Below are 55,250 nucleotides of genomic sequence, written 5' to 3'. Positions count from 1 at the left end.
GGCGACGGTGAACGAGCTGCTGGACCCCACCGCGGCCAAGCTGGTCGCCGACAAGTTCGGCTTCGACGTCGAGGTCCGATCGGTGGAAGGCGACATCCTCGAAGAGGACGAGGTCGATCCTTCGCAGCTCGTGCTCCGGCCCCCGGTAGTAACCGTCATGGGCCACGTCGACCACGGCAAGACCTCGCTCCTGGACGCGGTCAGGAAGTCGAAGGTCGCCGAGAAGGAGTTCGGCGGGATCACCCAGCACATCGGCGCCTATCAAGTCATGACGTCGCACGGCAAAGTGACGTTCCTCGATACCCCCGGGCACGAAGCTTTCACGGCCATGCGCGCGCGCGGCGCCCAGGCCACGGACATCGTGATCCTGGTGGTGGCGGCCGACGACGGCGTGATGCCCCAGACGATCGAGGCGATCAATCACGCGCGGGCGGCGAACGTGCCCATCATCGTCGCCCTCAACAAGATCGACAAGCCGGAGGCGGACCCGGACCGGGTCAAGCGCGAGCTCAGCAACCACGACCTGGTGCCCGAGGAGTGGGGCGGGCAGACCATCTTCGTCAACACGTCGGCGAAGAAGGGCACCGGCATCGACCATCTCCTGGAGATGACGGCGCTCCAGGCCGAGATCCTCGAGCTCAAGGCCAACCCCAACCGCGCGGCCAAAGGCGTCATCATCGAGGGTCGGCTGGACCGCGGGCGCGGCCCGGTGGCCACCGCGCTGGTGCAGAATGGCACGCTCAAGGAAGGCGACGCCGTCGTCCTGGGCTCGCACTCCGGCCGCATCCGCGCGCTGATCGACCCGAGCGGGCGGAAGGTCAAATCGGCGGGGCCGTCGGATCCCGTTGAGATCCTCGGACTCTCGGGCGTGCCGTCGGCCGGCGACGTGCTCGTCGCCGTGTCGGACGAGCGCAAGGCGCGCCAGATCGCGCAGATGCGGCTCGAGCGGGAGAAGGCCAAGGTCAAGACCGCGGAGCGCATCACGCTCGAGGGGCTGCACCGGCAGATCGAGAGCGGCGAGATCAAGGAACTGCGGCTCGTGCTCAAGGCCGACGTCCAGGGCTCGGTGGAGGCGCTGACGGAATCGCTGGAGCGGCTCTCGACGGAGGAGGTCAAGCTGAAGGTCATCCACGCCTCGGTGGGCGCCATCAACGAGAGCGACGTGATGCTCGCCTCGGCCTCGAACGCCATCGTCATCGGCTTCAACGTCAAGGCGGAGCCGAAGGCGGCCAGCCAGGCCCAGGCCAACGGCGTGGACGTACGCTACTACAACGTCATCTACGAGGTGATCAACGACGTCAGGGCCGCGCTGGCCGGCCTGCTGGCGCCCGAGATCCGGGAGACGACGCTGGGCCGGGCCCAGGTGCGCCAGATCTTCGTCATCTCCAAGCTGGGGCCCATCGCCGGGAGCCACGTCCAGGAAGGCAAGATCGTGCGGAACGCCAAGGTCCGGGTGCGGCGGGGCGACACGGTCGTGGGTGAAGGCACGGTCACCTCGCTCAAGCGCTTCAAGGAGGACGTCCGCGAGGTGGCGGCGGGCCTCGAGTGCGGCATCGGCGTGGATGCGGTGAAGGGGATCCAGCCCGGGGACATCCTGGAGGTCTACGCCACCGAGGAAATCGCGCGCACGTTGTGATGGCGGAGGGCCGTGTCCCGAGCGCGCGTCGCTGTCGGCACGATTGAGCTGCACCTTTCAGGCGTCGATTCGCTGAAGGGCAAGCGACACGTTCTCAAAGGGCTGAAGGAGCGTGTCCGCGCCCGGTTCGAGGTGGCGGTCGCCGAGGTCGACCATCACGACATCTGGCAGCGGGCCACGCTCGCCGTCGCGTGCGTCTCGCACGACTCCCGCCACGCCAACGAGGTCGTATCCAAGGCCATGGACTTCATCGAAGCCAGTATCGACGGCTCCGTCATCGACACGAGCGTGGAGATACTCTGATGCAGGGCAAGCGGCTCGATCGCGTGAACCAGCTGATCCGCGAGGAGATTTCACTGCTGCTCCAGCGCGAGCTCAAGGATCCCCGCCTGGGCTTCGTGACCATCACCGAGGTGGAGACGACCAAGGACCTCCGGTCGGCGAAGGTTTTCGTCTCGGTTCTCGGCGATGACCCGCAGTGGGCCTCGTCGCTGGCGGCGCTCGTCCACGCCCGGGGGTTCATCCGCAACTGGCTGCGGGAGCATCTCGAGCTGCGCGTCACGCCCGAGCTCGACTTCCGGGCGGACCGGTCGCTGGAGCACGCGGCGCGCATCCAGCAGCTGCTCAAGCAGCTCTCCGGCGAGCGCTGAAAGGGGGTGCCGGTGACCGTCACCAATGAAGTCCTGGCCGCCTTCAAGCGTCCGCAGCGCGCGCTCATGCTGGGCCACGTCCACCCCGACGCCGACGTTCTCGGCACGTTGCTCGCGCTCGGCCTGGCGCTGGGCAATCGCGGCTGGACGGTGAGGTGGGGCGGGCCTCACCCCGCGCCGCCGATGCTGGCCTTCCTGCCCGGCATCGACCGGTACGCGCGCCTGGAGCGCGTGGAGGGGCCGCTCGACGTGGCCGTGCTGACCGACTGCCCCAACCCCGAGCGCACCGAGGGTCTTCTCGACCAGGCGCGGCGGACGGGAGCGGCGATCGTCAACATCGACCACCACCACGACAACCGCGGCTACGGCGACGTGAACTGGATCGAGCCGGGGGCGGCGGCGACGGGCGAGATGATCTACGAGCTGCTGCTGGCGCTGGGCGCCCCGATCACACCGGCCATCGCCACGAACCTCTTCACTGCGATCCACATGGACACGGGGTCGTTCCGCTACTCCAACGTGACGCCCACGACCTTCCGCATCGCGGGCGCGCTGGTGGCGGCGGGCGCCGACCCCGCGTTCGTCTCGGGCCAGCTCTATGAGCGACGGTCCGTGGAGGCGCTCCGGTGGCTGGGCCAGGCCCTCGCCCGCATCGAGGTGAGCCCCGACGGGCGCGTGGGGTGGCTGGCGCTGCCGGCGGGCGCGGTCCCGGAGATGATCATCGAGTCCGAAGATCTCGTGACCTATCCGCGCTCCGTCGAGTCGGTGCGGGTGGCCTGCCTGCTGCGCGAGCGGGACGGAGCGGTGAAGGTGAGCCTGCGCGGCAAGGGCGACGTCGACGTGAGCCGCATCGCGGCGCGGTTCGGCGGAGGAGGACACCCCAACGCCGCGGGGTGCACCGTGCAGGGACCGCTCGAGCGGGTCACGCGCGACGTGCTGACGGCCATTCGCGCCGCGCTCGAGGCGCGATGACCGAGAGCGCCCCCCGCTCCGGCGTGCTGGTGGTGGACAAGGCCGCCGGCATAACATCCTTCGACGTGGTCGCGCTGGTGCGCCGCCGGCTGCGGCCCCGGCGGGTGGGTCATGCCGGCACCCTGGATCCCGGCGCCGTCGGCGTCCTGCCCGTCCTCATCGGCGAGGCCACCAAGCTCATGCCCTACCTGCAAGATATGGACAAGGAGTACCTCGCCACACTGCGCTTCGGGGTCCGGACCGACACCCTCGATCTCGACGGGCGTGTGATCGCGACCTCACCGGTGCCGCCGCTGGACCGCGACGTCCTGATCCGGATCACGCGCGCCTTCGTCGGCCGGATCAAGCAGGTGCCGCCGATGTACTCGGCGCTCCACCACGAGGGGCGGCGCCTCTACGAGCTGGCGCGGCGGGGCCTCGAGGTGGTGCGGGCCCCGCGCGAGGTGATGGTCCATGCCATCACGGTCGAGGAAGTGGTCCCCCCGACGGCGATGCTGAGGATCGTCTGCGGCAAGGGCACCTACGTCCGGACCCTCGCCGCGGACCTGGGGGAGGCGGTCGGCTGTGGCGCCGCCATCGAGCGCCTGGTGCGCAGTCGGGTCGGCCCCTTCGGGCTGGGCGAGGCCGTCGCATCCTCGGAGATCAGCGGGGCCGTAGCGGACGCCCTGTGGCGGCGGGTCCTGCCGCCGGAGGCGACCCTGGCTGGCTGGCCGGTGATCCGCCTCGACGCGCCAGCCGCGTTGCGCTTTCTTCAGGGGCAGGCGGCGGAGGTGATGCCGCCCCTCGGTCGGAGCGGACGATTCGTGGCCGTGCACGCGGCCGAGGGCGGGTTCTTTGGGGTCGGGGAGCTGATGGCCGACGGCGGCCGCGTCAGGCCCGCGCGGATTCTGCATGCGGATCGTCCGGGGCCTCGAGTCCTACCCGCCTGAGGCGCCCGCGACGACGGTCGCGCTCGGCGTCTTCGACGGCGTCCATCTCGGCCATCGCGCGATCCTGGCGACTGCGGTGGCGCGGGCGCGGGCCTCGGGGCTGCAGGCGCTGGCCTGCACCTTCGATCCCCACCCCGCCGAGGTGCTTCAGCCCGGGCAGGCCCCCGCGCTGATCTCCACGCTGGACGAGCGACTGGCGTTGATCGCTCAAACGGACGTCGACGCGACCGTCGTGCTGGCCTTCACCTCCGACCTGGCCGCGGTCGAGCCTGAGGCTTTCGTGAAAGACGTGCTGCTCGAACGGCTGCGCGCCCGCGAGATCGTCGTCGGGTTCGACCACACCTTCGGCCGCGGAGCGCGGGGCAGCGCGCGGCTCCTCCAGGCGCTCAGCCCGCGGATGGGCTTCCGCTGCCACGTCGTGCCGCCGCTGATGATCGACGGCGTCGCCGTCTCCTCCTCCGAGATCCGCGCCGCGCTGAAGGCGGGCGAGGTCGAGCGGGCCAACCGGTACCTGGGCAGGCCCTACGCGGTCGGAGGCGAGGTCGTGCAGGGCGCCGGGCGTGGTCGGACCCTGGGCTTCCCGACGGCGAACCTCCGACCCAACCGGCCCTTGCTCGTGCCGCCCGGCGTCTACGCCTGCCGTGCCCAGGTCGACGGAGAGAGCCATCCGGCCGTCGTCAACATCGGTGTGCGGCCGACGTTCGAGGAAGGACGTCTGGTCATCGAGGCCCATCTCCTCGATTTTTCGGGCTCTTTGTACGGTCATGCGATCCGCCTGGCGTTCGTCTGCCGGCTCAGGGATGAGCGAAAGTTCCCCGGGCCGGAAGCGCTCAGGGAGCAGATCGGCCTCGACATCGCGGCGGCCCGCCGGCGTCTTTGACCGCCGGCTTTACTCGGCGGCGTTTCGGTGATAGGATTCCCCCTGTAATTACAGGGGGAAAGAGGTTTTTGGGAACCCGTTCTGGCGGAGGTGTCCTCCCCGGAGCGTGGCGATTGGAGGAGGGCCTCCCGATGCCGCTGTCCATCGACAAGAAGCGAAGCCTGATCGAGCAGTTCCGTGTTCACGAGGGCGATACGGGCTCGCCGGAGGTTCAGATCGCGCTCCTGTCGGAGCGGATCAACGGACTGACCGAGCACTTCAAGCAGCACACGAAAGACCACCACTCGCGACGCGGCCTGCTCATGCTGATCGGCAAGCGCCGCGGGCTCCTCGAGTATCTGCGCAACAAAGACTCCGAGCGATATCGCGCCATCATCGAGAAGCTCGGAATCCGCCGGTGACGGCGGTCTCGCTTTTCACGACAGGTCCTCGGACGGAACGGTTCCGGGGGCCCCTGCGCGGGCGACACGTCCCGCGCCACACGGCGTTCGCCGGACTCCGGCCGACACGCGAGGACGAGCATTTGTATGACTGAGAGCGTTCACGTCGACATCAACAGCCTCCCGTTCTCGATCGAGACGGGCAAGGTGGCCAAGCTGGCCGAAGGCGCCGTGGTCGTACGCCACGGCGGCACGATGGTGCTGGCCACCTGCGTGGCCACCAAGACCCCCAACGAGGCCCAGGATTTCTTTCCTCTGACGGTCGAGTACCGCGAGCGGGCGTACGCCGGCGGGCGGATCCCGGGCGGGTACTTCAAGCGTGAAGGCCGACCCGTCGAGAAGGAGATCTTGACCTCGCGGCTGATCGACCGGCCGATCCGACCACTATTCCCCAAAGGGTTCAGGAACGAGGTCCAGGTCATCTGCCTGGCGATCTCCGCCGACCAGGAGCACGATCCCGACGTGTTGGCCATGAACGGGGCGTCCGCCGCGCTCTGCCTGTCGGGGATCCCGTTCGACGGCCCGGTGGGCGCGGTGCGGGTCGGGCAGGTGGACGGCAAGCTGGTCGTCAACCCGACCCTGGCCCAGCAGGATGCCTCCACGCTCGACCTGGTCATCGCCGGCACCGAGGACGCCGTCCTCATGGTGGAGGCCGGCGCCCAGCAGGTCAGCGAGGAAACGATGCTGGAGGCGATCGCGTTTGGCCACGCCGAATGCAAGCGCCTGGTCCGGGCCCAGAAGGAGCTCGGCCAGAAGGCGGGCCGGCGGCGCTGGCCGTTCGATCCTGAGTCGGTCCGGGATCGCGAGCTGGAGGCGCGGGTCCGGGCGCTGGCCGGCGACCGGCTGACCGCCGCCCTCGCCGTGCACGAAAAGCACGAGCGCGCGGACGCCGTCAGCGCGGTGTTGGAGGGGATCGTCCAGGCGCTCGGCGTCGACGATACGAAGAAGGCCGCCGTGCGCGAGGCCTTCGAGGCGCTGGAGGCGGCCGAGGTCCGGCGCATGATCGTCGAGCGCGGCATCCGCGTCGACGGCCGGAAGGTAAGCGAGATCCGCCCGATCACGATCGACATGTCTTACCTGCCGCGGGCCCACGGCTCCAGTCTCTTCACCCGGGGCGAGACCCAGGCCCTGGTGTCGGTGACGCTCGGCACCAAGTCCGACGAGCAGAAGATCGAGGCGCTGGACGGCGACGAGTGGCGGCGGTTCATGCTCCACTACAACTTCCCGTCGTTCTCCGTGGGGGAGGTGCGTCGCTTCGGCTCGCCGGGACGGCGCGAGATCGGTCACGGCGCGCTGGCCGAGCGGGCGGTGGGGGCCCTGCTGCCGCCCAAGGAGGAGTTCCCTTACACGATCCGCATCGTCTCCGACATCCTCGAATCCAACGGGTCCTCGTCGATGGCTACGGTGTGCGGGGCCTCGCTGGCGCTGATGGACGCGGGGGTGCCGCTCAAGACGCACGTGGCCGGCATCGCCATGGGGCTGGTCAAGGAGGGCGACCGGGTCGGGATCCTGACGGATATCATGGGCGCCGAGGACCACTACGGCGACATGGATTTCAAGGTCGCCGGCACCGAGAAGGGGATCACGGCGCTCCAGATGGACATCAAGGTCTCCGGCGTCTCGCTGGAGATCATGCGCGCGGCGCTGGCCAACGCCCGCGAGGCGCGCCTGTTCGTGCTGGCCAAGATGCGGGAGGCGATCGAGAAGCCGCGCCCCGAGCTCAGCCCCTACGCGCCGCGGTTCGTCACGATCAAGATCCGGCCCGAGAAGATCCGCGAGATCATCGGCCCCGGAGGCAAGGTGGTCCGGGCCATCCAGGAACAAACGGGGACGAAGGTCGACATCGAGGACGACGGCCGGGTGACGGTGTTCTCGCCGGACAGCGCCTCCGTCCAGAAGGCGATCGCCATGATCCAGGACATCTGTCGGGAGGTGGAGCTGGACCGGATCTACGTGGGCAAGGTCAAGAAGATCGTTGAGTTCGGCGCGTTCGTCGAAGTGATTCCGAATACCGAGGGGTTGCTGCACATCTCGCAGATCGCCGAGTCGCGCATCCGCTCCGTCCAGGACGTGCTGAGCGAAGGCGACGAAGTCGCCGTCAAGGTGATCGAGATCGACGGCAACGGCAAGATGCGGCTCTCGCGCAAGATCGCCCTGCGCGAGCAGCCGGCGCTGGCCGAGAAGGAACGGCTCCGGAACCCCAACGCGGCGAACCCTCCCCGTGACTGAAGAATACCGGAAGGGCCTGCTGCCGAACGGCATCCGCGTCGTCACCGAGCGGATGTCCCACGTCCGGTCGGTGGCCGTCGGCGTCTGGGTGGAGACCGGCTCCCGCCACGAGCCCGAGGGCCGGGCCGGCATGTCCCACCTCATCGAGCACCTGGTCTTCAAGGGCACGGCGACGCGCAGCGCCGAGATGATCGCCCGCACCATGGATTCCGTGGGCGGGCAGATGGACGCCTTCACCACGAAGGAGCACACCTGCTTCTACGTGCAGGTCCTCGACGAGCATCTACCCCTGGCCGTGGACCTGCTCACCGACATCCTCCTGCACCCGCTCTTCGACGCCGAGGAGCTGGAGCGGGAGAAGTCCGTGGTGCTGCAGGAGATCAAGATGGTCGAGGACACGCCCGACGACCTCATCCACGATCTTTTCGCCGCGCACGTCTGGGAAGGGCACCCGCTGGGGCGGCCGATCCTGGGCACCCGGGAGGCCGTCATCGGCTACGGGCGGGACGCCATCCACACGCACTTCGTGGAGCACTACGCGCCCCCCAAGATCATCATCGCCGTGGCCGGCAATGTCACGTACGACCGAGTGCTGGAACTGTTCGGCGCCGGCTTCGACGGTTTCCGCCGCCAGCCGATCGAGCGCCCGAACACGGTGCCGGTGATGAAGCCGGGTGTGAACATCGTCCAGAAGGAGCTGGAGCAGGTCCACGTGGTGATGGGCTTCCCCGGGCTCAGCCACTCCGCACCCGAGCGGTACGCGCTCTTCCTCCTCAACGACATCATCGGCGGCAGCATGTCCTCCCGCCTCTTCCAGGAGGTCCGCGAACGTCAGGGGCTGGTCTACTCCATCCACTCCGGCGCCCAGGCCTTCCGCGACACGGGCACCCTCTACATCTACGCGGCGACCGACGCGCCCAACTTCTCGAAGGTGCTCAAGTCGATCCTCAAGGAGATCCGGGATCTCAAGAAGCACGGCGTGCGGGAGGACGAGCTGCGGCGCGCCAAGGATCACCTCAAGGGCAGCCTCATGCTGTCGCTGGAGTCCACCTCGAGCCGGATGAACCGGCTGGCCAAGCACGAGCTGCACTTCGGCTCGTTCCTCACGATGGCCGCCATGCTCGCAGCCATCGACGCCGTCCGCCACGAGGAGGTCCAGGTGCTCGTCAGCCAGCTCCTGGACGAGGACCGGCTGGCGCTGACGACCTACGGCCCGCTGGACCGGCGCAATCTCCCCCGCGAACTGAGCCGGGCCGGATAACGTCGCCAGACTTCGTTCTCAGTCGTCGCCCATCCTCACGTACAAACACGTACGCTCCGGTGGGCTCCTCCTTCGGGCCTCGTCTGGCTCGTTGTCCGGCCCGGCTTGCCGCTTTCCCTTGCCCGGGTTTTCCTTTAAGGTGAGGGCGTGATCGAGCGGTACACGCGTCCGGCCATGGGGCGAATCTGGAGCGAGGAGTCCAAGTACGCCACCTGGCTGCGCGTGGAGCTGGCCGTGTGCGAGGCCTATGCCCGCCGCGGCCGCATCCCGGTCGAGGCCTTGGCCCGCGTCCGGGCCAAGGCTCGCGTCGACGTCGACCGGATCCTCGAGATCCAGCGGCGGGTCAAGCACGAGATGATCGCGCTCCTCACCAGCCTCGAGGAGCAGCTGGGCGCGGACTCCCGCTTCGTCCACATCGGGCTCACCACCAACGACGTGTGGGACACGGCGCTGGCCCTCCAGCTTCGCGAGGCCGCCGACCTCCTCATCGCCGGCCAGGAGCGGTTGCGCGCGGCACTCGGCGAGCTGGCCCGCCGCCACAAGGACACCCTAATCGTCGGCCGGACTCACGGCGTTCACGCCGAGCCGACGACGTTCGGCCTGAAGGTGGCGGTGTGGTACACGGAGGCCGGGCGGAACCTCGAGCGCCTCCGCCGGGCGCGGGCGGCCGTCGCCGTGGGCAAGCTGTCGGGAGCCGTCGGCAACTTCGCCCACGTCGAGCCCGAGATCGAGGAGGAGGTCTGCCGGGAGCTGGGCCTGGAGCCGGCGGCCGTCTCCACCCAGATCGTCCAGCGCGACCGCCACGCGGAGTTCTCTACGGGGCTCGCCGTCGCCGCCGCCTCCCTCGAGAAGATCGCCCTGGAGATCCGGGGCCTCCAGCGGACGGAGATCCTGGAGGCCCAGGAGCCCTTCGCCGAGGGCCAGAAGGGCTCCAGCGCCATGCCCCACAAGCGCAACCCCGAGCTGACCGAGCGCATCTGCGGGCTGGCGCGGCTCGTCAGGACCAACGCGCTGGCCGCGCTCGAGAATGTCGCGCTGTGGCACGAGCGCGACATCAGCCACTCCTCCGTCGAGCGCGTCATCCTGCCGGACTCGACCATCCTCGTCGACTACCTGCTCGATCTGACGACGTTCGTCGTCGAGGGCCTCGAGGTCGACCCGGCTCGCATGGCGGAGAACCTCGAGCGGAGCTACGGCCTCGTCTACTCCCAGCGGGTGCTGCTCAAGCTCACCGAGACGGGGCTGGCGCGCCAGGCGGCCTACGAGATCGTGCAGCGCAACGCCATGCAGGCCTGGCGGGAGCGGCGGTCATTCCTGGAGCTTCTCGCCGCCGACCCGGCGATCACCGAGCGAGTCGGGCCGGACGAGCTGAAGGCGTGCTTCGATCCGGCGTGGTACCTCCGTCATGTCGACGCGATCTTCAGGCGGGCCGGACTTTTGTCGGAGGGGGGCGCCGCCCCCTCCGGGATCCCTAGTCAGAGGGGGCCTCGCGGCCCCCTCCGAACCACCCCATAGGATCGCGGCGGCAAAGCCGCCGCTCGAAAAGCGCGAAATAGAGGGTAGAGCGATGAAGAGGGCGATTCCGGAGGTCGAGCAGGGCGAGAAGCTCTACGAAGGCAAGGCGAAGATCGTCTACGCGACCAGCCGGCCGGATCTGATCATCCAGTACTTCAAGGACGACGCCACCGCCTTCAACGCGCTCAAGCGCGGGACCATCGTCGGCAAGGGCGTGGTGAACAACCGGATGTCGGCGGCGCTGTTCCAGCGGCTCGAGCGGGCGGGGGTGCCCACCCACTATCTGGCCACCCTCTCCGACCGCGAGATGCTCTGCCGGCGGCTCGAGATCATCCGCATCGAGACGATCGTCCGCAACATCGTGGCCGGCAGCCTGGCCAAGCGCACCGGGTTCGAGGAAGGGACTCCGATCAAGCAGCCGATCGTGGAGCTCTACTACAAGTCGGATCCGCTCGGTGATCCCATGATCACCGACGACCACGTGCGGCTGCTGGGGCTGGCCACACCCCGGGAGCTGGCCTGGCTCCGGCGGATGGCCCTCCGGATCAATCGCGTACTCCGGCCGCACATGGCGCGCCGGGGGCTCCTGCTGGTCGACTTCAAGCTCGAGTTCGGGCGTGCCCGCGGCCGGCTCTACCTGGGCGACGAAATCTCACCCGACACCTGCCGCCTGTGGGACGCCCGGACCCGCGCCAAGCTGGACAAGGACCGCTTCCGCCAGGATCTGGGGGGCGTGGAGGACGCCTACCAGGAAGTGTTCCGGCGTCTCGTCGAAGGCGGCGCGCCGCGGACATGAAAGTGCGCGTGCTCGTCCGGCTCAAGCCGGGCATCCTCGACGTTCAGGGCGCGGCCGTCAAGCGCGCGTTGATGGGCCTCGGCTTCACCGACGTGGCCGACCTGCGGGTGGGCAAGGTGATCGAGGTCGAGCTGGAGGCTCCCACGGCCGCGCAGGCCCGCGCCCGCGCCGACGAGATGTGCCGCCGGCTCCTCGCCAACCCCCTGCTCGAGGAGTACACGATCGAGTGAGCGCGCTTCGCTTGCTCGGTGCCGCCTGGCAGCGGTAAGATAGTCCTGCCTCGAGAGGAGAATCGACTCCATGAGATTCGGCGTGGTCGTGTTCCCGGGGACTTGGAGCGACTGCGACTTCCACTACGTGGTCTCGGAAGTCCTGCGGCAGCCGGTCAAGTACATCTGGCACCGCGACCGGAACCTCGATGACTTCGACTGCGTCATCCTGCCGGGCGGCTTCTCCTACGGCGATTACTTGAGAGCCGGCGCCGTGGCCGGCCGCTCGCCGGTGGTGGAGGCGCTGGGTGACTTCGTCGCGCGCGGCGGGCATGTGCTCGCCTCCTGCAACGGGTTTCAGATCCTGTGCGAGGCCGGCCTCCTGCCCGGCGCGCTCATGCGCAACGAGTGCCTGCAGTATCGCTGCCAGCAGACGCATCTCGTGGTCGAGAACGTGGACACGCCCTTCACTCGGGGTCTGCGCGTGGGGCAGGTGTTGACGATGCCGATTTCCCACGGCGAGGGCAAGTACTATGCCGACGCCGGGGCGCTGGCGAAGCTCAGGAAGAACGGCCAGATCGTGTTCCGCTACGCGACGGCCGAAGGCCAGGTCACGCGGGCGGCCAATCCCAACGGCTCCCTGGAGAGCATCGCCGGCGTCGTCAACGAGGAGGGGACCGTGCTGGGACTCATGCCGCATCCCGAGCGGGCGGCCGAGCCGGCGATGGGTAGCACCGACGGGCTGCTGATCTTCCAGTCCCTCCTCGGCAGCCTCGTCGAGGACGGCGGCTTCTTGAAGCGGTAACCGCTGGAGGCGGATTGACGGGGTCGGAGCCGAAGGCGACACCGGACCTCGCGCGCGAACTGGGCCTCACTGCCGACGAATACGACCGGATCATCGAGCGGCTCGGTCGCGAGCCCACCTACACCGAACTGGGGCTGTTCTCCGCCCTCTGGTCGGAGCACTGTGCCTACAAGCACTCGCGCGTGTTCCTGGCCCGGCTGCCCCAAGCGGGGCCGCATGTGCTGCAGGGGCCCGGCGAGAACGCCGGTGTCGTCGACATCGGCGACGGCTGGGCCGTCGTGTTCAAGATCGAGAGCCACAATCACCCCTCGTTCATCGAGCCCTTCCAGGGCGCCGCCACCGGGGTGGGCGGAATCCTGAGGGACATCTTTACGATGGGCGCCCGCCCCATCGCCATCCTCGATTCCCTCCGCTTCGGCGAGCCGGACGACCCCCGGACGCGCCGGCTGATCGAGGGGGTCGTGTCCGGCATCAGTTGGTACGGCAACTGCTTCGGCTGCCCCACCGTCGGCGGCGAGATCGCCTTCGCCCCCGAGTATGCGGGCAACCCCCTCGTCAACGTGATGTGCGTGGGGCTCGTCCGGGCCGACCGGATCTTCCGCGCCCGCGCCGAGGGGGTGGGGAATCCCGTGTTCTACGTCGGCAACAAGACGGGGCGCGACGGCATCCACGGCGCCACGATGGCCTCGTCGACGTTCGACGAGCGTGCCCAGGAGCGCCGCCCGACGGTGCAGGTGGGCGATCCCTTCACGGAGAAGCTGCTCCTCGAGGCTTGTCTGGAGCTCATGCAGACCGGCGCCGTGGTGGGGATCCAGGACATGGGCGCGGCCGGGCTGGCCTGCTGCACCTCGGAGATGCCGGCGCGGGCCGGCACCGGCATGGAGGTGGAGCTGTCGCGCGTGCCCCAGCGCGAGATCGAGATGACCCCCTACGAGATCCTTCTTTCGGAGTCGCAGGAGCGCATGCTGCTGGTCGTGGCGCGCGGCCGCGAGGAGGAGGTGCGGCGGGTCTTCGCCAAGTGGGAGCTGGACGCCGTCGAGATCGGACGGGTCACCGACGACGGCAACCTGACCGTGCGCCACCACGGGGAGATCGCCGCCCGCGTGCCAGTGAAGGCGCTGGCCGAGGCGCCTCGCTACGAGAAGCCGACCGCGCCGCCCCCGTGGCTGGCCGAGCTACGGGCCTTCGATCCCCTGGCCCTGCCGGAGCCGGCGGATTACGAGGAGGCGCTGCTGGCGGTCCTGGGGTCGCCGACCATCGGCTCCAAGGAGTGGGCGTTCCGCCAGTACGACCAGCAGGTCGGGATCAACACCCTGGTGCTGCCGGGCTCCGACGCGGCGGTGCTGAGAGTGAAGGGCACGCGCCGCGCCCTGGCGATCTCGACCGACGGCAACGGCCGGCAAGTGTTTCTCGATCCCCGTCGCGGAGCGGCCATGGCGGTCTGCGAGGCGGCGCGGAACGTCTCCTGCGCGGGTGGTCGACCGCTGGGCGTCACGGACTGCCTGAATTTCGGCTCGCCCGAGCGGCCCGAGATCCTCTGGCAGTTCGCCGAGGCGATCGACGGCCTCGCCGAGGCCTGCCGCGCCCTCGATCTGCCGGTAGTGGGCGGCAACGTTTCCTTCTACAATGAAACCAACGGGCAGGCCATTCTCCCCACGCCCGTCGTGGGCGTGGTCGGCGTGCTCGCGGAGGCGGGGCGGGCGGTCACGCAGTGGTTCAAGGGGGCGGGCCACCGTCTCGCCCTGCTGGGTCCCGACGCCGTCAGCCTGGGGGGAAGCGAGTACCTGTGGATGCTCCACCGCCGCCTCGCCGGGCCGCTGGCGCCGCTGGACCTGGGGCGGGAGCGGCGGGTACAGTCGGCCGTCCAGGCGGCGATCGGCGCCGGGCTCGTGCTCTCCGCGCACGATTGCGCCGAGGGCGGCCTGGCGGTGGCGCTGGCGGAGGGCTGCGTCACCGGCCGGGAGCCGGTGGGATGTAGCGTGACGCTGCCCGAGGGAGCGCGGGCCGATCTCATGCTCTTCGGCGAAGGACCGTCGCGGGTGGTCGTCTCCGTCGACCCGGCGCGGGTCCTGGAGTTCGAGGGGCTGATGGCGGAGTCGGCCATTCCGTGGCGCTGGATCGGGACCACGGGGAGCGAGCGGCTGAGAGTTCGCTGCGGGTCGACGACGGTGATCGACGCCGCGATCGAGAGCCTCGAACAGGCTTGGAGGAGGGGCTTTGAGCGTCACCTGGCGTGACGACAAGTTCCACGACGAGTGTGGGGTGTTCGGCATCTGGAATCATCCGGAGGCCGCCAACGTCGCCTACCTCGGTCTCTACGCGCTCCAGCACCGCGGGCAGGAGTCCGCGGGGATCGCCGCGACCGACGGGCAGAGCTTCCACACCGAGAAGGCGATGGGATGGGTCGCCGACGTCTTCGGCCCCGAGCGCCTGCGCCGGCTTCCCGGCCACCGCGCCATCGGTCACGTCCGCTACTCGACGGCCGGCTCCTCGAAGCTCCGCAACGCCCAGCCCATCACGGCCAACACCGCCCGCGGCCCGATCGCCATCGCCCACAACGGCAACCTGACCAACGCCGAGGCGCTGCGGAGGGAGATGGAGCGGGAGGGCGCCATCTTCCAGTCCAACTCCGACACCGAGGTCATCCTCCACCTCCTCGCGCGCGCCCCCGCCGGGACGCTGGCGGAGCAACTCCCGCATGCGCTCCGGCAGGTGACGGGGGCATACTCGCTGCTGATCCTCACGCCGGACGCCATGTACGCCGTGCGCGACCCGAATGGCTTCCGGCCGCTGGGACTGGGGAGGCTCACCGACTCGTGGGTGGTCGCCTCGGAGACGTGCGCGCTCGACCTCATCGAGGCGAAGTACGAGCGCGAGGTCGAGCCGGGGGAGATCGTCGTCATCTCGGAGGCCGGCGTGCAATCTCGCCGCTACGCCCCCGCCGGGGAGCGCCTGCACTGCGTCTTCGAGTACGTTTACTTCGCGCGGCCCGACTCCGTCCTCTGGGGCCGCAACGTGCACACCGTCCGCAAGGCGCTCGGGCGGGAGCTGGCTCGCGAGCACCCGGTGGAGGCCGACATCGTCATCCCGGTGCCGGACTCGGGCACCAGCGCGGCGCTCGGCTTCTCCGAGCAGTCGGGGGTGCGCTACGAGATGGGCCTCATCCGCAACCACTACGTGGGCCGCACGTTCATCGAGCCCAAGCAGGGCATCCGCCACTTCGGCGTCAAGGTGAAGCTCAACCCGATGCGGGAGATGCTGGAGGGGCGGCGGGTCGTGGTCGTCGACGACTCGATCGTCCGCGGCACCACCAGCCGCAAGATCGTGAGGATGATCCGGAACGCCGGCGCCCGCGAGGTCCACATGCGGATCTCGTCGCCGCCGATCAAGTGGCCCTGCTACTACGGCATCGACACCCCGACCCGGAGGGAGCTGATCGGCGCCAGTCACAACGTCGAAGAGATCCGCCGGTATGTCGGCGCCGATTCGCTCGGATACCTCTCGCTCGAGGGCATGCTGAAGGCCACCGGCGCGGACCCCAGCCACTTCTGCCACGCCTGCTTCACCGGCAATTACCGGGTGGGGATCGCGCCCGAGCCGAGCCCGCAGCTCAGGCTGTTCGACGACTAGCGGTTGTTGGCGAATGGCGCCAGCTTACTCCGGCCACTGCTCGCTGTTTCGAGCGCCGGCTCCGCCGGCGCCATCCCTTCCTGGGGGAGGCCTCGGAGGGGGCCGCCGAGGCCCCCTCCGACTGAGCTAGCGCCGCCGATGGATCGACCGACCTACCGTGACGCCGGCGTCGACATCGAGGCCGGCGACGAGGCGGTTCGCCGCATCGCGCCGCTGGCCCGTACCACCTTCCGGCCGGAGGTCATCGGCGGCATCGGGGCCTTCGCGGGGTTCGTCAGGGTGCCCCAGAAGTTCCGCGAGCCGGTGCTGGTGTCGTCGACGGACGGCGTGGGCACGAAGCTCAAAGTGGCCTTCATGGCCGACCGCCACCAGACCGTGGGCATCGACCTGGTGGCCATGGGCGTCAACGACCTTCTCGTCCACGGCGCCGAGCCCCTCTACTTTCTGGATTACATCGGCATCGCGCGCCTGGACCCCGCGCGGGTGGAGACGATCGTGCGCGGGGTGGTCGAGGGGTGCCGGCGGGCGGGCTGCGCGCTGATCGGGGGGGAGACCGCCGAGCTGCCCGACCTCTACGGGCCGGGAGAATACGATTTGGCCGGGTTCGCCGTGGGCGTCGTGGAGCAGAGCCGCATCGTCGACGGCGCTCGCGTGCGACCGGGAGACATCCTGCTCGGGTTGGCATCGTCCGGCCTCCACTCGAACGGCTACTCTTTGGCGCGCCGGATCGTCTTCGACGTCCTCAAGCTGTCGATCGACGCCGAGCTGCCCGGAACGGGCCGCGCCGTCGCCGCCGAGCTGCTGGAGCCGACGCGGATCTACGTGCGCCCGATCCTCGCCTTGCTGGAGCGGATGGAGGTGGGAGCGATGGCGCACATCACGGGCGGCGGGATCGTCGGGAACGTTCCCCGCGTGCTGCCCGAGGGGTGTCGCGCCCTGATCCACCGCAAGTCGTGGCAGGTGCCGGCCGTGTTCGAGACGCTGCAGCGGGCCGGCCGGGTGGCCGACGCGGAGATGTTCAGGACCTTCAACATGGGGATCGGCTACGTGGTCGTCGTGCCGGCGCCGCACGCCGAGGCCGCCGGAGCGGCGCTCGCCGTCGCCGGCGAGACGGTGCACCGGCTGGGCGAGATCGTGGCCGGCGAGCGCGGCGTGGAGCTGGTGGCGTGAGCCGCATCGCGGTGCTGGGCGGCGGCTTCGCCGGGCTGGAGGCGATCCGCGTGCTGGATCGCCGGCTGGGCCCCCGGCAGGATGTCGAGCTGCTCCTGGTGAGCGACCGCAACTATCTGCTGTTCACCCCGCTGCTGCCCCAGGTGGCCTCCTCGCTCGTCGAGCCGCGCCACATCATCCAACCGATCCGCGACCTCCGCGGGGCCCGCCGATTCCGCTTCCGCCGCGACCAGGTGCTCGACATCGATCTGGCCGCGCGTCGGGTCGTCCTCGCCGAGGGGACCGTGGCCTATGACCGTCTGGTGATCGCGCTCGGCGGAACGACGCCGAGCTTCGGGATCCCCGGCGTCGAGGAGCACGCGCTCCCGTACAAGCACCTCGACGACGCCATCCTCCTGCGCGATCATCTGATCGACCTCGCCGAGCACGCCGATCACGAGCCCGATCCCGACGTCCGTCGGCGCATGCTGACGGTCTGCGTCGTTGGCGGCGGCTACACCGGCGTCGAGCTGGTGGCGGAGCTGCACGACTTCTTCCATTCGTATGTGGTGCCGCGCTACCGCGGCATCGAGGCCGGCGACTACCGCCTGGTCGTCCTCGAGGCGGGCGAGGAGATCCTGCGCGGCGTCCATCCCGCGCTCGCGGAACGAGCGCACCGGCGGCTGCACCGCGAGGGCATCGAGGTCAAGACCCGAACGCGCGTCACGCGGGTGCTGCCCGGCGTCGTCGAGGTAGGGGGTGGCGAGTCGATCGCGGCGGGCCTGATCGTCTGGGCCGCGGGCGTCAAGGGCCACCCGGCACTGGCCCACCTCCCCGTCGGCCACGATCGACTGGGGCGGATCGTCGTCAACAGCTTCCTCCAGATTCCCGGCCATCCGGAGGTCTACGGCGCCGGGGACGCGGTCAGCATCGAGGGCAAGCCCCAAGCCTCCATTCCCATCATCCCGGCGGCGCTGGCCCACGGGCGCCTGGTCGCCGAGAACATCGTGGCCGACCTCGCCGGCCGCGCGCTGCGGCCGATCGACTTTGCGCCGCGCGGGATGCTGGTGTCGCTGGGCGAGAAGGACGCCGTGGTCGAGGTCATGGGGTTCCGGTTCTCCGGCTACCCGGCCTGGCTCTTCTGGAACGCGCTCCACCTCCTGAAGTTGGTCGGCGTCCGCAAGCAACTCCAGGTGGCGCTCGACTGGTCCCTGGCCCGCTTCTTCCCGCGGGACTCGGCCATCATGCGACAGGTGCCACGCTGCCCGATCTGCGCCCTTCACGCCGCCGCCCCCAAGGAGCGCGACGCCGCGTGAAGGAGCTTCTCCGGGTCGGCGTGCTCGCCTCCGGTCGCGGCTCGAACCTCCAGGCGATCCTCGACGCCAGCGCGCGCACCGACTTTCCGGCCCGGGTCGCCGTGGTCGTCTCCGATCGCGAGGGCGCCCGGGCGCTGAAGATCGCCGCCGAGCGGGGGGTGCCGGCCGTGCTCCTGAACCCCAAGGACTTCGGCGCCCGCGAGGCCTACGACGCCGCCATCACCAAGGTCCTCGAGGCGCATCAGGTCGGGCTCGTCTGCCTGGCCGGCTTCATGCGTGTCCTCGGACCGGCGTTCGTCCGGGCGTGGACGGGGCGGATCATGAACATCCACCCCTCGCTGCTGCCGGCCTTCCCCGGGCTGAACGCCCAGCGCCAGGCGCTCGACCATGGCGTGAAGATCTCGGGCGCCACCGTCCACTTCGTCGACGAAGGCGTGGACACCGGCCCGATCATCTTACAATCGAGCGTCCCCGTGCAGCCCGACGACACCGAGGAGACGCTGGCGGCACGGATCCTCGCCGAGGAGCACCGGCTCTATCCGCAGGCGGTGCGGCTCTTCGCGGAAGGGCGGCTTAGGATCGTCGGCAGGAGAGTGATCGTGGGATGGTGATCGAATGAAGGTCCGGCGTGCGCTCGTGAGCGTTCACGACAAGACCGGTGTGGTCGAGCTGGCCAGAGCCCTCCGGGAGCTGGGGGTGGAGCTCCTCTCGACGGGCGGGACGGCTCGGCTGCTCCGGGACTCGGGGGTGCCGGTGCGCGAGGTCGCCGACGTCACCGGGTTTCCCGAGATGCTCGACGGTCGTGTCAAGACGCTCCATCCCAAGATTCACGGAGGCATCCTGGCCCGCCGGGACTCCCCCGAGCATGCGGCCGCGCTCGAGCAGCACGGGATCCCGCCGATCGACCTCGTCGTCGTGGCGCTCTACCCGTTCGAGGCCACGGTGGCGCGGCCCGGCGTCACGCGCGCCGAGGCGATCGAGCAGATCGACATCGGGGGTCCGGCCATGATTCGCGCCGCCGCCAAGAACCACGCGAGCGTGGCCGTCGTCACCGATCCCTCGCAGTACGCGGAGGTCCTGGGAGAGCTGCGGGCCAGCGGCGGCGCGCTTAGCGACGAGACGCGCGCTCGTCTGGCCCAGCAAGCGTTCCGGCGGACGGCCGAATACGACGCGGCGATCGCCGCTCATTTTTCTTCGGAGGGGGCCGCCTCCCTCGGAGGGGGGCTTCGCCTCCCATCCCGGTCGGAGGGGGCGACTCCACAGGCGCGCCCGGAGGGCGCGACGGTCCCCTCCGAGACCTCCCCCAGGACGGATTGCGCCGGCGAAGCCGGCGCTCGAACGGAGCAGTTTCCGGAGCGGCTGCGGCTCGAGGCCGAGCGGGCGCTCGGTCTGAGGTACGGCGAGAACCCCCACCAGGCGGCGGCGTTCTACCGCCTCCTCGGCGGGTTCCCCTTCGGGCTCGGCGCCATGCGGCAGCTGCACGGGCCCGAGCTCGGTTACAACAATCTGCTCGACCTCTCGGCGGCCCTGGGGCTGTTGCTCGAGTTCGCCGAGCCGGCGGCCGTCGTCGTCAAGCACACCAACCCGTGCGGTGCCGCGGTCGCCGCCACCGCCGGCGCCGCCATGGCCAAGGCGAAAGCGTCGGATCCGGTATCGATCTACGGCGGGATCGTCGGCGTCAACCGCGCCTTCGACCCGGCCGTCGTCCGGGAGCTCGCCGGCATCTTCGTCGAGATCCTCTTCGCGCCCGCCTTCGTTCCCGAGGCGCTGGAGGAGCTCAGGCGGACGAAGAAGAAGTGCCGTGTGCTCCAGGTACCGTGCGAACGGCTCCCGCGGCTCGTCGAGTACCGGAGCGTGCTCGGTGGTCTGCTGGTGCAGGCGGCGGACGCGGTCGACCTCGATGAGAAGACCCTCAAGACGGTCACCCGGCGCGCGCCCACTCCCGACGAGATGGCCGCGCTCGGCTTCGCCTGGCGGGTGGCCAAGCACGTCAAATCGAACGCCATCGTGCTGACCACAGGCGATCAGGTGGTCGGCGTCGGGGCCGGGCAGATGAATCGCCTGGACTCCGCGCGCCTGGCCGTCATGCGGGCGCGCGAGGCCGGGCTCGGCACCGAAGGCAGCGTCTGCGCCTCCGACGCGTTCTTCCCGTTCCGCGACGGTCTCGACGTCGTGGCTCAGGCCGGGGTCACGGCCGTCATCCAGCCGGGCGGCTCGCTCCGGGATCAGGAGGTCATCGCGGCGGCCGACGAGCGCGGGGTGGCGATGGTCTTCACCGGCATCCGTCACTTCCGCCACTGACCGCGATGGCACGGGGTCCCGAACGGATCTATGGGCTCCGGGATCTGACCCGGATTCTGAGCCTCACGCCCCGGCGGCTGGCCCAACTCCGGCGGCTCGATCTGCTCCGCGGCGACGCCGGCTACACCTTCCGCGACCTCCTGGCGCTCAAGGCGGCCACCGCGCTGCTGGACGCGGGCGCATCGGTACGCCAGATCCGCGAGGCGCTGCTGGCGCTCCGGAAGCAGGACCCCGATCTGGAGAGCCCGCTGGCGGAGGTGCGCTTCATCGTCGAGGGCGATCGCCTCCTCGCTCAGTCCGAGCGCGTCCGCTTCGATCCCCGCACCGGGCAGACGGTGCTCGCGCTCGACGCCGGCGGCCTCACCAAGGACGCGGCGGCGACCCTCGCCACGGGGCTGGTCCGGCCGCTGTATCCGCCCGCCGCCCAGGCGGAGACCTGGTTCGAGCGGGCCAGCGAGTGGGATGCCGATCCCGGGCACTGGGAGGACGCCATCGATGCCTATCGCCGCGTGGTGGCCCTCGATCCGACCTACGCCGCCGCCTGGAACAACCTCGGGCTCCTCCTGCACCGGATGGGACGATACGAGGAGGCGCGGGCGGCGTACACGGCCGCGCTGGAGCAGGACCCCCGGTGCGCCGAGGCCGCCTACAACCTGGGATCGCTCGACGAGGACTGCGGCGATGCCGAGCAGGCGATCGTCCATTACCGGCGCGCGCTCGAGCTGTCGCCCGACTACGCCGACGCTCACTTCAACCTGGCGGCGGCGCTCGCCCGGGCCGGCCGCAACGCGGAAGCGGTCGCGCACTGGCAGCGGTACCTCGAGCTGGACTCGGGTAGCCCGTGGGCCCGCATCGCCCGCGCGCACCTGGAAGTCGTGGAGCCGCCTGGAGGGGGCCCGCCCGAATGAAGCTGCTGCTGGTGGGCGGTGGGGGACGGGAGCACGCGCTGGCCTGGAAGCTCGCGCAGAGCCCGCTGGTCGACACGCTCTACGCCGCGCCCGGCAATCCGGGCATCGCGCGTCACGCGAAGTGCGTGCCCATCAAAGCCGAGGCCCACGACGAGCTCCTCGCCTTCGCCGAGCGCGAGCGGATCGACTTCACCGTCGTGGGGCCCGAAGGGCCGCTGGTCGCCGGACTCGCCGACCGCTTCACCTCGCGGGGGCTGGCCGTCTTCGGGCCGACCGCGGCCGCGGCGCAGATCGAGGGATCGAAGGCGTTCGCGAAGTCGCTGATGAAGCGCTACCGGATCCCCACCGCGCGATTTGAGACCTTTGACGACGTCAGGGCCGCGATCGACCACTGCCGAGGGCTTAGCCAGCCCGTGGTCGTAAAGGTCGACGGACTCGCCGCGGGTAAAGGCGTGACCGTGTGTCAGACGGCCGAGGAAGCGGCCAAGGCCATATCGGCGGCGATGGAACTCAGGGTATTTGGCGATGCCGGGAAGAAGGTCGTGATTGAGGAGTTCTTGCGTGGTGGGGAGGTCTCGTTTTTCGCCCTGGCCAATGGCCAGGCCGCGGTGCCTCTCGGCGCCGCACGAGATCACAAGACGGTCTTCGACGACGACCGTGGACCGAACACCGGCGGCATGGGGGCCTACTCGCCGGTGCCGGGGATCGATGCCGCGGCCGAACAGCAGGTGATGGAGAGTATCGTCGATCCCACGATCGCGGCGCTGGCCAAGGACGGTATGCCCTACCGCGGCGTGCTCTTCGTCGGGCTGATGATGACGGGCGAGGGACCGAAGGTGCTGGAGTTCAACTGCCGCTTCGGTGACCCGGAGTGCCAGGCGCTCGTGGTGCGGCTCGGGAGTGACCTCGTGCCGCTTCTGCTGGCCGCCGCGCGCGGTGATCGGCTGCCCGAGCGCGTCGCCTGGAGGCCCGAGGCGGCGGTGTGCGTGACGCTGGCCTCCGCCGGCTACCCGGAGCGCTACCCGATGGGCCTCCCCATCGACGGCATCGACGCCGCCGAGACGGTGGAGGGCGTGCGCGTCTTCCACGCGGGGACGGCCGAGCGCGACGGCAAGCTCGTCACGGCCGGCGGGCGCGTGCTGAGCGTGACGGCCACGGCACCCGCGCTCCGCGAGGCGATCGCACACGCCTACCAGGCGGCGGCGCGGATCCGCTTCGACGGTGTGCACTATCGCACCGACATCGGCAGGAAGGGGATCGGATAGTGGATAGACCTGTGCGTGTCGGCATCGTGCTCGGCAGCGATTCGGACCTCGAGGTCATGCTGGAGGCAGTGAAGGTCCTCGATGCGCTCGAGATCGGCAGCGAGGTGGTGGTGGCCTCCGCCCATCGCACGCCCCAGCGGACCCACGACTACGCGGCGACGGCTCATGCGCGTGGCCTTGGCGTCCTCATCGGTGCGGCCGGCGGCGCCGCTGCGCTGCCCGGCGTTCTGGCGGCGGCCTCGCCGCTGCCCGTCATCGGCGTGCCCATCGCCTCCACCCCGCTCGGCGGCCTCGATGCGCTCCTGTCGATCGCCCAGATGCCCAAGGGCGTGCCCGTGGCCACGGTGGCCATCGGTACCTGGGGCGCGGTGAACGCCGCGATCCTGGCGGCGCAGATTCTGGCCGTCGCCGATCCCGCCGTGAGCGAGCGCCTGGCGGCCTACCGAAGGCGCCTGGCCGCCGAGGTCGACGAGCGGGCGCGCCGCGTCGCCGAACGGATGAAGGCACGCGAATAACCGGGACGTGAGGGCATGGGCACGGAGGTCCTGAAGGTCGATCCCGCGAACCCTGACGCCGCTGCGCTCCAGCGCGGGGCGGCCGCGCTGAAGAAGGGCGGTCTGGTCGCCTATCCCACCGAGACCTTCTACGGCCTCGGCGCCGCGGCGCTGGATGGGGGGGCGGTGAGGCGGATCTTCGAGGTCAAGCGCCGCCCCGAATCGAAGCCGCTGCTGGTGCTCGTCGACTCGGTGGAGATGGTCGAGCGGCTGGCGGTCATCTCCGAGCCCGCCCGCCGACTCATGGCCCAACACTGGCCCGGAGCCCTGACGCTGGTGCTGCCCGCCCAGCCGTCGGTGCCGGTGGAGGTCACGGCGGGGACGGGCACGGTCGGCGTGCGGCTCTCGCTTCATCCGATCGCGCGCGGCTTGGCCCGAGCGCTCGGCGGACCGGTGACGGCGCCCAGCGCGAACCGGTCCGACGATCCTCCGCCGACGACTGCAGACGCGGTGCTGCGTGATCTGGACGGCGCGATCGCGCTGGTGCTCGACGGCGGCCCGACGGCCGGTGGGCTGGCCTCCACGGTGCTCGACGTCACCGTCGATCCGCCGCGCGTGATCCGCCAGGGCGCCGTGCGCGTGATATGACGCCCCGCTGTTGCGAGGCCAGCGTTCGAGCGTCGGCTTTGCCGGCGCCATCGATCCTGGGGGAGGCCTCGGAGGGGGCCGCCGAGGCCCCCTTCGAATGAAAATCACGGGCGTGATCCAGGCCGGTGGCAAGAGCACCCGCATGGGCGGGCAACCCAAGGCGCTGATGGACCTGGGCGGCCGACGGATCATCGAGCGCGTGGCCGGGGTGCTCGCGGGCGCCGTGGACGACCTGCTGATCGTCACGAACATGCCGGAGCTCTATGCCTTCCTGGGCCTGCCCATGGTGCCCGACGTCTATCCGGATCACGGCTCCCTGGGCGGCATCTACTCGGGCCTCAAGGCGGCCTCCGGCGGGGCGGCGTTCACCGTGGCCTGTGACATGCCGTTCCTGCGCCGCGAGGTCGTCCGTCTCGTCGTCGAGCACGCTCCGCTCGGGGACGTCGTGATCCCGCGCGTGGGCGATCAGTACGAGACGATGCACGCCGCCTACCAGAAGAGCTGCCTACCGCACATGGAGGAGCGGTTGCTGGCCGGGCGGCTGAAGATCGTGGGGTTCTTCGACAAGGTGCGCGTCGTCGTGATCGATGAGGCGGAGATCGCGCGGTACGTCGACCCCGCCGTCGTGTTCATGAACGTCAATACGCCCGAGGAGCTGGAGCGCGCGCGGGCGCTGGTCCGGGAGCTCGCCTGATGGCCGTGCGAGCCGCAGGACGGCCGGGGGCTGGGGCCCCCGCGGCCGAGGCGAGCCTGTAATGGACCCCATCGTCGCGCTGAACGCTCTGCCGCTCGACGTCCGCGACCGGCTCTATCTACGACTCGTTCCCGAGGAGCTGCTCGTGGTCTACGGGGTCGACCGGCAGCAGCTGCACGGCCCGCTCGGCGAGCGCCTGGTGCGGATCACCGCCGGGGACGAGAAGCCCTGGGTGCGTATCGAGCTCTGGGCGCGCGAGCACGATCGCGACCCGGTTCTCCTCCTCGACATGGGCATGTCGGCGTTCGGGGCGCCGGAGCTGTCGCTGGTTCAGATCAACGATCCGGAGACGCCCCGCTACGGGGTCGATCGGGACGACCACGGGCACGACACCCTGCTCGGTACAGCCTGCCGCAACCTCGGTGAGGAGGCGCGGGCCCTCGCCGCGGGCCTCGCGCCCGGCCAGGTTCGCCGGGGCCTCCGCATGATCGGCCGCGTGCTGGAGTGCATGGACGCGTTCTGCCGGCTGCTGGGACGCGAGTTCTATCTCGTCGAACCGCTCTTCTATCACTCGGCGCTCCTCTACGAGCGCCACGGCTGCGACTACTTCATCGGCCGCGACCGCATGGACGCCATCCACGCCGGCTTTCAGCCCGGCGGCGCCCTGCACGCGTGCCTCGACGACTCGACGCCGTTCCGGCGACGGGGGTTCGACGGCTCGATCCGGGGCCGCAGCTGGGCCATCCACGACGGCATCCTCGGCACGCCGTTCGGCGCGGGCGGCTCCGGCGTGAAGATGTACCGTGTGCCCGGTCGCCGCCCGGAGGTCTCGACGTTCCCGGGCGGCGTGTACTGAAGGCAGCGATGGGCCGGCTGCGCGCCGCCGTGGTCGTCCACTACCACGAGATCAGCCTGAAGCGGGGCAACCGCCCGCTCTTCCTCCGCCAGCTCTCCCGCAACCTGGCGCGCGCGACCTCCGATCTGGGCGGGGTCGGCGTCGAGCAGCTCACGGGACGCATCGTGCTCGATCTCGCGGGCCACGACCGGCCGGAGGTCGTCCGCGCCCGTGCCGCCCGCGTGTGCGGCGTGGCCAGCGTCGCCCTCGCGTATCGCGTCCCCTCGTCGGTCGAGCCGATGAAGGCCGCCATCGCCGGCCTGATCGAAGGGCGGCCGTTCCGGTCGTTCAGGATCTCGGCGCGCCGAGCCTTCAAGACGTACCCCATGACCTCCGTCGAGCTGAACCGTGAGCTGGGCGCGTTCGTCCTGGAGCGCGTCAAGGGCTCGGGCGCGCGGGTGGACCTGAATGAGCCCGAGCTGGAGATCCACGTCGAGGTGCTGCCCGCCGAGACGTTTGTCTATGCGGACCGCGTCCCCGGACCCGGCGGGCTCCCGGTGGGGGCGAGCGGCACCGTGGCCGCCCTGCTGTCGGGCGGCATCGACTCGCCCGTGGCCGCCTGGCGCATGATGAAGCGCGGCTGCCGCGTGGTGTTCGTCCACTTCCACAGCGTGCCGTACCTGCCGGCCACCTCCCAGGCCAAGGCGCGGGCGCTGGTCGAGCGCCTCACGGAGTGGCAGTACCGGTCCCAGCTCCTTCTGGTGCCGCTCGGGGAGATCCAGCGCGAGGTGGTGCTGAGCGTGCCGCCGCCGGTGCGGGTGGTGGTCTACCGACGGATGATGGTGCGGATCGCCGAGGCGCTGGCCCGGACAGCGGGCGCGCTGGCGCTGGCCACGGGGGAGAGCCTGGGGCAGGTCGCGTCGCAGACGCTCACGAACATCGCGCGCATCGACGAGGTCGCGGGGCTGCCGGTGCTGCGCCCGCTCATCGGCATGGACAAGCTGGAGATCACCGCCGAGGCCCAGCGGCTCGGCACGTTCGAGATCTCGATCGAGCCCGATGCCGACTGTTGCACGCTCTTCGTGCCGAAGCACCCGGCGACGGGCGTATCGGCGGATGAGATCCGCGCGGCCGAGGCTCGGCTGGAGATTCCCCGGCTCGTCGGGATGGGGGTCGAGGGGGCGGCGCTGGAGACCTTCGAGTTCCCGACGGGGGCCGCCGCCGAGGGGGCGCGCGCGCTCCGAGGACGATGCGACTGATCGTCTTTCGCGAGGCCGAGGAGCTGGCTGCGGCCGCGGCCGCGCTGGTACGCGAGCGCGTCGGGGCCAAGCCCGATCTCGCCATGGCCGTGCCGGCGGGGCGCACACCCCGCCGGATGTACGCGCTGCTGCGCGAGCTGCAGGCCACGGTGGCCGTCGACTTCTCGCGTCTGCGGGTCTTCTCGGTGGATGAGCTCTGTCGCCCGGCGCCCGCCAGCGGCTATTTCTGGCAGCAGGTCTGCCACGAGTTCCTGGAGTGGGCGGGCGTGCCGGGCGCGCGGTGCCATCCCTTTCGGATCGACGCGGCCGACCTGGAGGAGATGTGCCGGGCCTACGAGAAAGTCATCGTCGAGGTGGGCGGGTTGGACCTCGTGATGCTGGGGCTCGGACCGAACGCCCACCTGGCCTCCAACGAGCCGGGGGCACCCTTCGACTCGGTGACCCGTCCGGTCCCGCTCCTGCCCGAAACCGTGCAGTACATCCTCACCGACCAGGTCAACCTGACGCTGGCCGGGGGCGCCGTCGCGGACCGCGCGGTGACGCTGGGGCTCTCGACGATCGCCGCAGCGCGCGAGGTCGTCGTCCTGGTGAGCGGCCGCGGCAAGCGCGCCGCGCTCCGGCGGCTCGTCGACGGTCCGGTGAGCCCGGAGATCCCCGCCTCCGTCCTCAGAAACCATCCGCGCTGCACGGTTCTCGCCGACCGGAACGCGTATCCGTGACGGGTGCCCCGACCCCGACATCTAGGTGTGCTTGACACGTCGGGCCCCTACCAGTATGGTGAGCCAGGTATGACGGTCATCGCCCTCGGCGCCGACCACGCCGGTTTCCCTCTCAAGGAAGACCACCGGATCCTCGACGTCGGCACCGACTCCCTCGGCATGGTCATCGCCGCCAACAAGGTTCCCGGCGTGTGGGCGGCCCTCGAACGCGTGATCCCGCGCGCAGGCGTTTCCGATGCCCCGGCTCACTGACGTCGACCCCGACATCGCCAAGACGCTGCGCGAGGAAGCGCAGCGGCAGAACCGGAACCTCGAGCTGATCGCCTCCGAGAACTTCGTCTCCGAGGCGGTGCTGGAGGCGCTCGGTTCGGTCATGACCAACAAGTACGCCGAGGGCTATCCGGGGCGCCGGTACTACGGGGGCTGCGAGGTGGTCGATATCGCCGAGGACCTGGCGATCGCCCGCGCCCGGGAGCTGTTCGGTGCCGAGCACGCCAACGTCCAGCCTCACTCGGGCGCCCAGGCCAACATGGCCGTCTACTTCGCTGTCCTCAAACCCGGCGACACGGTCCTGGGGCCCAACCTCTCGCACGGCGGCCACCTGACGGCCGGGAGCCCCGTGAACTACTCGGGGAAGCTCTACAAGATCGTGCCCTACGGCGTCCGCAAGGACACCGAGCGGATCGACCTCGACCAGGTGCGCGACCTGGCCCGGCAGCATCACCCCAAGCTGATCATCGCCGGGGGCTCGGCCTTTCCACGCGCCATCGACTTCCGCCCCTTCGCAGAGATCGCGCGCGAAGTCGGTGCCGTCCTGATGGCCGACATCGCCCATCCGGCCGGGTTGGTCGCGGCGGGGCTGCATCCGTCGCCGGTCGGCCTCGCCGACTTCGTCACCACCACCACCCACAAGACCCTGCGCGGCCCTCGGGGCGGCATGATCCTGTGCCAGGCCAAGGACGCGGCGACGCTGGACAAAGTCGTGATGCCGGGAGTGCAGGGCGGTCCGCTCATGCACGTGATCGCCGCCAAGGCGGTGGCGTTCAAGGAGGCCCTCACGCCGGAGTGGCGCGCCTACCAGCAGCAGATCGTCCGCAATGCCAAGGCGCTCGCCGCCGCGCTGCTGGCTCGCGGCTATCGCCTGGTGAGCGGCGGCACCGACACGCATCTCATCCTGGTCGACCTCACCAGCCGCGACATCACGGGCAAAGACGCCCAGGAGGCGCTGGACCGCGCCTGGATCACCGTGAACAAGAACACCGTGCCCTTCGATACCCGCAGCCCCATGGTGACCAGCGGCATCCGGCTGGGGACGCCGGCGCTGACGACGCGGGGCATGCGGGAGCCCGAGATGGAGCGGATCGCCGAGCTCACCGACCGCGTGTTGAGCCAGCTCGGCTCCTCGGCGGTGGAGGCGGCGGTGCGCGCCGAGGTGCAGGAGCTGACCGGTCGGTTTCCCCTCTACCCGGACCGCGTGAAGTGAGGGGAGGGCTCCCATGAAGTGCCCGTTCTGTGGCCACACGGAGGATCGAGTCGTCGACTCGAGGGTGGGCCGGGACGGGGAGTTCATCCGGCGGCGGCGCGAGTGCCTCAAGTGCCACCGCCGGTACACGACCTACGAGTACATCGAGGACGTCCTGCCGCACGTCGAGAAACGTGACGGCCGGCGGGAGCCCTTCGACCGCCAGAAGCTCCGCAACTCCATCCTCAAGGCCTGCGAGAAGCGATCGGTGGCCGTGCAGAAGGTCGACGAGATCGTGACCGAGGTCGAGGCCCAGCTCCACGAGCGCGCCGAGAAGGAGATCAAGTACAACGAGCTGGGCGAGCTGGTGATGGAGCACCTCAAGAAGCTCGATCAGGTCGCCTACGTCCGCTTCGCCTCCGTCTACCGCCAGTTCCAGGACGTCTCGCAGTTCTCCGACACGGTGAACCAGCTCAAGGGGCTCCTCAAGGAGGACAAGGTCAAACCGCCCGTGCCCAAGCCGCGCGTGCTCGCCAAGACCAAATAGCTCGACCGTCGATTGCGGGCAGAATTCGCGGGGGGAGAATCTGCGGGGGAGAGTCTGCAGGCCAGAATCCTCAGGGTCTGAGGGGGGTCGCCCCACTCAGTATCATCAGAGGGTGCGGCCCTGCCGGAACGCAAGGCCGAGAGGGCCGGTCGCCTCGAGGGCGCGGCTCACCTCCCTTGCGGCATGACGCGCGTCACCGGCATGCTAGAGCCGGCCCGGAAATCCTGTCAAGCCCCAAATCCAACATACGGGGGTTCCGGACGGGTCGTGAACACCATATTTAGGGGAGAAGGGGGCAGGCGTACGTTGACAAGCCGCGGAGGCGGGTGATAGCGTTGGCGCATCTGCGAAATTCTCTGGCCTCTTCAACCGGGGAGAAACCACTCATGAAGCGAGCGCTCAAGAAGCTCGTGTTTGTCGAGCCGAAGTCCACGCACCTCCACGTGTACACCCGGGTGTGTATTCCGCGGCTCGGCTCCGTGCTCTTGGGCACGATCATGCGGAGCAAGGGATACGACGTCCGCGTCTACATCGAGGACATCCAACCCGTGGACATGGCGGAGGTGCTCGCGGCCGATCTGGTGGGCATCTCCGCCATCACCTCCACGGCCCCCCAGTCGTATCGCCTCGCCGACCAGGTGAGGCAGGCGGGCGGGATCGTCGTGCTGGGCGGCACCCACACGAGCTTCATGCCCGACGAAGGGCTCGCCCACGGAGACTTCGTCGTCCGGGGCGAGGGGGAGGCCGCCTTCCAGGAGCTGGTGGACGCCATCCAGCGGGGCGAGGGGTTCGAGAAGATCCAGAATCTCTCGTACCAGGCGGACGGCCGGACCGTGCACAACCCCGAGCGCCCGAAGATCCCCAACCTGGACGTGAACCCGATCCCCGATTACCAGCTCATCACCGGCTGGAAGCCGGGCGGGGTCATCTCCATCGCCACCTCCCGCGGCTGCCCCTTCTCCTGCACCTTCTGCTCGGTGCCGGGGATGTACGGTCACGCCTTCCGCACCCACTCGGTCGCGCGGGTGCTGGAGGAGCTGACGCTGCACAAGGGCAACCTCTACACCTTCTTCGCCGACGACATCTTCACCGCCAACAAGAAGCGCGTGAAGGAGCTCTTGCGGGGGATGATCGAGCGCGGGCTCACGCCCCAGTGGGGCGCCCAGGTGCGCACCGAGACGGTGGACGATCCCGAGCTTCTCGAGCTCATGCGCGACTCGAACTGCTTCAATGTGTACGTGGGGTTCGAGTCCATCAATCCCCGCACGCTCAAGCTCTTCCAGAAGAAGCAGGATCTGGCCAAGATCGAGCGGTCGATCGAGCGCTTCCACGCCCACCAAATCCGGATCCACGGCATGTTCGTGGTCGGCTCGGACGAGGACGACCTCGAGACGATCGACGCGACCGCCGACTTCGCGCTGAAGCACGACATCGACTCCGTGCAGTTCATGATCCTCACGCCGATCCCGGGCTCGCCCGACTGGGACACCCTCTACGCCAAGGGCGACAAGTACGTCATCAACCGGAACTGGTCCTTTTACGACGGCCACCACACGGTCCACCAGCCGCGGCGGATGTCGCCCTACGAGCTCCAGACGGGGGCGATCGATGCGATGGCCAAGTTCTACTCCTGGCGGGGGATCGCCAAGAAGCTCTGGAAGCGGGACCTCTACTACGTGGCCATCCGTTACTGGGGCAAGAAGATGATCAAGCAGTGGTGGAAGGACGAGGAGAACCGCGCCTACGTGCAGTGGCTGCGCGACCAGCTGTACGCGGAGGCTGCGCAGATCGGCCACCGCGAGCTGAAGACGGTCGGGCTGCCCGAGGTGCTGCTCCAGGAATCGGTCGGTCGGCTCCTGCAGCGGTTCCTGGGCGAGCTGGGCGTGACGGTGGTGCCGCTGGCGGAGGCGGCCGTCGAGGGCGCGGCGGCGCGGGCGCGCCAGACCATCGACTGCCTGATCACGCCGATCGTCAAGCGCGCGGCGAAGGAGCGCGAGGAGTTCTACGCGCGCCTGGCGACCGTGAACATCGCGCTGCGCGCCCAGTGGGGCAAGCTCCCCAATGTCAGCTTCCCGCTGATCGAGGGCCAGGGTCCTGTCTTCGAGCCGTTCGCGAAGATCGGGCTCCTCTTCACGCAGAACCTCGATCGCATCCGAGCCGCCTACAAGAGCGCCGGCGTCGCCGAAGGGCTGTGGGAAGCCGCCTGAAGTTTCTGGGGGCGGCCGGCTCGAGCGCGGGCTTAGCCCGCGCAATGGATCCTGGGGGGAGGTTTCGGAAGGGGGGCGAAGCCCCCCTCCGAGGAATCTAGTAGGGGTCGATCCTCCAGACCGGCCCCATGAAGTAGAGCGGACCCTCCGCGCGCAGGAACGCCGGAGCCTCCCCGGGAAGAATCCACATGCGGAGATCGGGGATGTCGGCCACCAGGAGCGAGGCGAACAGGCCGAGCTGCGGCCGGATGTGATAGCGGGTGGCCTGCATCGGCGAGTCGCTGACCAGCATGCGATCTTCGGCCACCGGCAGGAGCTGCATCTTCACGGCCCGCGGCTTCGGCGTGAACGCCACTATCGAAACCGTCTCCCCGGCCCGCGCGGGCAGGTTCTTCACGATCAGGAAGAGCATCCCGTTGTAGGCGTCGTCGGGGAGCGCGAACTTTCCGGTGAGGACCTCTTCGGGGCTGTCCTCGTCCGCGCGGTAGCGGACCTGGTAGCGTCCGGTGTCCCGGTCGATGGCCGCCTCCAGCGTCTCCGGGAAAGAGGGGCCCTTCTGCACAATGCGGTAGCTCAGGAGGGTGAATACTTCGCGCTGGGTGAAGACGACGCTCTCGTCGTAGATCGAACCGTCCTTGAAGCGGAACACCAGGCGGCTGTAAACCTTGTCACCCCGCACGACCTGGCTGAGGTCACCCTGGGCGAGCTTTTCGTTGTCCATGGAGCGTAGGATGGGGAAGGCCCGCGTCACGCCCTCCGGAAACAGGACCGTCACCGGCTCGGCGTCCGCGAGGCTCGTGACCGCGAGCGAGAGAACGAGACCGAGGAGCGGGATTGCCTGCCTATACATTAGGCACCTCTCGGGCGATGCCAGAAGTTTCGCCTCACGGTGACTACGCAAGAGGGGTGCCAAGACCTGGTGACAGACGAGGCGGGGCTTGGCCGGACAGCTTGAAAGGCCGGAACTACGGGGTCTTAGGCTCCTGTACGGTCGAGGGACGCCGCAGGTGCCGCCTCCGGACGAACTCTTCGTTCAGTGGTATTCCCCTTTTACATAGAGGACAATCTGACGGATCGTAGGTCGGAAAGTCCCTGCTCACCAGACTGAAGACTGGCTTGCCGTTCAGTTGCACAGACGTGCGGCGCCAAAGGCACCCGATCCCCACCACCTCGGCGCCCAACTGCTCGACAAGGTTGATCAGGAGGTCGAGCGTGGTGCCGGTACTGACGAGGTCTTCGATCAGCAGGACGCGCGCGCCCTCCCGGATCAGGCGCTGGAACTCGACGGGCAGCGTGACCCGCCGCTTGCCACCGGACAGTCCCTTCGTGCCATAAACGACAATCGGGCGTGAAGGGTGCGCCCGCGCCACGCAGTGGGAGAGGATGAGGGCGCCCGGACCAGTGGAGAGCACGGCATCGACGGGCCACTGGGCGAAGTGCTTGGCGATGACGGCGCCGAGCCCTTCGGTGAAAGATGGCTCCGTCGTCACCAGCGTCTTCTCGATGTACTCGCTGGTGTGCTGCCCCGAGGGCAGCAGCACGTGGTCGTTGGCGTGGTAGGCACCCGTCCGCTTGAGGATCTCGAGGTGGATCTTTTCACGGACCTCCACCTCGACGGCGGCGGGATCGTTCTTCGGCGCGGCACTCATCCGCTTCCTCCCGGGCGTATTATATCGCACCGCCGGCTTTGGCTCTGGCGCCGCGTGCTAGACTGGCGCCCGTGCGCGTTCTAGCGGTCGAAACTTCGACGCTGGCGGGCGGCGTGGCCCTGCTGGACGGCGAGCGGCTCCGCGGCGAGTACTCGCTCGACGTGAGCGCCACGCACTCCGAGCGGCTGCTGCCGGCCATCGACCGGTTGCTGACCGACGCCGCCTGGACGCCGGCCGACCTGCAGGGCTTGGCCGTCGCTGTCGGACCCGGCTCGTTCACCGGACTGCGGATCGGGCTGAGCGCGGTGAAGGGGCTGGCGCTGGCCCTCGGCATCCCGGTCGCGGCGGTGCCTACGCTCGACGCGATGGCGGCATCGCTTCCCTTCGCGTCGCTGCCGGTGTGCCCCGTGCTCGACGCCCGTAAGGGGGAGGTCTACTGCGCGTTCTACCGATGGGACGGGGCCGCGATGCAGCGGGAGTCAGACTACCTCGCGCTCGCTCCCGGGGCCCTGGCCGCCCGGATGACGGAGCCCGTCATCCTCCTCGGCGACGCGGCGGCCACCATTCGCACCCCGCATGCGCGCCCGGCCCCGCCGCACCGACGCGTCCCGTCGCCGGCCTCGGTGGGCGTCCTGGGGCTCGCCCGGCTCCTGGCCGGCGATACCGTCGCCGTCGCCGACCTCGTTCCGATCTATCTGCGGCCGTCCGAAGCGGAGCTGAAGCGCCGTGGCGTCACTGTCCACTGAGCGGATGAGCCCGGCCGATCTCGACGAGGTGCTCGCCATCGAGCGCGCCTCGTTCTCGATGCCCTGGTCACGGGGCGCCTTCCTCTATGAGATGGAGCAGAACCGGGTGGCGCGCTGCAACGTCATCCGCGAGGACGGCCGGCTCGTCGGCTACGTCTGCCTGTGGGAGGTCGCGGACGAGTTGCACATCACGAACATCGCGGTGCACCCGTCCGCGCGCCGACGGGGGATCGGGCGGGCGCTGCTGGGTCAGGTGCTCGACGAGGCCCGCGGACGGGCGCTGCGGCTGGTCGTCCTGGAGGTCCGGCCCAGCAACGCCGAAGCGCGCGCGCTGTACGAGTCGTTCGGCTTCCGGGTCGTCGGGCGGCGCCGCGGCTACTATTACGACACGGGCGAGGACGCGCTGGTCATGGAGGCGAGCCTGGGGGGGGACAGCCGGAGCGCGGCGTCGCGGGGGAACCGGCATTACCGGTGATCGGTTTATCAGTGTCGGGTTGGACTGCAGTGCACTTCGCTGTCACGGGGGAAACCTGATGAAACGATTTGCCAGCGTTCTCGGCCTCGCAGCAATGCTGCTTCCCTTCGGCGTGCCGCCGGCTGCCGCCTATAATGGCGGGCCGCTGCGCAACGTTACCGATCTCGCCCCGACGTGTGCCGCCTGCCACTCGTCCGTCTCCAAGGACCAGTTACGGAACGAGCCGGAGGCGTTCGCCAACAGCCAGGTCAAGGAGAACAAGCACTACAAGGCCATCGAGGATGGCGCGGGCCCCTATCAGCAGATGCAGCCCGCCGACCGCCAGAAGCTGCTGGCCGACGTCAAGCTGATGGACGAGCTCGCCTCGGTGAACCTCAGCGCCCCGACCAGCCTCCGACCGGGTCAGGAGACCCAGATCACGGTGACGGTCAAGGGGGGCCACGGGGCCGTCGGGGTGTTCCTGGTCGACACCGACCTCCGCTTCCAGGCGCGACCGGTCCAGGGCGACGGTTGGCTGATCGTCGGTCCTCCAAAGGCGTGGGGCGGCGATGGCCAGGAGCAGACCAAGTGGGTGGATAGCCGTGCGGCCGGACTCAAGAAGAACCTCAATAGCGTCGTCATCTTCGATCAGAAGACTGATCTGGCCGCCCGGAAGCCGGCCGAGGGCAAGGTCGTGTGGGCCGTGAAGGCCCCGCAGGAGCCCGGTACGTACTCGATCACCGCCGCCTTCCACTACGGCTCCGAGAAGGCCTCGTCCGTGGGCACCGTGACGACGCCGACCGGCGCGGTGCTGCCGCGAGGTGGTGGCGGTGGTCCGTCGGGGCACATTATGTTCGCCAAGCCGGTGATGGTGACCGTTCGCTAGCACCCGCGAGAGGAGGACTCCCGCCATCGCCCGGTCGTTCGGACGGTCTCTCGCACTCTGGGCGGCGGGCGGGGCGGGAGCCCTGCTTCTCGGTTCGCTCTTCCTGGTGGCGCTCGCCGCCAAGGAGCGCGACAACCGCTTCTGCGTCTCCTGCCACCTGCACGATGAGAAGTTCGGGGGTCTGACCGCGGCCATGCCTGGCGATCTGGCCGGGCAGCATCACCGCCAGGACGCGGCGGTCGGGTGCATCGCCTGTCACGGCGGCGCCGATTCCGGGATGCGCTTGACGGTCTGGGCCGTGGCGGGGTTCGACACGCTGAAGTTCCTGGCCGGCGCCTATCAGGAGCCGACGCACATGCGGCTGCCGCTGCGCGACGCCGACTGCCGCCAGTGCCACACGCCGATTCTGCGCGTGTCGCGCGCCGACGGCGAGGCGGCGGGGAGCCCGGCGCGGGCCGTCGACCCCGGTGCGGAGTTCGAGGCCGAGGAGGCGACCGAAGGCCGGGGAGGCACCTCCTACCATGCCATCCGCGAGCACGACACGGTGAGGGTGGCTTGCGTGCGCTGTCACACGACGCACACGACGGACAGCGACGCCACCAACCGGTTTATCTCCAGGACGCTCGTCGTCCCCATCTGCCTGGAGTGCCACAAGGAGATGTAAGGCCGTCATCAGGTGAGGGCGCCGAGGACGAGCGCCAGTCCCAGCGCCGCCGCGCCCAGCCAGCGCGCGCGGCGCGCGAACAGGACCACGGTGACGCCGACGACGAAGTGAAAGAGGGCGAGTCCCAGGTAGAAATCCGTGAGCGCCATGCCGAGGCCGTTGAGGACAAGGAATCCTCCGCCAAGGGTGAGGACCACGCCGAGCAGCGGCCGGCGCATCCCCAGCCCCAGCGCGATCAGGCAGGCGAGGTCGGCGAGGAGCAGCCACCGCGTCGCCATGGTCGCCGGAATGATGATCGCCAGGCGGTCGAGCCATACCCGCTGCAGCGTGAGGGGCTGTTCGGCGGCGGCGAGCGCGACGAGCATGGGGAGGCCCCGCATCAGCCGGCCATACTAGCAGAGTGCTACAATTCCGGGGACCCGTCGGCCGATGCCTGATCCGAAGACCCGCCCGCAGAAAATCGACGCGCTCGTCGAGCGCATGCTGGCCGGCGACCGGCTGGCGCTGGCGCGTCTCATCACCCACGTCGAGAACCGCAGGGAGGCGGTGCCCGCCATCATGCGCGCGATCCATCCGCGGGCGCAGGGCGCCTACGTCGTGGGCGTGACGGGGCCACCCGGCGCCGGTAAATCGACAGTCGTGGACCGGCTGACCGCGCTGCTCCGCGCGCGCGAGCAGACCGTCGGCGTCGTCGCCGTGGATCCGTCGAGTCCGTTCACGGGGGGCGCGGTGCTGGGCGATCGCATCCGCATGCAGGCCCACGCGCTCGACCCCGGCGTCTTCATCCGGAGCATGGCGACGCGCGGCGCCTTCGGCGGGCTGGCCCGCGCCACCGGCGACGTCATCAAGCTCCTGGCCGCGTTCGGGTTTCCGTGGATCCTCATCGAGACCGTGGGCGTGGGCCAGACCGAGCTCGACATCATGAAGCTCGCCGACACGACGGTGGTCATCCTGGTGCCGGAGTCGGGCGACGCCATCCAGACGATGAAGGCGGGCCTCATGGAGGCGGCCGACGTCTTCGTCGTCAACAAGGCCGACCGCACCGGCGCCCCCGCCCTGATGGCGGAGCTGAAGTTCGCCGCCCACCTGGCCTCCACCAGCCCCACCGCGCCGCGCGACGTCGACTGGGAGATCCCCGTGCTGGCGACGGAGGCCCAGAACAACGGCGGGATGGCCGAGCTGCTCGACACGGTCGTCGGCCACCGCGCAGCTCTGGAGGGAGCGGGCGCGCTGGCCGAACGGCGCCGGGCCCGGCGGCGCGACGAGTTCAAGAGTCTCCTGGTGGAGGAGTTCAGGGACAGCGTGGAGCGGATGCTGCGCTCGGGCGACCTGGCCCAGACGTTCGATCGGGTCGCCGACGGGCAGCTCGACCCGTACGCCGCCGCGGAGGTCGTTCTCGCCGTGCTATCGTTGGGACACTCATGACCGGACAGATTCCGTTCCGCGACACCTTCTGGAATGTTCCGGCCTGGGCTCAGATCGCGCTCTACGCCGGCGCCCTCGCGGCCGTCGCCGTCTTCGTCTACGGTATGTGGCAGCGCGTCCGGCTGTGGCGCGCCGGCCGCCCCCAGGACCGATTCGACCGGGTTCCCGAACGCGTCAAGCTCGTGCTGGTGCACGCGCTCGGCCAGGCCCGCACACTCTCCCAGGCCTATCCGGGGGTCATGCACGCGATCATATTCTGGGGCTTCCTCGCCCTTTTCATGGGCACCGTGCTGGCCACCATCGACTGGGACATCACGCTGCCGCTCTTCGACGTGAAGCTGCTCCAGGGGCCGTTCTACCTCTTCTACGAGACGGTGCTCGACCTCTTCGGGCTCTTCTTCGTCATCGGGCTCGGCATGGCGGTGGGGCGGCGCTTCGTCGCGCGCCCGGATCGCCTCGATCCCACGGCGCGCTTCGCCGGCGTGCTGGCCCTGCTCTTCGTGATCAACCTCACGGGCTTCATCATGGAGGCCTGCCGCCTGGCCGTCGTCGAGCCGGCGTGGGCGCCGTGGTCGCCGGTGGGCTGGGCGCTGGGGCGGACGATGCTGGCGGCCGGGATGTCGGAGGGCGCGTTGCGTGCGCTCCATCTGGGGACCTGGCTGTTCCACGCGGCGATCTCCCTGGCCTTCGTCGCCGTCATCCCCTACTCCTACTTCGTCCACCTCCTGACCACGCCGCTGAACATCTTCTTCTCGAAGCTCGGCCCCCGCGGCGAGATCCCCAAGATCGAGAACATCGAGGAGGCCGAGTCGTTCGGCATCTCGAAGCTCGAGGAGTTCTCGTGGAAGCGACGGCTAGACTTCGACGCGTGCGTGGAGTGCGGGCGCTGTCAGGCGGTCTGCCCCGCCTACATGGCGGGCACGGCGCTATCCCCCAAGCAGATCATCGTGAAGCTCAAGCGGCACCTGCACGGCGAGCTGCCCGGACCGATCCACGGCCAACTCATCAAGGCCGAGGAGCTGTGGGCGTGCACGACCTGCATGGCCTGCGTGCAGGAGTGCCCGGCCTTCATCGACATCGTCGACACCATCATCGACCTCCGCCGGTATCTGGCGCTGTCGGAGGGCGCTCTCCCGTCGACGGCGCCGCAATCGCTGCAGAACATCCAGCGGGCGGGCAACCCCTGGGGGCTGCCGGCCAGCGAGCGGCTGGCCTGGGCGCACGGGCTCGACGTGCCGCTCATGGAGCCGGGCAAAGAGGTCGAGTACCTCTACTGGGTCGGCTGCTCCGCCTCCTACGACAAGCGCAACCAGTCGATCGCGCGGTCCGTGGTGAGGATCCTCAAAGCGGCCGGCGTGTCCTTCGCGGTGATGCCGGAGGAGCGCTGCCACGGCGAGGTCGCGCGCCGGCTGGGCGAGGAGTACCTGTACCAGACCGTGCAGCAGGAGAACGTCGAGGCGCTGGGCCGGTACCGCTTCCGGAAGGTCCTCACCCACTGCCCCCACTGCTTCAACACCATCAAGAACGAGTTCCCCCAGTTCGGCGGCACCTACGAGGTGGTCCACCACTCGGTGGTCATCAACGAGCTGCTCGCCGCCGGCCGGATCAAGCCGAAAAAGGCCCTCGACGCGACGCTGGCCTTCCACGACTCCTGCTATCTCGGACGCTACAACGGCATCATGGAGGCGCCCCGGGCCGTGGCCCGCGCGCTTCCCGGTCTCCGGGTCATCGAGATGCCGCGCAACCGCGAACGCGGGCTCTGCTGCGGCGGGGGCGGGGGCCACATGTGGATGGAGGTGAAGTCCCGGAAGCGCGTCAACATCATCCGGGTGGAGGAGGCCCTGGAGACCGAGGCGACCATGGTGGGCACCGCCTGTCCCTTCTGCCTGGCGATGATCGACCTGGGCCGTAAGGTCAAGGGGGCCGAGGAGCGACTTCAAGTCAAAGATGTGAGCGAGCTGGTGGCGGAGAGCCTGGAGTGAAGGAGCTGCTGCGCGCGCTGCCCGACCTCGTACGGCTGATCGCCCGGCTCGTGGGCGACCCGGTACTGCCGCGCCCGGCCAAGATCGCCCTGGCCGCCGCGGCGGTCTACCTGGCCAGTCCCATCGACCTGATCCCCGACTTCATCCCGTTCCTGGGCTACCTCGACGATCTCCTGCTGGCGGCGATCATCCTCGACGGGATCCTCAACTACGTCGACCGCGCCCTGCTGCTCAAGTACTGGCCGGGGAGCGCCGCGTCGCTGGAGCGGCTGGCGCGGGCGGCCCACCTGCTGGCCGGCTGGGTGCCGGGTCGGATCAAGGCCCGCATCTTCTCACCACGCTAGGGAAAGATGCGCTCGGACTACGCGGAGCTGATCGGGCGACGCCTCGCGCTGCCGCCCACCGAAGGGCCGGACAAGGTGACGACCCTGGAGGAGGCGGTGCGGCGCCTGATCGCGCCGCGCCAGACCATCTACCTGGGCGCCGCCCACGGCCGCCCGAACGCGCTGGTGCGAGAGGTGATCCGCCAGTGGTGGGGCCGGAGGCCGGGCTGGACGCTGGCGATGACCGGGTTCGGCTCGCCCTGGACGGCGTTCGTCGTGGGCGGCCTCGTCGAGCGCCTCGTCACGACCTTCATCGGCGAGGGCTATCCTTATCCGACGCCCCAGCCGCTGGTCGGCCGCGCCGTGCTCGGCGGCCAGGTGGCCGTCCAGAACTGGTCGATGCTGACGATGCCGCTCAGGCTGATCGGGGGCGCGCTGGGCGTGCCCTTCATGCCCACGCGCTCGCTGCTCGGCTCCTCGATGGAGGAGGACAACGCGCGCGATGGCGATTTCCTCGCCGCCCCCGACCCGTTTTTTTCGGAGGGGGCGGACGTTACGGCCCCCTCCGAGATCCCTAGTCAGAGAGGGCCTCACGACCCCCTCCGAACCTCCCCATCGGAGGGTTGTGCCGGCGGAGCCGGCGCTCGAAGGGTCGGGTTCGTGCGCTCGCTCAAGCCGGATGTGGCGCTGTTTCACGCCTGGGCCGCCGACCGCGCCGGCAACGTCCTCGCCGCCGCGCCCCTCAACGAGAACTTCTACGCGGCGATGGCCGCCCGCGGGGGCGCCATCGTCAGCGTCGAGAAGGTCGTCTCGACCGAGTTCATCCGCCGCCACGCCCCGTTGGTGCGACTGCCGGGACAGTACGTCGCGGCCGTGGTGGAGGCGCCGTTCGGGGCCCATCCCGCCGGGATGTACGGCATGAACGTCGCCGAGCTGGAGGGATACGCGGAGGACCTCGACTTCATCCTCACGCTGCGCCGCGCCTTCCGGAAGCGCGAGACGGCGGAGGCCTGGATCAAGGAGTGGATGCTGGAGGTGCCGGACCAGGGGGCCTACGTCGCCCGGCTGGGCTACCAGCGGCTGATGGAGGTCAAGGGCCGCGCCCACACCGACGCCTGGGTCTGGGAGCTGGAGATGCTCGCGCCCGCCATTCCCGCCGACGGCGGCTTCACCGCAGCGGAGATGATGGTGGTGGCCGCGGCGCGCCTGCTCGGCGAGAAGGTGAGGGCGCGGGGCTATCGCGCCTTCCTGGCCGGCGTGGGCAACTCGAACCTGGCCGCCTGGCTCAGCGCCTACGAGCTGAAGGCCGCCGGCGTCGACGTGGAGCTGATGGCCGAGACGGGGATGGTCGGCTATCTGCCGCGCCCGGCCGAGCCGTTCGTCTTCTCGTTCCGCAACTTCCCGTCGTCCAAGATGCTCACCGACATCTTCCACGTTATGGGCATCTTCATGGGCGGGAGCGAGAACCGCTGCCTCGGCTCGCTGGCGGCGGGGCAGATCGACAAGCACGGCAACATCAACTCGACCATCGTGCCGGGGACCCTGTACATCACGGGCTCGGGCGGAGCCAACGACATCGCCTCGTCGGCGCGGGAGGTCGTCGTGACGCTGGCCCAGAGCCGGGAGCGCTTCGTCGACAAGGCGCCGTACATCACGGCGCCGGGCACGCGCGTCACGACCGTCGTGTCGGACCGGGGCGTGTACGAGAAGCCCGACGAGAGCTCCGAGCTGATCCTGACGGGCGTCCTGGCGGGGCCGCCCGAGGCGGAAGCCGTCCGGGCTGCGCGGGAGGCGTGCGGCTGGGAGCTGAAGGTCGCCCCGGCCCTGCGGCGCTTCGATCCCCCGACGCCGGACGAGCTGCGGCTCATCCGGCTCTTCGATCCGAGGCGGTATTTCCTTGGATAGTGGAGACATCACCCATGGCTGATCCGAAGATCGGTCTCGTGAGCGTGGGGGGCTACGTGCCGCGCTACCGGCTGTCGGGCCAGACGGTCGCGCAGGTGTGGGGCGGGGGCGGCGGCGGGCGCGCCGTGGCCAACTACGACGAGGACGCCCTTACCATGGCCTGCGAGGCGGCCCTCAACGCCATCGGCGCGCGCGCCGTCTCCGGCATCGGCGCCTGCTTCTTCGCCTCGACCTCCGCGCCCTACGTCGAGAAGTCCAGCGCCACGCTTCTGGCCAGCGTCGTCGACCTGGGGGCGGGCGTGCTCACTGCCGATCTCGGGGGATCGCTCCGCTGCGGCACCACCGCGCTCCGTCTGGCGCTCGACACGGTGCGGGCGGGCTCGGCGGCCGAGGCGCTGGTGGCGGCGGCGGACATGCGGCCGGTCGCGCCCGGCGGCGAGCTGGAGATGCTCGTGGGCGACGGCGCCGGCGCGGCGCTGATCGGGACCGCCGACGTCATCGCCTCCTTCGAGGGAGCATTCACGGCCAGCCACGAGTTCACCGATTTCTGGCGCAACGATGGCGAGCGCTACGTCCAGTCACTGCCCGATCTGACGTTCATCAAGGCTCACGGGCTCGACAAGCACATCCCCGAGGCCATCGACGGGCTCCTCCGGAAAACGGGTCGGAAGCGGGAGGACGTCGCCAGGCTCGTGCTCTACGGCCCCGATGCCCGCACCCACGCGGCGCTGGTCCGCCAGCTGAAGTTTCCCGAGGCCGCGGTGCCCGGGGAGCCCGTCATCGGGCGGGCCGGCAACACGGGTGCCGCCTCCTGCCTGCTGGAGCTGGCCTCCGTCATGGAGGAGGCGAAGCCTCACGATCAGATCCTGGTGGTGTCGTACGGCAACGGGGCGGAGGCGTTGCTCTTCGAGGCGACGGATGCGATCGCTGGCTTCCGCCCCCCGCGGCCCGTGGGCGGGCAGCTCGCCGCCGGCCGGGCGCTCGGGCATTACGGCAAGTTCCTGCGATTCCGCCGCCACGTCGACACCGAGGTCATCCGCTCGTTCTCGAGCGTCCCGACGCTGGTGCGGGAGGAACGGCAGAACCTTCGGCTCTACGGCCAGAAGTGCGCCGACTGCGGCGCCGTGAACTACCCGCAGCGCCACCTGTGCTGGCAGTGCTCGTCCAGCCGGCTCACCGACCACAAGCTCTCCCGGCAGGGCAAGGTCTTCACGTTCACGAAGGACCATCTGGTGCCGAATCCCGACCCGCCCACCGTCATGGCCGCGGCCGACCTCGAGGGCGGCGGGCGCTTCTACGCCCAGGTCACCGACTGCGATCCGGCGGCGGTCGGCTTCGACATGGCCGTCGAGCTCTGCTTCCGCCGCATCCACGAGGGCGAGGGCTACGTGAACTACTTCTGGAAGTTTAGACCTCTGCTAGGCTGTCCAGACTCGAAATGGTGTTGACACTTTCGGCGTCCCAGAGCGTGTCATGGAATTAGCGATGCGCCGCCGCGGCGCCGTGGAACAGCGCCGAGGGCGGTTGGCCCCGGAGGCGGTAGCCCTGATGGGGTCGCTGGTCGTTATAGAAGCGCATGAACTCGGCCAGACTTCGCGCGAGCGCCGCACGGCTGGTGAAGTAGCGGCGACGAAACTGCACCCGCCAGTGTTCCTGGAGAATGGTGCCCTGCAGCCGCTCGACGAACCCGTTCGTCCATGGATGGCGCGGCTGGGTGCGCGTGTGCCGGAGGCCGAGCTGCCGGCAGGCGTCATCGAACGCCCCCTGGAACTCGCCGCCGCCGTCCGTGAGCACGCGCAGCAGGGGCCAGCCCGCGCGCCGATAGAGCGGCACGAGGATGTCGCGGAGGAACGCCGCCGCAGCGGCCGCGGAGAAGGCCGGCAGCAGCCACGCCGCCCCGTAGGAGCAGGCCGCGTCGCACGCCGTGATCTGCCAGACCTTGCCCACCCCCTTGAGCTGGCCGATGTAGAACGTGTCGAGGCACACCAACTCGCCGGGCTGCTGCGCCTCGACGTGGCGCGTCCGGCCGTGGCGCGCCCGCCAGAGCCGCCGGCGGGTGCGCTCGGTCAACAGCCCGACCGTGTGCGCCGCCTGGTGCTCGAGGACCGTGAGCCGGGCGCGGCGCGTCGCCAAGCCCGCCCGGCGCAACACGCGCTGCACCGTGCTCGGCGCGACGCGGAGCTTCCAACGGTGCGCCAGGTCGGCGGCAATCCGCCCACAGCCCCAGGTCCCCGCACTGAGCGCGACGCTCACGATCAGCCGCTCGACCTCGGGCGCCAGCTGCACCGGCCGGCCGCGCTGGGCGTGGCGGCGGCGCGGATGCAAGCCGTCGGCCCCATAGCGCTCGAGCCGCTTCCGCCAGCGGTAGAACACCGTGCGGGAGATCCCCACTTCGCGGCAGGCCGCGCTCACGCCCGCCTCTTGCGCACGCCGCATGACGCGCAGCCGCAGTCCGAGTATGCTGTCGTCCAGGGTCATCGGTCGATCCTCCCAAAGTGGTCCCTTGCAGGGGGTTGTCACTCTGGGAACGATAGGCCAGATGGCCCTCTTCGTTTCGAGTCTGAAGTGTCAACACTATTACGACTCGGGACATGCTAGGCAGCTGATTTCGCGGCGGGCATCGCACCGGAGTAGTTACGCCGCGGGGAGGCCAGCGGCGCGCTGGTGGCCCGGGGCCTCACAGGGCCCCGGGCCACGGAGTGGGGAGTGGTCGAACCGCTGGTTAGGGCATGATCGAGAGGCGGTTCTCCACGTGGGAGACTCCGGGCGCCGCCCAAGCCGCGCGCTCGGCCTCCTTGCTCTCCGCCCACGAGCGCACGCTGCCCCGGAGCGTGACCTTACCACCGGAGACCTCCACGGTGATTCGGCGGGCGTCCATCTCCGCGCTGCGCTTGAGCGCATCCTCGATACTCATCTTGATGTCGCTCGGGGTCACGCGAGGCTTGACCATGATCAGGTTGCTGACCCCCTTCACCCCGACGAGGTGGCGGCCCAGAGCCCGGGCCGGGGCAAGGGCGCGACCTTCAGCGTCCGGCTGCCGCTCTCCCTGCCCGAGCTCGGGCGGGAGCGGAGCGACCGCATCTGTCCTCCGGCGGGAGGACGATGGAGACTCCCTGGAGCTGGGCCGATCGGTCCTGGGCGATGCCGGCGCCGAGGTGATGACGTTCACATCCGCCGCCGGCGCGCTCGACGCGGTGCGGTGGTGGAAGCCCGATGTGCTGGTGTCCGACGTCGAGATGCCGGAGGTCGACGGCTACGCCCTCATCCAGCGCCTCCGCTCGTTGCCGGCCTCCGAGTGGGGCAAGACTCCGGCCGTGGCCCTCACCGCCTATGGCCGGGTGGAGGATCGGATGCGCTCGCTGGCGGCGGGATTCCACATGCACGTGGAGAAGCCGGTCGATCCCGCCGAGCTGACGATCGTGATTGCGAATCTGGTAGGGCAGGGGTTCAGCTGGCGTCCCGTCAGTTCACGGTTGCGCGGGACTGCCCCGGGGCGACCAGGGGCTCGCGTAGATCGCCACGTCGTCGCCGACGTAGAACGTCCGCAGCGCCGGGCTCCCCTCGAACACGTGTCGCAGCTTCGGGTAGTAGTAGACCACGACGATCGGGCGGGGGCGCCCGGCCAGTGAGTGCTCGATGTTCTTCAGGCACCGGGCGAGGACCGGCTCGTCGAAGGGGTTGTAGAGGTAGACGACCAGCGGCGCCCCGGGCAGCTCGAACGTCGCGGCGTCGCCGAGCACCGACTCGATGCGAGCGCATCGCCGCGGGCTCCGGAAGCATCGCAGGTTGTCCTGGGCCACCCGCTCGAGCTCCCGCGAGAGCTCCACGCCGACGATCCTCTGGAACGGGAACTGCGCGGCCAGGAGCAGCGCGCGTCCCAGGCCCGACCCGAGATCCACGAATGCGAAGTCCTCGAAGCGGATCGGTAGCGAGCGGATGATCTCGGTGAAGCGCTCGGGAGGCGAGGGCTGGTGGCGGAAGCCGAAGGGTGCGCTCGGCCCCTCCACCCGGAGCTCGCTGAGGTCGACGATAGCGCTCGTGGTCACCTCGTGGAACCGATCGAACTCCGACGCCTCTCGCCTGGCGCGGCGGCGCGCGGGAGTGAACTCCGCGAGGTACCGGTACTTCTTCAGCCCGACTCTCACCGTCCCCGCCCACCCTTCGCGCTGGATGAGCAGGCGCAGCTTGCGCAGAAGAATGGCGAGGGACTTGGCCCACCCGCCGATCTCTGGGTCGACCGGTGAGCGCAGACGCCCGGGAGGCACACCGGGTGAATGGCACAAGCTATGCCAGTTCATGCCATCCGTGGAGACGCGCCCGACCGCCGAGGGGCTCGAGATCCGGACGATCAGCCAGCGCAAAACCTGGAACGACCTCGTGCAATCGTTTGCCGCCTACGATCTCAGGCAAGGCTTCGAGTGGGGCGAGATGCGACGGGAGCAAGGATGGCGGATCCGCCGCTTCGCCGTCTTCGGCGATGGCGTGTGTCTGGCCGCCGCCTCCCTCCAGTATCGCCAGCTGCCGCCGCTGGGCGCGATCATCTACGCGCCCCGCGGGCCGCTGTGGCGCCCGGAGATGCCCACGGGCCTGGCGAGCCTCCTCGACAACATCCGGCGCTTCGCCGCCGCCATCGGCGGCATCTCCCTCCGGGCCAGCCCCGGAATCCCGGACGACCAGGAGCGAGTCGCCGCCCAGCTCCGCGAGCACGGCTTCCGCCCTCTCGCCGACATGTGGTCGACCTGGAACGTCCCGCGCCACATCCAGATGCTCGACCTGACACCCGACGAGGCCGAGCTGCTCAGGGGAGTGCGCGAGCGCTACCGCCGCTACATCCGCAACGTCGGCCGCAAGGAGATCAGCATCGAGCAGGGACAGAGCGAGGATGACCTGGCCGCGTTCCACCGGCTCCTGCAGAAACTCGGCCGGCTGAAGCAGTTTCCCGTGCGCGAGTTCGGCCATTACCAGAGGCTCTTCGACCGCTACGCCCACCACGGCGACGCGCTCCTGCTGCTGGCGCGCACGGAGGCCGACGTCGTCGGGGGCCTGCTGGCCTTCCGCCTGGGCCGGCGCGTTTACGTCCACGCCTCGTCGGTACGGGCCGACGGCCCCCGGCCCCTGCACGGCGTGGCGCCCGCGCTCTTCTGGGACTGCATTCGCCGGGCGAAGACCTCGGGCGCGCAGCTGATCGATTTCGGCTCCAGCGGGGTCGGCAAGGTGCCCGACCCCAGCCACCGGAACTACGGGCTGTTCCAGTTCAAGGCCGGGCTCGGCTGCCGGTTCGTCTCCTGCCTGCCGTACCAGGATCTCGTCTTCCGGCGGCTCGCCTATCGAGCCTTCCGCCGTGCCGAGACCAGCCTGCTGCCGCGGGTCCACCGCCTGCTGGCCCGCGCCCCCGCCCTCATCGGAGTCATCAAGAGAGCGGTGTGATACGCAAATCGGTGCGCATCCGGGTGCAGCGTCTTACTCTCTCCGACCCACCGATTTACTGCTTGGCTCTGAAGTAGGTCGGGATCAGCGTCCATTGGTAGATGTTGCCCACGGGCCGTACGCCCCAGTGCTCGTGGACGATGAACCCGGTCGTCGTTTCCGTCACGCGGTAGCTCGGCAGGGTCACCTCCCGCGGCTCGGCGGTCGACGGCAGCGAGCCTGGCTGGACGACCTCGATCGGGAGCACCACGGAGCGCGCCGGCACCTCGAAGTCCCCGATCGGCAGCCCGACTGTGCCCACGTGGAAGCGGTCCCAGGGCTGCGCCGGGTGGGAGTCGTTGAACGGATGCGGCGCCGTTCCGAACGGGGCGGGCAGAGGCTGCCCGGGCGGCAGGGCGGGCGTGTTGGGCACGCCGATCTGAGCGTGGGCGGTGGTCCCGGCGGTTGCCAGGAGAACAGAAACGACGAGAGCGACGACTTTCATGGTTGATCTCCCGGTGGCCGGCCGCGCGCGTTCAGCGCGGCGGGCCGCAACGACATTCGCAGCAGGCCGGCGCGGGGGTGGCGGCCTCGTGGGCCAGCGCCGAGGCCTCGTCGAGCGTGCGCTCGGTCTGGGCGATGATCTCGCTGGCCGTGGCCCGGTCGGATCGCAGGAGGTCGCGCCTGACGGCCAGGCGCATGCGCGTGGTCGAGCGGGTGAGGGGCTCGAGTCTGACGTTGATCGTGCGCTGCCTGGCCGTCGCGACGATCTCCTGCCCCTTCGCCGTGCTCCGCTCGCTCTGGAGCTCGAGGTCCATTCGCGTCAGCGTGGCTCTGGTCGCCTCGTGCAGCCGGTCGAGGGGGACGGTGAAGGTCCGGTAGGCCACCCCGCCCAGGCGGTACTCGGTTCCGGCCTTGACGACGGCTCCCGCACCCTCCCCCATCGCGGCGAGGGCCACGGCGCCCCCCGTCACTCCCAGGGCCGCGCAGCCCTGGAGCAGGAGGGCGATGATCAGCAGACCCGGTGCGCGAGCGTAACGCATGAGCGGCTCGGGCGCTCGACGGTGCAGGGGCGGTGCCATCCATCAGTGACCCTCTGGTAAGATACCGGCGCCATGCCTGTCAAGCGCGTCTCCATCAACCTGGCCAAGGACAGATCGCGCGGGATCGATGCCCTTCAGGGCACCAACGTGCCGGCGGTCTTCTCCGACGCGGTGCGCGTCCAGTTGCCGGACTGCTCGATGCTCTTCATCTCCGGGATGGTCGGAACCGACGAGGACGGGAAGGTGGTGGGTCGGACGATGCGCGAGCAGACCCGGCAGGTGCTGGAGAAGATCAAGACGGTGCTCGCGCGCGAGGGTGGCACGATGGACGACATCGTGCGCGTTCGGGTCTACGTGACCCAGCTCGACCAGCAGTCGCTGCGCGAGATCCACGAGGTCCGCTCGGGCTACTTCAGCGAAGGAAAGTATCCGGCCAGCACGCTGGTCCGCGTGGATCAGCTCATCCGGGATGGCGCGTTGATCGAGATCGACGCCGACGCCGTGATCGCCACCGGCTGACCCCACGGCGCTAGTTGCCCATGACCAGGCCCCCGTCGATGTTGATGGCCTGGCCCGTCACATAATCCGAGTCGTCGGAGGCCAGGAAGGCCACCAGCCCGGCGACGTCGTCCGCCGTTTCCGGCCGGCCCAGCAGGATCGTGGCCGTCCGGCGCCTCCAGGCCTCGCCCCGCGGCCAGCTCTCGAGCGCGCTCCACTCGGCGTCCAGCTTTTCCCACAGCGGTGTGTCCACCACGCCCGGGCAGACGCAATTCGACGTGATCCGGTGCGGCGCCAGCGATTGGGCGCCGACCGCGTGATGCTGACCACGGCGGCCTTGGACGCCGCGTAATGAGCGGTGAGCGGCAGGCCGCCCCGGTAGGTGGCCACCGACGCGGTCTGGATCAGCCCGTCCGCCCAGCTGCCTCGTTCGCCGAGGCCATCGATTCCCTCCGTGATGGAGTCTTGTGATCGTGCAGGCGTCCGATCATGCATCGGCTCGCGGCGGGAGTATGGCGCGGAGGCAGTGGCGGACTCTGGTAAGATCGATTCATGGGGACCCTCGTCACGGCTCTGGTCATCGTGCTGGCGGCGCTCCTGGCCGCGCCGGCGGCGGCCCAGCAGGTCGACATCACGGCTCCGGCGCCGGAGCGGGCGCGCGAGCCCGTGTTGGTTCCGCCTGGCGATCATTACCAGGCGACGCGCCCGAGCGATGCCGACTACTATCTGGACACGCCGCGCGTCCGCCACGATCCCACGTTCATCGGTCCGCTCTCCTCGAAGACCGAAGGCCCCGGGGGCCCGGGACGGGTGGGGCTCGCCGGCTGGACCTCACCGAACACGCCGGTCGGCGCGGCCCAGACGGGTCGTCGCGAGGTGACCGGGTGGTTTGCCCTCGGCTTCGCGTTCGAGTGGGGCGGTCCGCCGCCCGCCAAGCGACCCGCACGCTGAGCGGTCGATCCAGCCTCCCGGAACCGTGCTGCAAGGCTGGCTGAGCGATCTGGACGGGATCGGCGAGGCCGGCGGCATCGCCACCTTCACGTTCTATCCCCAGATCATCGGCCGCCCCTCGCGGCTGGCGTGCCTGCGCGCACTGATCGAGCACGCGCGGCAGCGGCCGGGCCTCTGGATCGCCCGGCTGGACGAGGTGGGCGCGCACTGGCGGAGCCGCGGCTGATGGCGCTGCTCAGGGGCAATCTCCATGCCCACACGACGTTCTCGGACGGCGTGCTGGCGCCTCACCACCTGATCGAGGAGTACGAGCGGCTCGGCTACGACTTCCTCGCCATCACCGATCACGACGACCATATCGGCGACGCCTACTGGCAGGCGCTCCAGCGACTGGCGCCCAGGCTCCTGCTCTTCCACGGCGTGGAGCTGAGCTACCAGCCCTTCCCGCAGCACGTCGGCAAGGTGATGGGGGAGCGCGAGACCCTCTACGTGCTGAACCATCCCGCTCGCTACAAGCTCTCCGTGGAGGAGACGCTGGCGCGCATCGAGCGCATCCGGCGCGACGGCCTGCCGCTGGAGGCCATCGAGGTGACCGACACCGGGCTCTACCGGCCGCTCTACCACGCAGAGACGATCCCGCTCGTGAAGGTCGCCACCGACGACTCCCACCGGCCGGTGCACTTCGGGCGGGCCTGGGTCGAGGTGGACGCCCCCCGCGACCGCGACGCCATCATCCGCGCGATCCGGGCCGGCGACTTCCGGCTCGGCTTCCGCGAGCCGGACCTGCCCGACTAGAGATCGAGCCGCAGGCAGACGGCCGAGTCGGGACAGGCCGTCGTGAACTCCACGGACCGACGGACCGTGGGATCGGCCTCGTCGCGCCGGAGGGGTTTGAACCCGAAGCGCGGGAAGAAGCCCGCCGCGGTCTCGGTCAGGAGAAAGACCCGCCGCACGCCCTGCGCGCGCGCCTCCTCCAGCAGCCGCTCGGTGAGGGCCTGGCCCAGCCCCCACCGCCGATGCGCGGGCGCCACCACCAGCGAGCGGAGCAGCAGCGCGCTCTGTCCGTAGCGCTCCCAGCCCACCGCGCCGACGATCCGCTCGCCCTCCCGCGCGACCAGGAAGTTCTCGAAGTGCTCGGCCACGCCGTCGCCGGGCAGGGAGGCCTGGCCCAGCAGCGCGAGCACGGGCTCGAGATCCCGGGGGCGCGCGCGCACGATGCCTGCGTCGGCGGCGCGGCGCCCAGCGCTCACTTCCGCCATTCCCCCTTCAGGGGCTCCCTCGAAGGGAGGCGATACCCCAGAGGATCAACCCGAGCCCGGTGACCCAACTGATCGCGCGACCGGCCGGGAGCACCTTCTCGAGCAGTACGAACACGGTGATGGCGGCCACCCAGGCCAGGTTCATGACGCCGCCCACGAAGAGCAGCGTCATGAGCACCCAGCAGCAGCCCAGGCAGAAGAGCCCGTGGCGCAGCCCCATCACCAGCGCGCCGAGGTCGCCGTCGCGCCACTCGGAGAGCAGGAAGCCCAGCGGCGTCCGGCAGCGCGCGAGGCACGCGTACTTGAGCGGCGTGAGCTGGTAGATGCCGGCGGCGATGAGCACCGCGGCGCCGACGACGGGCGCCACGGTCAACGCATCATCGCTCAGCAGCGCCGCCGCCTGGAGTCCCCACTGCGCGGTCGCCGCCGTCAGGCTGAATCCGCCCCACACCAGGAGATAACCGAGCGTGAAGAGCCCGGTGCTGACGAGCGGTGTACCCGCCCCGACGGAGTGATCGGCCCGGCGCTTGCGGTTGACGGTGGTGAAGACGAGCAGCATCGGGGCCGCGCCGGGCAGCATCATGGCCGCCATCATGACCGTCCACATCGCCGCGGTGAGCGCAGCGTCGGCGAGGGTCCACGCCTGCACGTGCGCCATGGCCATGGCCGCCATGCTCGCCATCTCCTGGCTGAGCCGGAACAGATAAAGCCAGGCCAGCCCCACGATGCCGGCCAGCCCGGCCAGCGTGAGCGCTCGCTCCCGACGTGCCACCGCCTCGATCCAGCGGTCCAACCCGGTCGCTCCTAGGCGTGCGCGGCTGTGCGGCGCGCGATGTTGCTGGCGGTCGGCGTCGTGCCCACGAAGAGACCTCCTCCGGCCGAGCGGTGCGGCGGTATGGTAGCACGTACCGGGGCTGGCGCCGGCGCCCCCGCCTGCGCAGAATGAGGCCGTGCGCCACGCCGGGGTCCTGCTCCTCGTCGCTCCCCTGCTCGCCGGGGGCTGCCTGGGGCCGATTGCGGTGCTCTACCCGCCGGAGCTCCAGGACCGGCCCACGGCGATCTGGGTCGTCGAGCACGGCTGGCACACCGGGATCGTCGTCACGCGGTCGGACATCTCCTCCGCGCTCTGGCCCGAGCACAACGACTTCAGCGACTCGCGGTATCTCGAGGTGGGATGGGGCGACCGGGAGTTCTATCAGGCTCCCGACGGTGGGAGCCGGTTGGCGCTCAGAGCCGCGCTCGTTCCCGGCCACAGCGTCCTGCACGTCGTTGGCTTCGACCCGCCGGTCGGTGCGTACTTCGCCGGCAGCGAGGTTGTCGAAGTGCGCCTTTCGCGGCGCGGGTTCGACGAGCTCACCCGATTCATCCACACGAGCTATGCGCGCGACGCCGACGGCCGGGCGGTGAAGCTCGGTCGCGGCCTCTATGGCCGAAGCCAGTTCTACCTCGCGACGGGCACCTACTTTCTGCTTAACACCTGCAACAACTGGGTGGCGCGGGCGCTCCGGGCGGCCGGCTGCCCGATCACGCCGGCCTGGGCGATGACGGCCGGCAACGTGATGGACCAGGTGCGCTGGTTCGGGCGGTCGATCCGAGAACGACCCGGATCAGGACGGCGCGGCGCCGATCGAGCGCAGCAGCAGCCTGGTCAGCGTGGGGATGGTGCCGGGCAGGTCGGTGACGCGTCCGTGCAGCCACTGGATGACGACCTCGTTGATGGCGCCGAGCCACGCCAGCGTCGCCACGCGAGTGTCGAGGGCGGGAATCGAGCCCTCCCGCTGCGCCTCGTCGAGGTACCCGTGGATCAGCGCGGCGAACCGGTCGTGGACTTCGGCGCGCTTGGCCTCCCACGTCGGGCCCAGGCCGGCGGCCTCGAGCAGGATGAGCCGCGCCAGCCGCTCGTTGCCCGCGAAGGTGGCCAGCGCGGCGCTCAGCGCGCCCTCCACCTTGGCGAGCGCGCCGCGGCGCTCGGCGATGGCCGCCGCCACCGCGGTCGCCAGCCGCTCGGCGAAGCCGTCGGCCAGGGCCAGGAAGACGGCCTCCTTGTTCGGGAAGTGGTGATAGACGGCGCCCTTGGAAGTGCCGGAGGCGCGCACGATGTCGTCCACCGTCGCCCTGTGGTAGCCTTTGCCCGCGAATACGCTCAGGGCGGCGTCCAGAATCCGGTCGCGTGTCGCGGTCTTACTCGTCGCCGGTGACATCGCTCGGGAGGAGCGCTGGATGCAGACGGTGCGGATAGGCCACAGCCCCGACCCCGACGACGCGTTCATGTTCTACGCGCTGACGGCGGGCAAGGTGCGGATCCCCGGCGTGCACGTCGAGCACGTGCTCGACGACATCGAGTCGCTGAACCGCCGCTCGCGCGCCGCCGAGCTGGAGGTCACCGCGGTGTCGGCCGCCACCTACACGCTCGTGGCCGACCGCTACCGGCTGATGGACCCGGGCGCCTCGATGGGCAAGGGGTACGGCCCCATTCTCGTGGCGCGGGAGCCGATCGATCCGAAGGAGATTCCCGAGCGCGTCGTGGCCATTCCCGGCAGTCACACCACGGCCGCCCTGCTGCTGCGCCTCTACGTTCCCGAGGAGCCGCCGCTGATCGAGGTGGCCTTCGACAAGATCCCTCAGGCCGTCCTCGAGGGACAGGCCGATCTCGGGCTCTTGATTCACGAGGGCCAGATCACCCACCAGCAGATGGGGCTCGTGAAGGTGCTCGACCTTGGCCAGGCCTGGGCCCGCGACACCGGGCTGCCGCTGCCCCTCGGCGTGAACGTCATGCGCCGCGATCTTGGCGAGGCCACGCATCGGGCGCTCTCGCAGGCCCTGCGGGACTCGATCGCCTGGGCGCACGCGCACGTGGACGAGGCGCTCGAGTACGCGATGCGCTACGGCCGCGGCATCGACAAGGCAACCTGCCGGCGGTTCGTGCTGATGTACGTGAACGACTACACGCTGGCGCTGGGCGCCGAGGGTCGCGCCGCGCTGGAGCGGCTCTTCGCCATGGCGCACGCGCGCGGCCTCATCCCGGCCGTCCCTCCCATCGACCCTGTCTAGGCGCTGGTTTCGGAAGGGGGGCGGAGCCCGCCTCCGAGGATTAGAAGGTGCGGAGAATCTCGTAGGTGGTGGCGCGCTGGGCGGGGGTGAAGCCCGCCTCGCGGATGAGCGTGACGATCTCGTCGACGGTGATCGTGTTCACGTAGTCGGCGGCCCGGTGGACGTTCTCCTCGAAGAGGGTGCCGCCCCAGTCGTCGGCGCCGAAGTGCAGGGCGATCTGGCCGGCGTGCTTGCCTTCGGAGAACCACGAGGCCTGGATGTGATCGAAGTTGTCGAGGTAGAGCCGGGCCACCGCCAGCATGCGGAGATACGCGTTCGGGCCCTTGTAGCGCTTGATCCACTTCTCCAGGAGCGTGTTGCCGGGCTTGAACGACCACGGCACGAACGCCGTGAACCCTCCGAAGACATCTTGCAGCTCGCGGATGGCGTCGAAATGGTCGAGCAGGTCGTCGACTCCCTCCACGTGCCCGTACATCATCGTGGCCGTGCTCTTGAACCCCCGGCGATGCGCCTCGCGGTGGACCTCGAGCCACGCCGCCGGCCCGCCCTTCTTCGGCGCGATCCGCTTGCGGACGCGCTCGGAGAGGACCTCGGCCCCGCCACCGGGCAGGGTGCGCTGCCCGGCCTCCCAGAGCCGGTCGAGCACGTCGCCCACCGTCAGCGACGCCACCTGTCCCACCGTCTGGATCTCCGAGGCCGTGAAGAAGTGGGGGGTGACCTGGGGGAAGCGCTGCCGCGTCTCGCGCACGATCGAGAGGTAGTAGTCGAGGGGAAGCTCCGGGTTGTGGCCGCCCTGGAGGAGCACCGTGGTGGCGCCCTGCGCCGCCGCCGACTCGACCTTGGCCAGCACCTCCTCGACGGTGAGCGTCCACGCCTCCGGGTCGCCGGGCTTCCGGTAGAAGGCGCAGAACTGACAGTCGGTCACGCAGACGTTCGTGTAATTCGGATTCGAGTCGATGACGAACGTCACGACCTTGTCGGGGATGCGCGCGAAGCGGACGTCGTTCGCCATCGCGCCCACCTCGAGCAGGGGCGCCTCGGCCAGGAGAAAGCGCCCCTCCTCGCGATCGAGTCGCTTGCCGTGGAGGACCTTGTCGCGGATACGGTCGAGCGATCGAGGGGCGGCCCGGGCTTCCCGGGTCGCCCCGAGCGACGGGGGGGCGTGGGGGGCCCTGTCGGGGCCCCCCGGCACAGCCGGGGTGCCCCTCGATTCTCCGCGCAGTGCCGGTCGGGGCGACGCCGTCCGCGCCAA

At 69.9% G+C, this 55,250-nt stretch carries 58 protein-coding genes and 1 pseudogene (1 of these 59 running past the window's edge); 46 read left to right on the top strand and 13 right to left on the bottom strand.

Annotation, left to right across the window (positions count from 1 at the left end):
* The 31 genes from infB to VGV13_06525 form a co-directional block, all read left to right on the top strand.
* Nucleotides 1-1,636, top strand: partial view of a translation initiation factor IF-2 gene (gene infB / locus VGV13_06675; GenBank protein ID HEV8640763.1) — the 3' portion only. 902 nt of this gene lie to the left of the window's left edge; 1,636 of the gene's 2,538 nt are visible here — the last part of the coding sequence; the start codon falls outside the window, past its left edge; its stop codon occupies nt 1,634-1,636.
* A gap of 12 nt (nt 1,637-1,648) precedes the next feature.
* Complete coding sequence (locus VGV13_06670; GenBank protein HEV8640762.1) at nt 1,649-1,939, top strand: DUF503 domain-containing protein; 291 nt, start codon at nt 1,649-1,651, stop codon at nt 1,937-1,939.
* Nucleotides 1,939-2,286 carry a 30S ribosome-binding factor RbfA gene (gene rbfA / locus VGV13_06665; protein ID HEV8640761.1) on the top strand — a complete coding sequence of 116 codons (348 nt, stop codon included), beginning with the start codon at nt 1,939-1,941 and terminating at the stop codon, nt 2,284-2,286. The genes VGV13_06670 and rbfA overlap by 1 nt, the downstream gene beginning before the upstream one ends.
* A gap of 12 nt (nt 2,287-2,298) precedes the next feature.
* Nucleotides 2,299-3,258 (top strand): bifunctional oligoribonuclease/PAP phosphatase NrnA, encoded by a 960-nt coding sequence (locus tag VGV13_06660; protein HEV8640760.1) that lies wholly within the window; start codon nt 2,299-2,301, stop codon nt 3,256-3,258.
* Nucleotides 3,255-4,187: a tRNA pseudouridine(55) synthase TruB gene (gene truB / locus VGV13_06655; GenBank protein HEV8640759.1), complete on the top strand. Its 933-nt coding sequence runs from the start codon at nt 3,255-3,257 to the stop codon at nt 4,185-4,187. Before VGV13_06660 ends, truB begins: the two co-directional genes overlap by 4 nt.
* The gene (locus tag VGV13_06650; protein ID HEV8640758.1) at nt 4,150-5,067 is read left to right on the top strand and encodes a bifunctional riboflavin kinase/FAD synthetase; all 918 of its coding nucleotides are present in this window, start codon (nt 4,150-4,152) and stop codon (nt 5,065-5,067) included. The genes truB and VGV13_06650 overlap by 38 nt, the downstream gene beginning before the upstream one ends.
* A gap of 131 nt (nt 5,068-5,198) precedes the next feature.
* Entirely contained in the window at nt 5,199-5,468 is a 270-nt protein-coding gene (gene rpsO, locus VGV13_06645) for a 30S ribosomal protein S15 (protein HEV8640757.1), read from the top strand.
* A gap of 126 nt (nt 5,469-5,594) precedes the next feature.
* Nucleotides 5,595-7,736 carry a polyribonucleotide nucleotidyltransferase gene (gene pnp / locus VGV13_06640; GenBank protein ID HEV8640756.1) on the top strand — a complete coding sequence of 714 codons (2,142 nt, stop codon included), beginning with the start codon at nt 5,595-5,597 and terminating at the stop codon, nt 7,734-7,736.
* A complete protein-coding gene (locus VGV13_06635) occupies nt 7,729-8,997 on the top strand; it encodes a pitrilysin family protein (GenBank protein ID HEV8640755.1) in 1,269 nt (422 codons plus the stop codon). The genes pnp and VGV13_06635 overlap by 8 nt, the downstream gene beginning before the upstream one ends.
* 147 nt (nt 8,998-9,144) lie before the next feature.
* On the top strand, nt 9,145-10,512 hold the full coding sequence (gene purB, locus VGV13_06630) for an adenylosuccinate lyase (protein ID HEV8640754.1): 1,368 nt from the start codon (nt 9,145-9,147) through the stop codon (nt 10,510-10,512).
* A 52-nt stretch (nt 10,513-10,564) separates the two neighbouring features.
* Entirely contained in the window at nt 10,565-11,308 is a 744-nt protein-coding gene (purC, locus tag VGV13_06625) for a phosphoribosylaminoimidazolesuccinocarboxamide synthase (GenBank protein ID HEV8640753.1), read from the top strand.
* On the top strand, nt 11,305-11,538 hold the full coding sequence (purS, locus tag VGV13_06620) for a phosphoribosylformylglycinamidine synthase subunit PurS (protein HEV8640752.1): 234 nt from the start codon (nt 11,305-11,307) through the stop codon (nt 11,536-11,538). The genes purC and purS overlap by 4 nt, the downstream gene beginning before the upstream one ends.
* Nucleotides 11,539-11,608: 70 nt before the next feature.
* On the top strand, nt 11,609-12,322 hold the full coding sequence (gene purQ, locus VGV13_06615; protein ID HEV8640751.1) for a phosphoribosylformylglycinamidine synthase subunit PurQ: 714 nt from the start codon (nt 11,609-11,611) through the stop codon (nt 12,320-12,322).
* A gap of 14 nt (nt 12,323-12,336) precedes the next feature.
* On the top strand, nt 12,337-14,559 hold the full coding sequence (gene purL, locus VGV13_06610) for a phosphoribosylformylglycinamidine synthase subunit PurL (protein HEV8640750.1): 2,223 nt from the start codon (nt 12,337-12,339) through the stop codon (nt 14,557-14,559).
* Nucleotides 14,540-15,952, top strand: coding sequence for an amidophosphoribosyltransferase (gene purF / locus VGV13_06605; GenBank protein ID HEV8640749.1), 1,413 nt, complete (start codon nt 14,540-14,542; stop codon nt 15,950-15,952). Before purL ends, purF begins: the two co-directional genes overlap by 20 nt.
* A 138-nt stretch (nt 15,953-16,090) precedes the next feature.
* Entirely contained in the window at nt 16,091-17,122 is a 1,032-nt protein-coding gene (purM, locus tag VGV13_06600; protein ID HEV8640748.1) for a phosphoribosylformylglycinamidine cyclo-ligase, read from the top strand.
* Nucleotides 17,119-18,417 carry an NAD(P)/FAD-dependent oxidoreductase gene (locus VGV13_06595; protein ID HEV8640747.1) on the top strand — a complete coding sequence of 433 codons (1,299 nt, stop codon included), beginning with the start codon at nt 17,119-17,121 and terminating at the stop codon, nt 18,415-18,417. The genes purM and VGV13_06595 overlap by 4 nt, the downstream gene beginning before the upstream one ends.
* Nucleotides 18,414-19,028 (top strand): phosphoribosylglycinamide formyltransferase, encoded by a 615-nt coding sequence (gene purN / locus VGV13_06590; protein ID HEV8640746.1) that lies wholly within the window; start codon nt 18,414-18,416, stop codon nt 19,026-19,028. Before VGV13_06595 ends, purN begins: the two co-directional genes overlap by 4 nt.
* A gap of 4 nt (nt 19,029-19,032) precedes the next feature.
* Nucleotides 19,033-20,718 carry a bifunctional phosphoribosylaminoimidazolecarboxamide formyltransferase/IMP cyclohydrolase gene (gene purH / locus VGV13_06585; protein HEV8640745.1) on the top strand — a complete coding sequence of 562 codons (1,686 nt, stop codon included), beginning with the start codon at nt 19,033-19,035 and terminating at the stop codon, nt 20,716-20,718.
* Nucleotides 20,719-20,723: 5 nt separating this feature from the next.
* Nucleotides 20,724-21,626 (top strand): tetratricopeptide repeat protein, encoded by a 903-nt coding sequence (locus VGV13_06580; GenBank protein ID HEV8640744.1) that lies wholly within the window; start codon nt 20,724-20,726, stop codon nt 21,624-21,626.
* Nucleotides 21,623-22,891 (top strand): phosphoribosylamine--glycine ligase, encoded by a 1,269-nt coding sequence (purD, locus tag VGV13_06575; protein HEV8640743.1) that lies wholly within the window; start codon nt 21,623-21,625, stop codon nt 22,889-22,891. The genes VGV13_06580 and purD overlap by 4 nt, the downstream gene beginning before the upstream one ends.
* Nucleotides 22,892-22,902: 11 nt before the next feature.
* Nucleotides 22,903-23,406, top strand: a complete 504-nt coding sequence (gene purE / locus VGV13_06570) for a 5-(carboxyamino)imidazole ribonucleotide mutase (protein HEV8640742.1) — start codon at nt 22,903-22,905, stop codon at nt 23,404-23,406.
* 15 nt (nt 23,407-23,421) lie between these two features.
* Nucleotides 23,422-24,033, top strand: a complete 612-nt coding sequence (locus VGV13_06565) for an L-threonylcarbamoyladenylate synthase (GenBank protein HEV8640741.1) — start codon at nt 23,422-23,424, stop codon at nt 24,031-24,033.
* A 97-nt stretch (nt 24,034-24,130) separates the two neighbouring features.
* Nucleotides 24,131-24,727 carry a molybdenum cofactor guanylyltransferase gene (locus VGV13_06560; GenBank protein HEV8640740.1) on the top strand — a complete coding sequence of 199 codons (597 nt, stop codon included), beginning with the start codon at nt 24,131-24,133 and terminating at the stop codon, nt 24,725-24,727.
* 61 nt (nt 24,728-24,788) lie between these two features.
* Nucleotides 24,789-25,583, top strand: coding sequence for a hypothetical protein (locus tag VGV13_06555; protein ID HEV8640739.1), 795 nt, complete (start codon nt 24,789-24,791; stop codon nt 25,581-25,583).
* A gap of 8 nt (nt 25,584-25,591) precedes the next feature.
* A complete protein-coding gene (thiI, locus tag VGV13_06550; protein ID HEV8640738.1) occupies nt 25,592-26,821 on the top strand; it encodes a tRNA uracil 4-sulfurtransferase ThiI in 1,230 nt (409 codons plus the stop codon).
* Nucleotides 26,812-27,540, top strand: a complete 729-nt coding sequence (locus VGV13_06545) for a 6-phosphogluconolactonase (protein HEV8640737.1) — start codon at nt 26,812-26,814, stop codon at nt 27,538-27,540. Before thiI ends, VGV13_06545 begins: the two co-directional genes overlap by 10 nt.
* A gap of 69 nt (nt 27,541-27,609) precedes the next feature.
* Nucleotides 27,610-27,792 (top strand): hypothetical protein, encoded by a 183-nt coding sequence (locus VGV13_06540; GenBank protein ID HEV8640736.1) that lies wholly within the window; start codon nt 27,610-27,612, stop codon nt 27,790-27,792.
* Nucleotides 27,776-29,023 carry a serine hydroxymethyltransferase gene (glyA, locus tag VGV13_06535; protein HEV8640735.1) on the top strand — a complete coding sequence of 416 codons (1,248 nt, stop codon included), beginning with the start codon at nt 27,776-27,778 and terminating at the stop codon, nt 29,021-29,023. The genes VGV13_06540 and glyA overlap by 17 nt, the downstream gene beginning before the upstream one ends.
* Before the next feature lie 13 nt (nt 29,024-29,036).
* Nucleotides 29,037-29,549: a transcriptional regulator NrdR gene (gene nrdR, locus VGV13_06530; GenBank protein ID HEV8640734.1), complete on the top strand. Its 513-nt coding sequence runs from the start codon at nt 29,037-29,039 to the stop codon at nt 29,547-29,549.
* A gap of 386 nt (nt 29,550-29,935) precedes the next feature.
* Entirely contained in the window at nt 29,936-31,756 is a 1,821-nt protein-coding gene (locus VGV13_06525) for a radical SAM protein (protein HEV8640733.1), read from the top strand.
* 97 nt (nt 31,757-31,853) lie between these two features.
* Here VGV13_06525 and VGV13_06520 read toward each other — a convergent pair whose 3' ends face one another.
* Together VGV13_06520 and VGV13_06515 are read right to left on the bottom strand one after the other, a co-directional pair.
* Nucleotides 31,854-32,606 carry a hypothetical protein gene (locus VGV13_06520; GenBank protein HEV8640732.1) on the bottom strand — a complete coding sequence of 251 codons (753 nt, stop codon included), beginning with the start codon at nt 32,604-32,606 and terminating at the stop codon, nt 31,854-31,856.
* A gap of 115 nt (nt 32,607-32,721) precedes the next feature.
* Nucleotides 32,722-33,405, bottom strand: a complete 684-nt coding sequence (locus VGV13_06515) for a phosphoribosyltransferase family protein (GenBank protein ID HEV8640731.1) — start codon at nt 33,403-33,405, stop codon at nt 32,722-32,724.
* A gap of 71 nt (nt 33,406-33,476) precedes the next feature.
* Here VGV13_06515 and tsaB point away from each other — a divergent pair, with 71 nt between their 5' ends.
* The 4 genes from tsaB (at nt 33,477) to VGV13_06495 (ending at nt 36,155) form a co-directional block, all read left to right on the top strand.
* Nucleotides 33,477-34,151, top strand: a complete 675-nt coding sequence (tsaB, locus tag VGV13_06510) for a tRNA (adenosine(37)-N6)-threonylcarbamoyltransferase complex dimerization subunit type 1 TsaB (protein HEV8640730.1) — start codon at nt 33,477-33,479, stop codon at nt 34,149-34,151.
* Nucleotides 34,152-34,155: 4 nt separating this feature from the next.
* Nucleotides 34,156-34,626, top strand: a complete 471-nt coding sequence (gene rimI, locus VGV13_06505) for a ribosomal protein S18-alanine N-acetyltransferase (protein HEV8640729.1) — start codon at nt 34,156-34,158, stop codon at nt 34,624-34,626.
* Between the two features lie 58 nt (nt 34,627-34,684).
* A complete protein-coding gene (locus tag VGV13_06500; GenBank protein ID HEV8640728.1) occupies nt 34,685-35,491 on the top strand; it encodes a hypothetical protein in 807 nt (268 codons plus the stop codon).
* Nucleotides 35,492-35,597: 106 nt separating this feature from the next.
* Nucleotides 35,598-36,155, top strand: coding sequence for a cytochrome c3 family protein (locus VGV13_06495; protein ID HEV8640727.1), 558 nt, complete (start codon nt 35,598-35,600; stop codon nt 36,153-36,155).
* An 8-nt stretch (nt 36,156-36,163) separates the two neighbouring features.
* On the opposite strand, the gene VGV13_06490 is transcribed toward VGV13_06495, so the two are convergent.
* Nucleotides 36,164-36,535: a hypothetical protein gene (locus VGV13_06490; GenBank protein HEV8640726.1), complete on the bottom strand. Its 372-nt coding sequence runs from the start codon at nt 36,533-36,535 to the stop codon at nt 36,164-36,166.
* 49 nt (nt 36,536-36,584) lie between these two features.
* On the opposite strand from VGV13_06490, the gene meaB reads away from it, so the two are divergent.
* Genes meaB through VGV13_06465 form a run of 5 tightly spaced genes read left to right on the top strand, consistent with a single transcriptional unit; the run spans nt 36,585 to nt 43,238 of the window.
* Nucleotides 36,585-37,580, top strand: a complete 996-nt coding sequence (gene meaB, locus VGV13_06485) for a methylmalonyl Co-A mutase-associated GTPase MeaB (protein ID HEV8640725.1) — start codon at nt 36,585-36,587, stop codon at nt 37,578-37,580.
* Entirely contained in the window at nt 37,577-39,562 is a 1,986-nt protein-coding gene (locus tag VGV13_06480) for a heterodisulfide reductase-related iron-sulfur binding cluster (GenBank protein HEV8640724.1), read from the top strand. Before meaB ends, VGV13_06480 begins: the two co-directional genes overlap by 4 nt.
* Nucleotides 39,559-39,906 carry a DUF1232 domain-containing protein gene (locus VGV13_06475; protein HEV8640723.1) on the top strand — a complete coding sequence of 116 codons (348 nt, stop codon included), beginning with the start codon at nt 39,559-39,561 and terminating at the stop codon, nt 39,904-39,906. The genes VGV13_06480 and VGV13_06475 overlap by 4 nt, the downstream gene beginning before the upstream one ends.
* Before the next feature lie 6 nt (nt 39,907-39,912).
* Nucleotides 39,913-41,790 (top strand): CoA-transferase, encoded by a 1,878-nt coding sequence (locus VGV13_06470; protein ID HEV8640722.1) that lies wholly within the window; start codon nt 39,913-39,915, stop codon nt 41,788-41,790.
* A 14-nt stretch (nt 41,791-41,804) separates the two neighbouring features.
* Complete coding sequence (locus tag VGV13_06465) at nt 41,805-43,238, top strand: OB-fold domain-containing protein (protein ID HEV8640721.1); 1,434 nt, start codon at nt 41,805-41,807, stop codon at nt 43,236-43,238.
* Nucleotides 43,239-43,269: 31 nt separating this feature from the next.
* Here the strand turns inward: VGV13_06465 and VGV13_06460 are convergent, their stop codons facing one another.
* The 3 genes and pseudogenes from VGV13_06460 to VGV13_06450 all read right to left on the bottom strand — a co-directional run bounded on the left by VGV13_06460 (nt 43,270) and on the right by VGV13_06450 (nt 46,088).
* Complete coding sequence (locus tag VGV13_06460) at nt 43,270-44,268, bottom strand: IS481 family transposase (GenBank protein HEV8640720.1); 999 nt, start codon at nt 44,266-44,268, stop codon at nt 43,270-43,272.
* Nucleotides 44,269-44,512: 244 nt separating this feature from the next.
* Nucleotides 44,513-44,785 (bottom strand): annotated as a pseudogene (locus tag VGV13_06455) (BON domain-containing protein).
* A gap of 472 nt (nt 44,786-45,257) precedes the next feature.
* Nucleotides 45,258-46,088 carry a class I SAM-dependent methyltransferase gene (locus tag VGV13_06450; protein ID HEV8640719.1) on the bottom strand — a complete coding sequence of 277 codons (831 nt, stop codon included), beginning with the start codon at nt 46,086-46,088 and terminating at the stop codon, nt 45,258-45,260.
* Between VGV13_06450 and VGV13_06445 the strand changes: the two genes are divergently transcribed.
* Complete coding sequence (locus VGV13_06445; protein ID HEV8640718.1) at nt 46,087-47,217, top strand: peptidoglycan bridge formation glycyltransferase FemA/FemB family protein; 1,131 nt, start codon at nt 46,087-46,089, stop codon at nt 47,215-47,217. The two genes, VGV13_06450 and VGV13_06445, sit on opposite strands and share 2 nt — an antisense overlap.
* A 55-nt stretch (nt 47,218-47,272) precedes the next feature.
* Here VGV13_06445 and VGV13_06440 read toward each other — a convergent pair whose 3' ends face one another.
* On the bottom strand, nt 47,273-47,701 hold the full coding sequence (locus VGV13_06440; protein ID HEV8640717.1) for a hypothetical protein: 429 nt from the start codon (nt 47,699-47,701) through the stop codon (nt 47,273-47,275).
* 31 nt (nt 47,702-47,732) lie between these two features.
* The gene (locus tag VGV13_06435; GenBank protein ID HEV8640716.1) at nt 47,733-48,239 is read right to left on the bottom strand and encodes a DUF3568 family protein; all 507 of its coding nucleotides are present in this window, start codon (nt 48,237-48,239) and stop codon (nt 47,733-47,735) included.
* Between the two features lie 72 nt (nt 48,240-48,311).
* Between VGV13_06435 and VGV13_06430 the strand changes: the two genes are divergently transcribed.
* Nucleotides 48,312-48,758, top strand: coding sequence for a RidA family protein (locus tag VGV13_06430; GenBank protein ID HEV8640715.1), 447 nt, complete (start codon nt 48,312-48,314; stop codon nt 48,756-48,758).
* Nucleotides 48,759-48,768: 10 nt separating this feature from the next.
* Here the strand turns inward: VGV13_06430 and VGV13_06425 are convergent, their stop codons facing one another.
* Nucleotides 48,769-49,035 (bottom strand): SDR family oxidoreductase, encoded by a 267-nt coding sequence (locus VGV13_06425; protein HEV8640714.1) that lies wholly within the window; start codon nt 49,033-49,035, stop codon nt 48,769-48,771.
* 254 nt (nt 49,036-49,289) lie between these two features.
* Here VGV13_06425 and VGV13_06420 point away from each other — a divergent pair, with 254 nt between their 5' ends.
* From VGV13_06420 to VGV13_06410, 3 genes are read left to right on the top strand one after another with little or no spacing between them, the layout of a single operon-like run.
* Nucleotides 49,290-49,688, top strand: coding sequence for a hypothetical protein (locus VGV13_06420; protein ID HEV8640713.1), 399 nt, complete (start codon nt 49,290-49,292; stop codon nt 49,686-49,688).
* A gap of 25 nt (nt 49,689-49,713) precedes the next feature.
* Nucleotides 49,714-49,914 carry a hypothetical protein gene (locus VGV13_06415; protein ID HEV8640712.1) on the top strand — a complete coding sequence of 67 codons (201 nt, stop codon included), beginning with the start codon at nt 49,714-49,716 and terminating at the stop codon, nt 49,912-49,914.
* Nucleotides 49,914-50,483 carry a PHP domain-containing protein gene (locus VGV13_06410; protein ID HEV8640711.1) on the top strand — a complete coding sequence of 190 codons (570 nt, stop codon included), beginning with the start codon at nt 49,914-49,916 and terminating at the stop codon, nt 50,481-50,483. The genes VGV13_06415 and VGV13_06410 overlap by 1 nt, the downstream gene beginning before the upstream one ends.
* Here the strand turns inward: VGV13_06410 and arsN2 are convergent.
* The 3 genes from arsN2 to VGV13_06395 form a co-directional block, all read right to left on the bottom strand.
* Nucleotides 50,480-50,938 (bottom strand): arsenic resistance N-acetyltransferase ArsN2, encoded by a 459-nt coding sequence (arsN2, locus tag VGV13_06405; protein ID HEV8640710.1) that lies wholly within the window; start codon nt 50,936-50,938, stop codon nt 50,480-50,482. The genes VGV13_06410 and arsN2 overlap by 4 nt on opposite strands.
* Before the next feature lie 16 nt (nt 50,939-50,954).
* A complete protein-coding gene (locus VGV13_06400; protein ID HEV8640709.1) occupies nt 50,955-51,740 on the bottom strand; it encodes a DUF2182 domain-containing protein in 786 nt (261 codons plus the stop codon).
* Between the two features lie 814 nt (nt 51,741-52,554).
* Entirely contained in the window at nt 52,555-53,148 is a 594-nt protein-coding gene (locus VGV13_06395; protein HEV8640708.1) for a TetR/AcrR family transcriptional regulator, read from the bottom strand.
* A 19-nt stretch (nt 53,149-53,167) separates the two neighbouring features.
* Here VGV13_06395 and VGV13_06390 point away from each other — a divergent pair, with 19 nt between their 5' ends.
* Nucleotides 53,168-53,998, top strand: a complete 831-nt coding sequence (locus VGV13_06390; GenBank protein HEV8640707.1) for an MqnA/MqnD/SBP family protein — start codon at nt 53,168-53,170, stop codon at nt 53,996-53,998.
* Nucleotides 53,999-54,038: 40 nt separating this feature from the next.
* On the opposite strand, the gene mqnC is transcribed toward VGV13_06390, so the two are convergent.
* On the bottom strand, nt 54,039-55,250 hold a 1,212-nt coding region (mqnC, locus tag VGV13_06385; protein ID HEV8640706.1), incomplete at its 5' end, for a cyclic dehypoxanthinyl futalosine synthase.

The sequence above is a fragment of the Candidatus Methylomirabilota bacterium genome (genome assembly GCA_036001065.1).
Lineage (GTDB): Bacteria > Methylomirabilota > Methylomirabilia > Rokubacteriales > CSP1-6 > MNEF01.
This window is presented reverse-complemented; position numbering and strand designations above follow the sequence as displayed.

What these genes read in the sequence shown, in the direction of transcription:
- VGV13_06460 (HEV8640720.1), bottom strand. Translation starts at nt 44,268, where the DNA reads ATGACCCTGGACGACAGCATACTCGGACTGCGGCTGCGCGTCATGCGG.
- VGV13_06520 (HEV8640732.1), bottom strand. Translation starts at nt 32,606, where the DNA reads ATGTATAGGCAGGCAATCCCGCTCCTCGGTCTCGTTCTCTCGCTCGCG.
- purD (HEV8640743.1), top strand. Translation starts at nt 21,623, where the DNA reads ATGAAGCTGCTGCTGGTGGGCGGTGGGGGACGGGAGCACGCGCTGGCC.
- rimI (HEV8640729.1), top strand. Translation starts at nt 34,156, where the DNA reads ATGAGCCCGGCCGATCTCGACGAGGTGCTCGCCATCGAGCGCGCCTCG.
- purQ (HEV8640751.1), top strand. Translation starts at nt 11,609, where the DNA reads ATGAGATTCGGCGTGGTCGTGTTCCCGGGGACTTGGAGCGACTGCGAC.
- nrdR (HEV8640734.1), top strand. Translation starts at nt 29,037, where the DNA reads ATGAAGTGCCCGTTCTGTGGCCACACGGAGGATCGAGTCGTCGACTCG.
- VGV13_06480 (HEV8640724.1), top strand. Translation starts at nt 37,577, where the DNA reads ATGACCGGACAGATTCCGTTCCGCGACACCTTCTGGAATGTTCCGGCC.
- purM (HEV8640748.1), top strand. Translation starts at nt 16,091, where the DNA reads ATGGATCGACCGACCTACCGTGACGCCGGCGTCGACATCGAGGCCGGC.
- purH (HEV8640745.1), top strand. Translation starts at nt 19,033, where the DNA reads ATGAAGGTCCGGCGTGCGCTCGTGAGCGTTCACGACAAGACCGGTGTG.
- meaB (HEV8640725.1), top strand. Translation starts at nt 36,585, where the DNA reads ATGCCTGATCCGAAGACCCGCCCGCAGAAAATCGACGCGCTCGTCGAG.
- VGV13_06515 (HEV8640731.1), bottom strand. Translation starts at nt 33,405, where the DNA reads ATGAGTGCCGCGCCGAAGAACGATCCCGCCGCCGTCGAGGTGGAGGTC.
- VGV13_06420 (HEV8640713.1), top strand. Translation starts at nt 49,290, where the DNA reads ATGGGGACCCTCGTCACGGCTCTGGTCATCGTGCTGGCGGCGCTCCTG.
- truB (HEV8640759.1), top strand. Translation starts at nt 3,255, where the DNA reads ATGACCGAGAGCGCCCCCCGCTCCGGCGTGCTGGTGGTGGACAAGGCC.
- VGV13_06555 (HEV8640739.1), top strand. Translation starts at nt 24,789, where the DNA reads ATGGACCCCATCGTCGCGCTGAACGCTCTGCCGCTCGACGTCCGCGAC.
- VGV13_06390 (HEV8640707.1), top strand. Translation starts at nt 53,168, where the DNA reads ATGCAGACGGTGCGGATAGGCCACAGCCCCGACCCCGACGACGCGTTC.
- rpsO (HEV8640757.1), top strand. Translation starts at nt 5,199, where the DNA reads ATGCCGCTGTCCATCGACAAGAAGCGAAGCCTGATCGAGCAGTTCCGT.
- thiI (HEV8640738.1), top strand. Translation starts at nt 25,592, where the DNA reads ATGGGCCGGCTGCGCGCCGCCGTGGTCGTCCACTACCACGAGATCAGC.
- VGV13_06490 (HEV8640726.1), bottom strand. Translation starts at nt 36,535, where the DNA reads ATGCGGGGCCTCCCCATGCTCGTCGCGCTCGCCGCCGCCGAACAGCCC.
- VGV13_06540 (HEV8640736.1), top strand. Translation starts at nt 27,610, where the DNA reads ATGACGGTCATCGCCCTCGGCGCCGACCACGCCGGTTTCCCTCTCAAG.
- VGV13_06650 (HEV8640758.1), top strand. Translation starts at nt 4,150, where the DNA reads ATGCGGATCGTCCGGGGCCTCGAGTCCTACCCGCCTGAGGCGCCCGCG.
- glyA (HEV8640735.1), top strand. Translation starts at nt 27,776, where the DNA reads ATGCCCCGGCTCACTGACGTCGACCCCGACATCGCCAAGACGCTGCGC.
- VGV13_06450 (HEV8640719.1), bottom strand. Translation starts at nt 46,088, where the DNA reads ATGAACTGGCATAGCTTGTGCCATTCACCCGGTGTGCCTCCCGGGCGT.
- VGV13_06565 (HEV8640741.1), top strand. Translation starts at nt 23,422, where the DNA reads ATGGGCACGGAGGTCCTGAAGGTCGATCCCGCGAACCCTGACGCCGCT.
- VGV13_06470 (HEV8640722.1), top strand. Translation starts at nt 39,913, where the DNA reads ATGCGCTCGGACTACGCGGAGCTGATCGGGCGACGCCTCGCGCTGCCG.
- VGV13_06580 (HEV8640744.1), top strand. Translation starts at nt 20,724, where the DNA reads ATGGCACGGGGTCCCGAACGGATCTATGGGCTCCGGGATCTGACCCGG.
- rbfA (HEV8640761.1), top strand. Translation starts at nt 1,939, where the DNA reads ATGCAGGGCAAGCGGCTCGATCGCGTGAACCAGCTGATCCGCGAGGAG.
- VGV13_06410 (HEV8640711.1), top strand. Translation starts at nt 49,914, where the DNA reads ATGGCGCTGCTCAGGGGCAATCTCCATGCCCACACGACGTTCTCGGAC.
- VGV13_06560 (HEV8640740.1), top strand. Translation starts at nt 24,131, where the DNA reads ATGAAAATCACGGGCGTGATCCAGGCCGGTGGCAAGAGCACCCGCATG.
- VGV13_06525 (HEV8640733.1), top strand. Translation starts at nt 29,936, where the DNA reads ATGAAGCGAGCGCTCAAGAAGCTCGTGTTTGTCGAGCCGAAGTCCACG.
- VGV13_06465 (HEV8640721.1), top strand. Translation starts at nt 41,805, where the DNA reads ATGGCTGATCCGAAGATCGGTCTCGTGAGCGTGGGGGGCTACGTGCCG.
- VGV13_06430 (HEV8640715.1), top strand. Translation starts at nt 48,312, where the DNA reads ATGCCTGTCAAGCGCGTCTCCATCAACCTGGCCAAGGACAGATCGCGC.
- VGV13_06440 (HEV8640717.1), bottom strand. Translation starts at nt 47,701, where the DNA reads ATGAAAGTCGTCGCTCTCGTCGTTTCTGTTCTCCTGGCAACCGCCGGG.
- purC (HEV8640753.1), top strand. Translation starts at nt 10,565, where the DNA reads ATGAAGAGGGCGATTCCGGAGGTCGAGCAGGGCGAGAAGCTCTACGAA.
- VGV13_06545 (HEV8640737.1), top strand. Translation starts at nt 26,812, where the DNA reads ATGCGACTGATCGTCTTTCGCGAGGCCGAGGAGCTGGCTGCGGCCGCG.
- VGV13_06435 (HEV8640716.1), bottom strand. Translation starts at nt 48,239, where the DNA reads ATGCGTTACGCTCGCGCACCGGGTCTGCTGATCATCGCCCTCCTGCTC.
- VGV13_06445 (HEV8640718.1), top strand. Translation starts at nt 46,087, where the DNA reads ATGCCATCCGTGGAGACGCGCCCGACCGCCGAGGGGCTCGAGATCCGG.
- pnp (HEV8640756.1), top strand. Translation starts at nt 5,595, where the DNA reads ATGACTGAGAGCGTTCACGTCGACATCAACAGCCTCCCGTTCTCGATC.
- purS (HEV8640752.1), top strand. Translation starts at nt 11,305, where the DNA reads ATGAAAGTGCGCGTGCTCGTCCGGCTCAAGCCGGGCATCCTCGACGTT.
- VGV13_06500 (HEV8640728.1), top strand. Translation starts at nt 34,685, where the DNA reads ATGAAACGATTTGCCAGCGTTCTCGGCCTCGCAGCAATGCTGCTTCCC.
- VGV13_06395 (HEV8640708.1), bottom strand. Translation starts at nt 53,148, where the DNA reads ATGTCACCGGCGACGAGTAAGACCGCGACACGCGACCGGATTCTGGAC.